Raw genomic sequence first — 57,671 nt, 5'->3', positions numbered from 1 at the left:
TTACTTGCCATTGTTGCGGAGGAACGGGGAAGGTAGGATCATGGCTGGGGGAGTAATTGAAACTAGTTGACTATCGTTAATTAGTATGATAGAATCTTCAAGTGTGTGTTCGAGATTACTTATTCCTGCACATGCTGTAACCGCTCCGATCGGGTACATAAGCGCTGTTCCCTTGGGAATATGCCACCTAGACTAGGCGAGTCTGAGACATGAGGAGGTGCAAGTACAATGTATGCAATTATCGAAACTGGCGGCAAACAATACAAAGTCCAAGAGGGCGACGTATTATTCATTGAGAAACTAGATGCTGTAGACGGCGAAAACGTAACGTTTAACCGTGTATTGGCTGTTTCCAACGAAGGCGGTTTGACTGCAGGAACTCCGCTTTTGAGCGGCGCAACTGTAACAGCTAAAGTTGAGAAACATGGTAAAGGCCACAAGGTTGTAGTTTACAAATACAAACCTAAGAAGAATTACCACAAGAAACAAGGTCATCGTCAACCGTACACAAAAGTAACTATCGAGAAGATTCAAGCGTAAGAAGGTGCGTTAATGATTAGCGTACAGATTACACGTTCTTCGGAATTAGGGACTATCGTTGGCTTTGAGATTAAAGGGCATGCGGGTTATGCCAAGCGCGGCGAGGACATCGTATGTGCCGGAGTATCGGCCGTAACGGTTGGAACCGTCAATTCGATTGAAATTTTGACTGGAGTTTCTATGGACACGTCCATGAAGAACGGATTTTTAAGCGGAACATTAGGTTCTGTGGATGATTCCGGTATCTCCGCAAAAGTACAATTGCTGCTGGAATCCATGGTCGTTATGCTGAATGATATCGCAGAATCATACGGGAAGTATATTAAAATACAGCAAGTCATTATTTGAAGAAGGAGGTAGACAACATGTTAAAATTGAATCTTCAATTGTTCGCATCGAAAAAAGGTGTAGGTTCCACAAGAAACGGTCGTGATAGCCAATCGAAACGTCTTGGTGTAAAGCGTGCTGACGGTCAAACAGTAACCGGCGGCAGCATCTTGGTTCGTCAACGCGGAACAAAAATTCACCCAGGCACAAACGTAGGCATCGGTAAAGATGATACTTTGTTTGCTAAAGTGGAAGGCGTAGTGAAGTTCGAACGTTGGGGCCGCGATCGCAAGAAAGTGAGCGTCTACCCAGTTGATGTTGCTCCGGTAGCAGCTACATTGGAAGCGTAAGCTACGGAACTATAATTGCAAGAAGCCTCCGGCATGAGTGCCGGAGGCTTTTTTGTAGGAATACAAGGAGAATTTCATGGGTAATTTGGTGAATTGCAGGGAATGCCTGTGTTATACTGGGAAATGGTAAATACTTCGAACGGTGAATTTACTGAATTTGTCATGATTTTGCGACTGAGGGACGGGGAGAAAGAATGGAATCCTGGAAAAGTGCAATCTGGGCGGTCTTGTTATCCGTAACACTTCCTTTGGGGCTTGTGTATTGGCAGACATCCCTTTTAACGTGCTTACTGCTTGTTATTTGGATAACGGCGGTGCTTGTTTTCAGTAGCTTTTGGAATCGGCGTCATTATGAGAGGGAGCTCCAAAAACAGGAACGGAGTCTGCAACAAGCAGCTATTCGGACACTGAATCACCACCGTCATGACTGGATGAACGACTTGCAGGTGCTTTACGGATATATCCAGCTAGGAAAGCCTGATAAAACGGTGCGAACTGTGGAAAGAATAAAGGAACGTATAGCGCTTGACAGCCGCATTGCTAAGCTTGGAGTTCCTTCACTTGTGTTCTATATCCAATCCTTCCGAACTCACAGCACCAATCTGGAGCTGGAGGTAATAGTGGAGGATGAATTGAATCTGGAGAACAAGCTTACTCATGAAGCGCAGGATGAGCTCACAGCAGTCATCACGCAGACCGTAAGAGCTTTTCAATACAGTGGACTTGCTCCCCAGGGTGAAGCCAGAAAGCTTATTATTGGCTTTACACAAGATGGTGGAGACATTCTTATCTCTTTCGAGGGTGAGGGAATACATGGTAATCCCGCACTACTTCAAGGGCAAATTTATAATATAGTACAAGGAAAAATCATGAGAGCGGAGACATTGGGGCATAATCAGGCTACTGTCCAATTGCGTCTACCGCTTGAAATGTGACTGAGGATGGTGAACGGTTATGTTTATAGATACAGCTAAGATTTATGTAAAAGGTGGCGACGGCGGGGATGGACTTGTCGCGTTCCGTCGTGAGAAATATGTTCCTGATGGTGGACCTGCTGGCGGTGATGGTGGCCGCGGCGGTGATATTATTTTCAAAGTAGATGAAGGTTTGCGTACACTGATGGACTTTCGTTATCAACGTCACTTCAAAGCAGACAAAGGAATAAAAGGTCGTAACAAAAGTCAGCATGGAGCGAACGCTGATCATATGGTCGTTCGGATCCCTCCAGGTACGGTGTTAATAGATGATGATACCGGTGAAGTGATTGCCGATATGACACGCCACGGACAATATGTGGTTGTAGCACGTGGAGGCCGTGGTGGTCGTGGGAATACCCGTTTTGCAACAGCGGCTAATACTGCGCCGGAACTGGCTGAGAACGGCGAAGAAGGTCAAGAACGTTATCTCCGCATGGAACTTAAGGTTATGGCTGATGTAGGTCTTGTAGGTTTCCCGAGTGTGGGTAAATCAACCTTATTATCCGTAGTATCTGCCGCAAAACCTAAAATTGGCGCGTATCACTTTACAACGATTACTCCTAATTTAGGTGTAGTGGATGTTGGCGACGGACGAAGCTTTGTAATGGCTGACCTGCCAGGGCTTATTGAAGGCGCGCACGAAGGTATTGGCCTCGGCCACGAATTTCTTCGACATGTAGAGCGTACACGCATTATTATCCATGTCGTTGACATGTCAGGCTCTGAAGGTCGCGATCCTTTTGATGATTGGGTTAAGATTAATGATGAGCTGAAGCAGTATAATGCTGCTCTTGCAGAGCGTCCGCAAATTGTGGCGGCTAACAAGATGGATATGCCTGAGTCAGAAGAGAATTTAGTTTCTTTCCGTGAGCGTACAGCTGAAGTTCGTCCGGATATGCAGATTATGCCTATTTCCTCACTGACCAAACAAGGGGTTCAAGACCTGTTGTACCGTACAACAGATATATTAGACAGTATTCCTGTCGCTCCAATTGGAGAAGAAGTAGCGGAAACCACTGAGCGTAAGGTGTACAAGCTTGAGGCTCAGGAAGATGATTCCTTCACAATTACACGTGAGAATGATACGTTCATTGTTAGCAGTCCACGGATCGAACGGATGCTGAAACGTATGCAGCTAAGTACACATGATGCCATTTTGAAGCTTGCACGTACACTGCGTCATATGGGTGTGGATGCAGAGCTTCGTAAACGCGGTGCGGTCGAAGGAACAATTGTACGGATAGCTGATTTCGAATTCGAATTCGTTGAGAACAGCAGCTACTATTAAAATACGAAGTAATGAAACGCCGATCGGGTTTTCCTTAACAGGGATGCCGGGTCGGCGTTTTTTGATTTACGAAATATTGTAAATATTTTGACTGATGAACCCAAAATGGGTTTTAAATCGTATACAATGATAACTGAATAGCACTTATTTCCATATGAAACCGATATATTATACATACCTATGAACATGAAAGAAGGATCAGCAATGGCAATTATTGAAGTGGTGAAATATGATGGTCCTCCAGGTGTGTTCGCCTGGAAATATCCAAATCAGGAGCTTGGAACTTGGACCCAGCTAATCGTTAATGAGTCCCAAGAGGCAATTCTTTTCAAGGGTGGACAAGCGCTTGACTCTTTCACTGCCGGACGGCACACACTTAGTACAGCCAACATCCCGGTATTATCAAATATCGTTAATCTTCCCTTTGGTGGTAAATCTCCATTTACTGCAGAAGTCTGGTATGTAAATAAGCTGAACGCTATGAACATTAAATGGGGTACGAGCTCGCCGCTTCAGTTACAGGACCCTAAGTATAATATCATGATATCCGTGCGCTCCTTTGGACAGTTCGGTGTGAAGATTGATAACCCCCGCAAGTTTCTATTGGAACTGGTTGGAACACTTCCGCAATTTGATCAGGATACGCTCATTAGTTATTTCCGCGGATTGTTGATGGCGAATATCAATGAGCTGATTTCATCTTACCTTGTGCATAAAAAAATTAGCATACTGGAGATCAACGCGTACGTTGCTGAAATATCTAAGCATATTCAGGGCCGGCTAGCCCCGATTTTCTTGGAGAGTGGTATTGAACTTAATAATTTCTACATTGACTCTATCAATATTCCAGATAACGATCCAGCAACTATCCGATTGAAGGAAGCTCTTGCTAAAAAAGCGGAGATGGACATCATCGGCTTCACTTATCAGCAGGAACGCAGTTTTAATACAATGGAGGAAGCGGCAGGCAATCCGGGAAATATGGGTGCAAGTATGATCAATACCGGCATGGGACTTGGGATGGGATTAGGATTTGCAGGACCAGCAGTGGATATGGTCAATCGGATGACTAGGGGAATGGGTATTGATACGGGTGCTTCACCGGTAGGGAACCCGACAAAGTCTTGCTCCAAGTGCGGAGTGATAAACCAAAGTGAAGCCAAATTCTGCAACGGCTGTGGACAAAGCATACTGTCTGATGTCAGCCTACCCCGAAAAGTCTTATGTCACGAATGTGAGCATGAGATTGTTCCCGGAGCGAAATTTTGCCCCGGCTGTGGCAATTCCTACCGTGGATGTCCAACATGCCAAGCGGATAATCCAGCCGAAGCTGTCGTATGCGTCACTTGCGGTAACGATATGCCAAAGGTTTGCCGTCAATGTAGTGAAAAGGTTGCACCAGGGCTGAAGTTTTGCCCTCACTGCGGAGAAAGCATGATCATCAAATGCGGCGGCTGCGGGCATGAGTTAAAGCCCGGACAAAAGTTCTGTGCAGAATGCGGACTGAGAACGAGTTGAAGGAGGGGAACGTCATTCGGCGAAAATCACATCTTGGCGTTACAACCTTTATCTATGCTGCAGTTCTAGTGCTTACTATAGTCACTTTTTCAACTTTATGGATTTCGGAATCAATATTTCGATTCATTATATCTCTGGTGGCAGTCTTGATTGCGGAAAGTATCGTCTACGGCTACTGTGCTTTTTGGATACGGAGTGGGGGGAGAATCAGCAAATCCTCTCCGGTTCTCATCAGCGGAGCTTTCATTACGATTATTTATGCACTTGCTGTGTTTGTATTTGCACTTATCTTCGATGTAATGCTGGATCTTCCTCCCCTCTGGTATGCAGTGGGGCAACTACTGATTTTGGGAATTGGTTTAACCAGTCTTGTAGTTGTAGGATTGTATGGCAGAAACGCCCTAGTACAAGAAAAGCGGGCGGAGGAGTCCACGAGAAGCCTTCGGGGGTACAAGGAGGAGCTTATAGAGATTAAGCTATTAGCACTCACTTGGAAGCAGTCAGAACGAGAACAACTAGTAAAACGGATTAAAACGCTTGAGGATAAATTTAAATACAGCGATCCGGTATCAAATCCGTCGATATTTGCTACCGAAGACATCCTCAGCCAGCAGATTTCTCTGCTTCGTGATCATCTGGAACTGCTTATTCATGTTGCGGATCCTCAGGTGGGATGGGAAGCTGAGACTAATGAATTAATAGAGAGCATTGAGAATACACTTCAATGGCGCAACCGGGAGTTGTCGGCACTTAAATAGGGGGAATTAAACACAATGAATGGAATGGGGTTTCAAGGGCAGCTAGCGGAGCAGGGAGGTCAGCCCGGTTCTGTTTTGCCAAAGTTTGACCGTACAGTGTTCGATTATATCATCATTGCCTTAGGATACCTCTTGATGCCTATAGGGCTAGTATTGGCATTACTGCGCTTATTAAGTAGCCATTATAAAAACTACCGAAAGGGCTCAAACTTTAATTTATTGTTTCATGTGTTTGTAGGTGGGTTTGTCGAAATTGTGGTTCTGTTTATGGCCGAATGGATAAACGGTAAGAATTCCATCGGCACAACTATCATAATATTTGTTATGTTTGCGCTGATGCTTTTGTTGCCGGCATTCATTTTCGGGAACTTGGCAGCTAAAGGAAGATACAGGTTTATACAGCTTACTACTGTATATTTAGACCTTATTGTCAGCAAAGGGATTACGTATATTGGCAGCTTGTCCGAAATCTCAGACCAAAGTGAAAGTGATGTGCGTAGGGATATCCTTTATCTGAAGGACAGAGGAATTCTGGAACCCCATATTATTTTTAATGAGGGCAGGCAGATGGAACCCATACGTACAAGTTCTGGATTCGGTAGCACACCCTCGCAGCCACAGACCCAATCTCAACTTCCGAAGTCCATCCGATGTTCCGGTTGCGGGGCTCAGAATACAGTGAACCCTAGCCAGTCCAAATCCTGTGATTACTGCGGGACTACAATTGCATATTTTTAAAAAGTATTGCTTTTTAAGCGTAAAATCCGCTATAATGTCCACTAGGTAAATACATAAGTCTTTGAGGAGAGGACGTTCGTGAAAGAACGCTATTATTTAGTCCGGGAAGATATATTGCCCGATGCGGTACTCAAGACCATGCAGGTGAAACAACTGTTAGAAGCCGGTGATGCGAAGACCATCAATGAAGGTGTGGAGCAGGTAGGACTTAGCCGGAGTGCCTTTTATAAGTATAAAGATGGGATTCACCTGATTCATCAATTGGAACGTGAGCGTATTGTTACCGTTTCTCTTGATTTAGAGCATGAATCCGGTATGTTATCCAAGGTATTGGGCTCTGTGGCAAGTCATGGGGCAAATGTTCTGACCATTCATCAGAGTATTCCGCTGCAAGGAAGAGCAAACGTAGTCATCTCAGTGGAAATTTCTCATCTTAATGAGGAACTGGGAGATATGATGGACAGTCTGAAAGAGATTTCCGGAGTGAAACGGGCCCTGATTGTTGGGCAAGGGTAGATCTAATCGTACTATTTTTGAAGCAGCCTTGCTTCTTTGAAATTTTAAGGGGGATATAGATACAGATGAAGCCAGTAAAGGTAGGATTGCTGGGACTGGGTACAGTGGGTACTGGAGTGGTCCGTATCGTTGAAGGAAATCAGGAGCATCTGAGCAGTCAGGTAGGTTCTCCGATCATTATTGAGCGTATTGCTGTTAAAAACTCGGAGAAGGCACGCGATATCGATGTGGACGCCTCCAAAATAACCACAGATCCGTGGGAAGTGATTCGTGACCCTGAAATTGATGTCATAGTCGAAGTCATGGGTGGGATTAATGGAACGAAGGAATATATCCTTGAAGCACTGGATCGCGGGAAGCATATTATAACTGCCAACAAGGATTTAATGGCTCTTTACGGTTCAGAGATATTGGCCAAAGCTCAAGAGAAGCAATGTGATGTGTTTTATGAAGCCAGTGTAGCGGGGGGCATCCCGATTATTCGCACACTGATAGAAGGTTTCTCATCCGACCGAATTACCAAAATTATGGGTATTGTTAATGGAACAACCAACTACATATTGACAAAAATGAGTCAGGAAGGCGCAACTTACAGTGACGCCCTAAAAGAAGCACAAGACCTGGGATATGCTGAATCCGATCCTACCTCAGATGTGGAAGGCTTGGACGCAGCAAGAAAGATGACCATTCTAGGCACACTGGGCTTCCGTACAAATGTAGAATTACAGGACGTCACTGTGAAGGGGATATCGGGGGTAAGTAAGGAAGATATCGCGTTTGCCAAACGTCTTGGATACGAGATGAAGCTGTTAGGGATAGCGGAATGCAAAGACGAGGAATTTAACATTAGCGTCCAACCTACAATGATCCGGTCAGGACACCCGATTGCCTCGGTTAATGGCGTGTTCAATGCTGTCTATGTCTACGGGGAAGCTGTGGGAGAGACGATGTTCTACGGAGCGGGTGCAGGCGCGATGCCAACAGCAACTTCTATCGTAGCGGATCTTGTAGCTGTGATCAAAAACCTGAAGCTGGGCGTCAACGGCTTGAAGCAGATCATTCCTTATAAAACCAAGAAAATTAAGAGTGATGAGAATATTTTTTATAAAAACTTCTTGCTTCTTCATGTGGATGATAAAGCGGGTGTACTCGCCAAAATCACTCAAGTGTTCGCCGAATATGATGTCAGTCTAGACTCGGTTGTTCAGCAGGCTAATCCTAATAATCCTGATGCAGAGATTATTATTGTCACTCATAATGCCAGCAAAGCTAGCATGGATAAAGTGCTCCGGCATTTCGATGATCTGAATGTAATCCGCCGTGTTAAGAGCCACTACCGGGTAGAGGGTTAACTGAAGAGACTGTCGTATAAAAATCCACTAAGGAGAACGCAACAGTGAGAAACTCTATACAACCGCATAATTATAAAAGAGCAAGAATAAAGGTACCTGCAAGCACTGCGAATTTGGGTCCTGGTTTTGATACCCTTGGCATGGCCTTATCCTTATACGCATGGATTGAAATGCAGGAAGCGGAACTCACCACCTTCCATCTCTATGGAGATGAAATGAAGGGCTTGCCGCAGGACAAGAGTAACTTAATTTATCAGGTTGCCCAGATGGTATTTGAAGAAGCGGGTGTCTCTGTCCCGGAGCTGGAGATCTCAATGTATTCGGAGATTCCCTTGACACGGGGACTCGGAAGCAGTGCATCCGCCATTATTGGCGGTATGGCTGCAGCCAATGCTATGATAGGTTCACCTTTGGACAATGCCAAATTATTTAGCATGGCAACCGCCATGGAGAAGCATCCAGATAATGTGGGAGCCTCCCTTTTCGGAGGGATAATCACCGCTGTATGGGATGGTATCGCCGCTGACTATATACGGATTGAACCGCCGGCAGATCTTGAGGTGCTTGTAATTATCCCGGAATTTGAATTGGCTACTTCTAAAGCTAGAGGGGTTCTGCCGTCTCAAGTTACAGTTGCGGATGCAGTATATAATATTAGCCGTACATCCTTACTAACGGCAGCACTAGCCACTGGGCGGTTGGACTTAATCCGTACTGCGATGCAGGATCGTTTGCATCAGCCTTATCGGGCTCCGCTTGTTCCTGGAATGGAGAGGCTGCTTGCGGAAGCAACGAACCGGGGAGCTTTAGGTATTGCCCTTAGTGGTGCGGGTCCCACCTTACTTGCTCTGGTTGATCGCCAGGAGACTCGAAAGAGTGAACTTGAAGCTTTTCTATTGGAGACTATGAGAGAGCAAGGCGTTGCTGCACGGACATGCTGGCTTTCCCCCTGCATAACCGGGGTAAGCATAGAGCTGCTGGATAGAAACGAGATGCAAAGCAAATCATTTTTAGATATGATAAAAGGAGATATACGGTCATGAAATCCATAGCGGTACTGCCGCAGGGCTCCGTATCTCACGAAGCTCTACTGCATCTATTTGGTAATGAACAGATAAATGTTGTTCATCATAAGCTTATCTCCGATGTATTCTTATCTACAGTTGAGGGTAAGACAGATTACAGTGTGATCCCGATTGAGAACACCATTGAGGGTTCGGTTAGTCTGCACATCGATTGGTTGGTCAATGAAGTGGACCTACCCATGCAGGCGGAGTGGATATATCCTTCGGTTCAGAACTTAATCAGCACACCTGGTGAATTCAAAGATGCTAACGGAAAGAGAGATTTTTCAGGGATTGTGAAAATTCTTTCCCACCCTGTTGCAACCGCTCAATGTGGGCAGTATATCCGTGAGCACGCACCGTGGGCAGAGCTGGAATCGGTAGGAAGCACTTCCGAAGCTGTAGAGATTGTTAAGAACAATCCCGGGAGAGGCTGGGCTGCAATTGGTACGGCTCTTGGGGCAGCAACCCATGGTTTGGAAATTGTTGATCGGAAGATTACGGACCACGATAACAATTACACTCGATTTGTGCTAGTCGGACACGATAAGATCCAGCTCCCGCGTAAAAGTTCAGGTAACAAAACAAGTGTACTTGTAACTTTACCGGAAGACTTTCCAGGTGCGCTTCACCAGGTGTTATCCACCTTTGCTTGGCGTCGTTTGAATCTGTCGCGTATTGAATCACGTCCCACGAAAAAGAAACTGGGAACCTATTATTTTTACATTGATGTGCTCGAACCGATAGAATCTATCCTTCTGCAGGCCGCTATTGAGGAAATCGAGGCGCTTCGCTGTCAGGTACGGATTCTGGGCTCGTATCCCACATACACCTATGAGGAAGAGAAAGCGGAGGTGCAGTAGTTCATGGCTGAACAAACGATTTATTTGGATGGACAATTTGTAACAAAAGAAAATGCAAAGGTATCTGTTTTTGATCATGGGTTTTTATATGGTGATGGTATTTTTGAAGGCATTCGTATTTATAACGGCAACATTTTTAAATGCTCGGAACACTTGGACAGGCTGTATGATTCAGCAAAATCTATTCAATTAGATATTCCATTGACATACGATGAAATGTTGGAAGCTATGGCGGAGACGATTCGTCGTAATGAGATGCGTAACGGATATATTCGTCTTATTGTCTCCCGCGGTCCAGGGAATTTAGGTCTTGATCCGCGTCGTTGTCCCAAAGCCAGTGTAATAATCATCGTTGAGCAATTAGCCATTTATCCTGAGCATGCTTATATTAACGGACTTCGTGCCGTTTCCGTATCGCAGCGCCGCAATCTCCCGGATGCTCTTAATCCAAAGATCAAATCCCTTAACTATCTGAATAATATTCTTGTTAAGATTCAGTCTAATCTGGCTGAAGCTGATGAAGCCATTATGATGAACGCTCAGGGATATGTTACTGAGGGTTCGGGTGATAATATTTTCATTATTAAAAGAGGCGTTGTGTATACACCTCCTTGCTATCTGGGGGCGCTGGAAGGAATTACGCGACAGGCTATCATTGAGCTGTGTGAGAAGCTGGGATACAAGCTGAAGGAAGAACCTTTTACTATGCATGATATTTATATCGCGGATGAAGTTTTCTTTACAGGAACAGCAGCAGAAGTTATTGCGGCTCGCGAAATTGACGGACGGATTATCGGTGAAGGTCATGCAGGCCCTATTACACTTAAGCTGCTTGAAGAATTCCGTAACGTTGTAGACAAAGACGGATACAAGGTTTGGGAATCCTAGATATATGAAATGAGTACAACAGAAACCCTTTCATCAACGCATGAAATGATATCTGAATACCCACAGAAATCCTTTCATGCTTGCATGAGAGGATTTTTTTTATTTCGGGGATGTCAATCGCCCATGGGCTGCATAAGATGTAGTAACGAAGGAGGCGGCTGTACCGCATATAACTATGCATGAAAGCACCGCATATTCTCTGAACGGATGCTTTCGAGATCAGTGACGTCGCGAAGTAGTTGAAATGTAACACTCCAAAAAACTTTTAGGAGGTTAATGCTGAGTGAAAATACACATTGTCAAACAAGGCGATACGCTGTATGCATTATCGCAAAAGTACGGAGTCCCGCTGCAAATATTAATTGAGGGCAATCCCCAAATCAGTAACCCGGATGTGTTGGAAGTTGGCGGCAAAGTGAAAATACCTTCGACTCCAGTTACGATGCCGGACAACAATGATGTTTACTACAAACATACTGTGAGACAAGGGGATACATTGTGGAAGCTGTCCAAAGCATGGGGAATCCCTCTGCAGGAAATGATTGCCGCCAACCCTCAATTAAAGAACCCGAATGCCCTTCTTGTGGGAGAAGTCGTTAATATTCCTAAAAAAGGGATGGCGCCGCTGCAATCAACACAACCTATGCACATGTCGACCCATATGACAGATAAAACACAGCCTGGAGGAAAAACGTACACAGGACCTATTGAACAGCCGCTGATGGTAGATCTTCCACCTGAAGCTCCAGTTAATGTAATGCCAGTTGAAGTGCCTCCAGTTCAAGTAATGCCAACAGAAGTAGCTCCAGTTCAGGAAAAGATGATGCACTCCGAGACACAAAGCTTGTTTGTGCAGATCTCTGTGCCTACGCAGGAAGCTGTATCCTACTATGAAATGCCGCCTGTTCCGGTAAACCAGCCTATCCCAATGGTCCAACCCGCTCAAATAACTAAATCAGCACCAATACACCATGTAGCTCCAGTAAACATGACAGCACCAATGCATCATATGGCTCCGGCAAACATGACAGCACCAATGCATCATATGGCTCCGGCAAACATGGCAGCACCAATACATCAGATTGCTCCTATGGCTCAGCATATGCCTTGCAGTTGTGATAAATCAGCGGGATATCCGGGTTTAACAGAAAATCCCAACTTCTATGATTGCCCGCCTGCCTATCCGCTGTATGAACCGATGCAGGATATGGCTATGTATGCTCCTATGAACCAAATTCAACCGCTCTCGTATGAGCCGGAGTGCATGCCTCCATTTTATTATCCGAACAATATGTACTCACCGGTTGATATTCCTGATCCATGCTACCCCAATGCGATGCCTAACTATATGGAAGCATCTGTAGGGGGAGTCAACCCGAACAACAACTATCCTATGTATGCTGCACCTCAATATGTGGATCCGTACCAGAACATGCCGTGGCCAACTTCGTGTGGATGTGGAATGGGTGAACATGTACAGTCAATCCAAGCTAATCCTTATGAAATGCCAATGAATAATTCCTTTCCGACATATACAAATCAGCCTAGCTACTCTCCATACGATTCTGTAATGCCGCAAATGACATCTCCGAGTGGTATGCCAGGATCCCCGGAGAATATGTATGGACATTCGATGGTGTCGAGTATTCCTCCAATCCCGCAATATCCAGGCTTGGGTAATGAAAGTTACGGGTACCATAATCGTATAACCGAGTTTCAACAACAAGCAAATAACATTCAAGATGACTTTCAAATAACTGAGGATATTCCAACTACTAAAGGCACTGAGGAATCACTAGCTAGCAGTGAAGAGGTAAAGTTGGAATCATCTCCAAAAGTTAAAACTTCGAGTAGAAGTGCCAAACCAGCGAAGACGGAGACTTCAAAAGCACAGCGTTCAAGCAAGAATAAAGGGGCGGCACCCATTAAAAAGCGTAGAAATCCATGGATTTCGAATTAACAGTACAAATATTTGGCCTTACCTACAGTGCGTCAGGATGTATCACTAGATACGTCCTGACATGTTTTTTTGTTTGTTTATTGAGGCAGTTTCTATTCTTATAGGTCCAAAGACATGATGATTCAGTAAATAGGTTGAATAACTCTCTCAAAAATGGTAAAATTAGATCGTTGTTTTTCAGTCAGCTAGTGTGTTATATTATAAATCCAGCCACGGACGACATATTGAAGTCATGAGTTGGAAAGATGATTTGAGAGTTGAAATTTTTTTGAAAAAAGTATTGCAATTAGTTGAGAAACATGGTATATTATAAAAGTTGCTGGTGAGACATTATCGCCGACAACGAGAACTTGATCTTTGAAAACTGAACAACGAGTGAGTGGGATTTTACGAGAGTAAAATCCAAAATCATGGACTTCTTGAAGACCGTGATCAGAGAATGAAAATTCTCGTCAGATGTTTCAAAATGAGCAATCGCTCTTTCTAAATACAATTTGGAGAGTTTGATCCTGGCTCAGGACGAACGCTGGCGGCATGCCTAATACATGCAAGTCGAGCGGAGTGATTTTGAAAGCTTGCTTTCAAAATCATTTAGCGGCGGACGGGTGAGTAACACGTAGGCAACCTGCCCCTTAGACTGGGATAACTACCGGAAACGGTAGCTAATACCGGATAATTTCTTTCCTCACCTGAGGAGAGAATGAAAGACGGAGCAATCTGTCACTGAGGGATGGGCCTGCGGCGCATTAGCTAGTTGGTGAGGTAACGGCTCACCAAGGCGACGATGCGTAGCCGACCTGAGAGGGTGAACGGCCACACTGGGACTGAGACACGGCCCAGACTCCTACGGGAGGCAGCAGTAGGGAATCTTCCGCAATGGGCGAAAGCCTGACGGAGCAATGCCGCGTGAGTGATGAAGGTTTTCGGATCGTAAAGCTCTGTTGCCAGGGAAGAACGTCCGGTAGAGTAACTGCTACCGGAGTGACGGTACCTGAGAAGAAAGCCCCGGCTAACTACGTGCCAGCAGCCGCGGTAATACGTAGGGGGCAAGCGTTGTCCGGAATTATTGGGCGTAAAGCGCGCGCAGGCGGCTATTTAAGTCTGGTGTTTAAACCTTGGGCTCAACCTAAGGTCGCACTGGAAACTGGGTGGCTTGAGTACAGAAGAGGAAAGTGGAATTCCACGTGTAGCGGTGAAATGCGTAGATATGTGGAGGAACACCAGTGGCGAAGGCGACTTTCTGGGCTGTAACTGACGCTGAGGCGCGAAAGCGTGGGGAGCAAACAGGATTAGATACCCTGGTAGTCCACGCCGTAAACGATGAGTGCTAGGTGTTAGGGGTTTCGATACCCTTGGTGCCGAAGTTAACACAGTAAGCACTCCGCCTGGGGAGTACGGTCGCAAGACTGAAACTCAAAGGAATTGACGGGGACCCGCACAAGCAGTGGAGTATGTGGTTTAATTCGAAGCAACGCGAAGAACCTTACCAGGTCTTGACATCCCAATGTAAGCATTAGAGATAGTGCCCCTCTTCGGAGCATTGGAGACAGGTGGTGCATGGTTGTCGTCAGCTCGTGTCGTGAGATGTTGGGTTAAGTCCCGCAACGAGCGCAACCCTTATGCTTAGTTGCCAGCACATTATGGTGGGCACTCTAAGCAGACTGCCGGTGACAAACCGGAGGAAGGTGGGGATGACGTCAAATCATCATGCCCCTTATGACCTGGGCTACACACGTACTACAATGGCCGGTACAACGGGCTGCGAAATCGCAAGGTGGAGCGAATCCCAACAAAGCCGGTCTCAGTTCGGATTGCAGGCTGCAACTCGCCTGCATGAAGTCGGAATTGCTAGTAATCGCGGATCAGCATGCCGCGGTGAATACGTTCCCGGGTCTTGTACACACCGCCCGTCACACCACGAGAGTTTACAACACCCGAAGTCGGTGGGGTAACCCGCAAGGGAGCCAGCCGCCGAAGGTGGGGTAGATGATTGGGGTGAAGTCGTAACAAGGTAGCCGTATCGGAAGGTGCGGCTGGATCACCTCCTTTCTATGGAGAATCGTTTCCTGTAACGGAGACATTCGAACAGAAGCGTTAAGCTTCTATAAGGACCCTTGAAGGTTCGAACCACTCACTCGTTGCTCAGTTTTGAGAGTTCAACTCTCAAAAGGTATCATTTCCAAAACTTACTTGTAGCCAAGTAGATGCGGTAAATGATATGATCTTCTTCCGGGGTTAAAGCCGGATGAGATAAAACTTGATCCTTGAAAACTGGATACCGAAACGAATTTGCGTTTTAGAACATCTTTTAGCTATAACTTGTGCAAACAAGTAAATTAGTTATTAGCTGGAAACGAAGGTTTTGGATTGTGAAGCGACCTTTGGCTTTGAATACCTTGCGAGTGGTTTTCCACGAGCATCATTCAAAACAAGATGAGCGAACAAGCCAAACACCGGAGTGATGGTTAAGCTAATAAGAGCACACGGAGGATGCCTAGGCGCCAGGAGCCGACGAAGGACGTGGCGAACAACGAAACTGCCTCGGGGAGCTGTAAGCAAGCTTTGATCCGGGGGTGTCCGAATGGGGAAACCCAGCTGTGGTAATTCGCAGTTACTCATACCTGAATACATAGGGTATGTAGAGGCAGACCAGGGGAACTGAAACATCTAAGTACCCTGAGGAAGAGAAAACAATAGTGATTCCGTCAGTAGCGGCGAGCGAACGCGGAACAGCCTAAACCAAGGGGCTTGCCCCTTGGGGTTGTGGGACGTCTCACATGGAGTTACAAAGGAATACAGTAGATGAAGAGGTCTGGAAAGGCCCGCGATAGAGGTAAAAGCCCTGTAATCTAAACTGTGTTCTCTCCGAGACGGATCCCGAGTAGTGCGGGGCACGTGAAACCCCGTATGAATCCAGCAGGACCATCTGCTAAGGCTAAATACTACCTGGCGACCGATAGTGAAACAGTACCGTGAGGGAAAGGTGAAAAGCACCCCGGAAGGGGAGTGAAATAGAACCTGAAACCGTGTGCTTACAAAAAGTCAGAGCCCTATCTATGGGTGATGGCGTGCCTTTTGTAGAATGAACCGGCGAGTTACGTTTAACATGCAAGGTTAAGTCGAGAAGACGGAGCCGCAGCGAAAGCGAGTCTGAATAGGGCGATTGAGTATGTGGACGTAGACCCGAAACCGTGTGATCTACCCCTGTCCAGGGTGAAGGTGCGGTAACACGCACTGGAGGCCCGAACCCACGCATGTTGAAAAATGCGGGGATGAGGTGGGGGTAGCGGAGAAATTCCAATCGAACTCGGAGATAGCTGGTTCTCCCCGAAATAGCTTTAGGGCTAGCCTCGGTATTAGAGTAGTGGAGGTAGAGCACTGATTGGTTGCGGGGCCCGCAAGGGTTACCAAGATCAGTCAAACTCCGAATGCCATATACTTATTGCCGGGAGTCAGACAGTGAGTGCTAAGATCCATTGTCGAAAGGGAAACAGCCCAGACCATCAGCTAAGGTCCCCAAGTGTGTGTTAAGTGGGAAAGGATGTGGAGTTGCACAGACAACCAGGATGTTGGCTTAGAAGCAGCCACCATTGAAAGAGTGCGTAATAGCTCACTGGTCGAGTGACTCTGCGCCGAAAATGTAACGGGGCTAAACACACCACCGAAGCTATGGCTAGATACTTAGTATCTGGGGTAGGGGAGCGTTGTATATACGTTGAAGGTATACCGTGAGGAGTGCTGGAGCGTATACAAGTGAGAATGCCGGTATGAGTAACGAAAAGATCAGTGAGAATCTGATCCGCCGAAAGCCCAAGGTTTCCTGAGGAAGGCTCGTCCGCTCAGGGTAAGTCGGGACCTAAGGCGAGGCCGAAAGGCGTAGTCGAAGGACAACAGTTTGAAATTACTGTACCACCGTAATCCGCTATGAGCGATGGGGTGACGCAGGAGGGTAGTGACGCGGACTGATGGAAGTGTCCGTCTAAGCAGTGAGGCTAATGTGTAGGCAAATCCGCACATTGTTAGGCCAGGCTGTGATGGGGAGCGAAAATTGTAGTAGCGAAGGTCATGATCTCACACTGCCAAGAAAAGCCTCTAGCCAGGAGAAGGTGCCCGTACCGCAAACCGACACAGGTAGGCGAGAAGAGAATTCTAAGGCGCGCGGAAGAACTCTCGTTAAGGAACTCGGCAAAATGACCCCGTAACTTCGGGAGAAGGGGTGCCCCGGTAGTGTGAATAGCACGAGGGGGCCGCAGTGAAAAGGCCCAAGCGACTGTTTAGCAAAAACACAGGTCTGTGCGAAGCCGCAAGGCGAAGTATACGGGCTGACGCCTGCCCGGTGCTGGAAGGTTAAGGGGAGCGGTTAGGAGCAATCCGAAGCTGTGAACCGAAGCCCCAGTAAACGGCGGCCGTAACTATAACGGTCCTAAGGTAGCGAAATTCCTTGTCAGGTAAATTCTGACCCGCACGAATGGCGTAACGACTTGGGCGCTGTCTCAACGAGAGATCCGGTGAAATTTTAATACCTGTGAAGATGCAGGTTACCCGCGACAAGACGGAAAGACCCCATGGAGCTTTACTGCAGCTTGATATTGAATTTGGGTACGATCTGTACAGGATAGGTGGGAGCCAGAGAAGCAGGAGCGCAAGCTTCTGCAGAGGCGACGTTGGGATACCACCCTGATCGTATCTAGGTTCTAACCTAGTGCCCTAATCGGGTACGGGGACCGTGTCAGGCGGGCAGTTTGACTGGGGCGGTCGCCTCCTAAAGAGTAACGGAGGCGTTCCAAGGTTCCCTCAGAATGGTTGGAAATCATTCGAAGAGTGCAAAGGCATAAGGGAGCTTGACTGCGAGACCTACAAGTCGAGCAGGGACGAAAGTCGGACTTAGTGATCCGGTGGTACCGCATGGAAGGGCCATCGCTCAACGGATAAAAGCTACCCTGGGGATAACAGGCTTATCTCCCCCAAGAGTCCACATCGACGGGGAGGTTTGGCACCTCGATGTCGGCTCATCGCATCCTGGGGCTGAAGTAGGTCCCAAGGGTTGGGCTGTTCGCCCATTAAAGCGGTACGCGAGCTGGGTTCAGAACGTCGTGAGACAGTTCGGTCCCTATCTGTCGTGGGCGCAGGAAATTTGAGAGGAGCTGTCCTTAGTACGAGAGGACCGGGATGGACGTACCGCTGGTGCATCAGTTGTTCCGCCAGGAGCATGGCTGAGTAGCTACGTACGGACGGGATAAGCGCTGAAAGCATCTAAGCGTGAAGCCCCCCTCAAGATGAGATTTCCCAATTAGTAAGACCCCTTGAAGACGACGAGGTAGATAGGTTGGAGGTGGAAGTGCAGCAATGCATGGAGCTGACCAATACTAATCGGTCGAGGGCTTATCCAAATATCTAAACGCAGATTTGTTTCGGATTCAGTTTTCAGGCGATTAAGCCTGCCGTTTGGTGGCGATAGCGGAGGGGTTCCACGCGTACCCATCCCGAACACGACCGTTAAGACCTCCAGCGCCGATGGTACTTGGACCGAAGGGTCCTGGGAGAGTAGGACGTTGCCAAGCACATGAGACCACTGTTGAAATCAACGGTGGTTTTTTGTTATGCAAAATCTAATAATAATAAAATTCGAGTATCTGTTTGTTTCTACATGAAGCTAACAATTAAGCTCGAGCCTAATAGCTGCTAAAGTACATATACAGTAAAGTAGAGCAGAGCGGGTGAAAACCTATGCGGACTACAGAGCTCTTATTATCACTAAATTGCTTCATAAGTAAGTTATACGGACATAGATTCCGCTATTTGCTAATAGTGGGCTATTTATAGCTGAATTCTTGTAAATAGGGTCTTCTGAGTCCACATAAGTACGATATTCAGGTATTTGGAGTAAATAGGGTCTTCTGAGTCCGCTTAAGTACGATGGTCAGGTATTTGGAGTAATAGTGTCTGCTAGGTCCGATAAGCCACTTATACATCCTGAGAAGATCTCAACGAATGTTCTATCATCTAGATGGGAGTGGAACTCCACATGAGTTGCCAGGGCTAATATCATAAATGCTTCACTAGTAATTCCAAATAAAACTATTGCTTTCTAGTGGAGGAATTGATATAATATTATTTGTTGTTCTTATTGGAAATTCATAACAAGACCCGTTGGTCAAGGGGTTAAGACACCTCCCTTTCACGGAGGTAACATGGGTTCGAATCCCATACGGGTCACCAATTAATTTTTAGATTGCTTTAATAAATGAGATATGTTATGATATATAAGTTGTTCCACTTATGGAGGCTTAGCTCAGCTGGGAGAGCATCTGCCTTACAAGCAGAGGGTCGGGGGTTCGAACCCCTCAGCCTCCACCATCAATTTTATATTGCTTATGACGCGGGGTGGAGCAGCCCGGTAGCTCGTCGGGCTCATAACCCGAAGGCCGCAGGTTCAAATCCTGCCCCCGCAACCAATTTGGAACCGTGGTGTAGTTGGCCTAACATGCCTGCCTGTCACGCAGGAGATCGCGGGTTCGAATCCCGTCGGTTCCGCCATTTTGTAAATTAAATGATTGCATGTGAATACATACCGTGTGCGGACGTGGCTCAGCGGTAGAGCATCGCCTTGCCAAGGCGAGGGTCGCGGGTTCGATTCCCGTCGTCCGCTCCATTATATGTGCGCCCTTAGCTCAGCTGGATAGAGCGTTTGACTACGAATCAAAAGGCCGGGAGTTCGAATCTCTCAGGGCGCGCCATTATACTTAAATTAGATGGTTATGATTGTGCCGGCGTGGCGGAATGGCAGACGCGCTCGACTCAAAATCGAGAGGGAAACCGTGGAGGTTCGAGTCCTCTCGCCGGTATAACAAAAGGATTATAAGATTGCTTATCTAAGCGATCTTATAATCCTTTTTTCTTTGCATCTATTATAACTTCTGATCAGAAGTATATGCAGAAGGGACCGTCTCATCCGTTAATTAGGTTGAATGAGGCGATCCCTTTTTATTATATGCCCTATAGTTAATTACTTATTAAGGTTAAGAGCTTATTCGACATATGCAGTCAATTTAGACATATCGCAGATGGTGAGTTCCCGCGTACCGTTGATCTCAATGATGCCTAGTTGCTCAAATTTACTAAATTTTCGACTGATAGTTTCCCGTGTGACACCCACGTAATTTGCCATTTCCTCACGTGAAAGGGGAAGTCTCACATGAATCTGCTCGTTGCCTGGCTTTCCATATTTGTACCCAAGTTCCAAAATCATATAAGCAATTCGGATTTCAGGATCTTTTGTAGCAAGGCTTTGAGCCAAATTTTCAGTGTGAGCTAATCTTTTGGTAATAGTTTTAAGTAGTTTGAGTGAGATATCCGGGTTTTCCTCGATTAGCTGTTCCATATCTGCTTTGGTAAGCAGACATATATCCGTGTTTTTCAGTGCATAGGCACTGAAATTACTCACTTCATCACTGTTAAAGATGTTAAGCTCACCGAAGAAATCGCCCGTCGAGAGTATATGCAGAATTTGTTCCTTTCCCTGCGGCGTAACTTTTAAGAGTTTAACTTGTCCTTGTTTAATGATATACAACGTATCTGAAGGCTGCTCCTCTAAGATTAAAGCTTGTCCCTTACTGTACTTTTTGTGTTTGATCATGGCGCTGACCTTTGCAAGGTCCTCATCAGATAACGAAGTAAAGATTGGAACTTTGCGTGTACAGGGCTCCTTAGAGAATTGGCAGGAATGTTCTGTCATACAATCACCTCTCTCACGGTTGCATGATGGTCCCGCGATTATTTATCGATTTGCTAAACCGTTACTATTCGATTTATCTAGTTATTACTTATCTTCAATAGGCGCAAAGTGACTGGTATCTTCTCCGCAGACCGGACAAATCCAATCCTCTGGGAGATCCTCAAAGGCTGTACCTGGACAAACATCTTCATCAGGATCACCAATAGCCGGGTCGTAGATATAGCCACAGGGCTCACATATATATTTTTTCATAATCTGATCTCCTTGTCAGTAGATTTATAGTGTTATTTCTGTGATCGTTTCATGACCTCGCCAATAATTTCCTTAATTGTGCTGTGAGCAAGATCAATACCATCAAGTGTTATTCTCTGCTCAATCGCTGTCTTATAAGAGAGGGAAGCAGCAGCACCTTCAAATGAAATGACTCCTACAATGGAATCATCTTTTATAAAAATACGAGTGTAAAGCTCTCCAACTAAATGGGTCAAGCTATTATCACATTGCTCCTCATCAACCATACCAATGGAAAATAGGGGTGTCTCAAAGGCGTTGAATAAAGTAACGGGTACAGACCTCTGGTAAGCAACCGGGGTACCTGTCATATTGGTACCGGCTATTTTCCCTTGTTCGATTGCTCCTCCCCACAGGCCTTCCACTTTGCCGAGATACTCGGCTGCGTCACCTGCAGCATACACATGGGCCGTACTAGTCTCCATGTTCTCATTCACAAGGATGCCTGACTGTACATGAATACTCGCCTTACGGGCAAGGTCTGTATTCGGTATGATTCCGATCGAGTATACGACATGCTCACAAGGTAGTATAGTGCTGTCTTCAAGCTCAACTCCCTGCACGCTGTCTGTTCCCCTGATACATTTAACTCCCTGGCCGAGTCTTACGTCAGCTCCTAGACCGATAATTCTTTGTGTCAGAAGTGTTGAGGCTTGTTCATCCAGTTGTCTGCTCATAAGACGCGGGGCAGCTTCTACAATGGTTACGTGATAGCCTGCTTCTATAAAGGACCATGCGGTCTCCACACCCTGAACGCCTCCGCCAATAATACAGATGCGGTTACCACTTTGCAGTTCTGACTTAAGCTTGTCAGCATCCGTCATATCGCGAATGTTATGGACATTGCGCAAGGATGCTCCATCCATGTTCAATTTCCGGTTTGCGGCCCCTGTACACAGAAGGAGCTTATAATAGGGAACGTTCTGCCCATCCCCGGTAGTTGCAACTCTTTTATCTGGATCAATATCAGTGATGGATGTACCGCTTTGGACTTTGATCCGATTTTCCAGATACCACTTTTCTTTCTTAATTAACACTTTATCGCTGTGCAGGTCCGTGAATAATCCCTTGGAGAGTTTAATCCGGTTATAAGGCAGGTTGGATTCTTCTCCATAAATGGAGATGGATGCTTCCCCGTCATGATCTCTGATTGCTTTGGCTGCATGTACAGCGGCTACTCCGCTACCAACAATAACGTAATGTTTCTCTTCCATCTGGTTTCCTCCGTTGATTCTATGGTTAGTTTAGATCGCGCTAAGAAGCAGGTCCGAGACGAACTCGGCGGCGTTTTTGATTTTGGAGATTTTTTCTTTCTCTTTAGGGGAGAAACGGATACGGATCGGGAATTCAACATGGGTCATTCCGGTTGTTTTGATAACGTGTGAAGTGCTTTGTACGGCCATGTTCGTTCCGTTTAAGTAATCCTGCACTACTTCAATAGCTTCTCCACTCCAACCATAGGAACCGAATGCTGCGGCTAACTTACCTTCCAAATTCAAATCCTTAAGTTTAAGCAAAATACTTTCCAAATTCCCGGTCATATCCGCATACTTGGTTGAACTTCCGATAAAGACAGCGTCAGCCGCTGCAATACTTTTTAGAATATCGGCTTCATCGGATTTGTCTGCGTCCCACAGTTCGACCTCAATATTGTTTTCCAAGAAAGAATCCTGCAGGATGTGGGCCATTTTTTTAGTGCTATTCTTAATAGTTGTATAGACAATAGAGACTTTCTTGCCTACTGTCGTCTCGGAGCTAAGTTCTGCATATAAGTTAATGAATTTAGGAATGTCTTGTCGGATCGCAAATCCGTGTGAAGGGGCAATCATGTCAATCTCCAAATCCTTGATCGCTTCCATCAATGTCCGTACATACCTTCTGTGCGGGTGGATAATGGCCTGATAATAGCCTTTGAAATCCTCGGTAATATCAAACCCAGCCTCATCGGCAAAAAGCTTCTCCACGGCAATATGCGTGCTGAAAATATCGCAGGGAAATAATATTTTATCCTCTATACAGTAGGTAATCATCGTCTCTTCTGTATGAAGGTAGGGAGTCTCTTTGAACAGGAGGGTTTTCCCGCCGATATCCAGCTGGTCTCCGTCTTTAACCACGAGATAGTTGCGATGCTGCAGCTTATACATCTGCTGAATTTCGGGTACGGCGATCTCCGTGCAGACGATGGTAGCGTTAGTAGCTTTACCAGCGAGTGCCGCCAATCCGCCCGAGTGGTCAGGTTCTGTATGATTGATTACAATGTACTGAATATCGAGGGGATCTATTAACTCAGACAGTTGTTCTGCGAATTCTCTTCCGAATTCCATATCTACTGTATCTATGACGGTCGGCTTGCCGGTTTTGAGCAAATACGAGTTGTAAGTGGTACCTTTTGTTAAGAGCAGGCGGTGAAAGGGAACCTCGCGTTCATCGATTTTACCCACCCAATAAATATCTTTTGCTAGTTTAAATCCTGGTTTCATTCCAATAACCTCCTGTGCTTTATGTGTATTTATGTGTATCAGCAATTTGATTCTATCTCGTTCCCTTTCTAAAAAAGAGGATTGAAATCAAATTTTGAAATAATAATAAAAAATGCAATTATCCTAACAACAAAAAAGCCCCCCAGAGTGTGGGGAGCTTGGTATATCTATATATTTTCGCTAGGAATTCAATTAGTACAGGTTCGGAATGTCAACATTTTGATCTACATCTGCCTCATAATCTATACCTTCGGTTCGAAAACCGAACAGATTATAAAAGTCTTGCTGGTAACCTGTAAGATCCGCTAGATCATTAACATTGTCTGTATCCAGATCGAGCCAACGTTTCATTACCTCTGCCTGAACATCTTCGCGCATTTCCCAGTCATCAATCCGAATAAGGCCTTTCTCATCCACTTCAACGGTACCTTCCCCATATAAACGTTCGGAGAATAGACGATACATTTGTTCGATGCAGTTCTCATGCAGTTCTTTTTCCTTCATTACTTTGTAAAGTGCGGAAATATACAGCGGAACGACAGGAATAGCCGAACTCGATTGAGTTACCAATGCTTTATTGACCGAAACAAAGGCACGTCCGCCTTGTGATTGAAGAAGATCATTCAATTGTATAGCCGTATTTTCAAGATCATTTTTGGCTTTGCCGATAGTTCCTTCGCGATAAACGGGTTGTGTAACCTCAGGCCCAACATAAGAGTAAGCGACAGTTGTAGCTCCTTTGGCAATGACGCCCGCCTCAGACAGCTGCTCTATCCACATTCTCCAATCTTCGCCCCCCATGACTGCGGTGGTTTGACGGATTTCTTCATCAGTAGCGGGTTCGATACTGGTAAACGATACTTCTCCGCTGTGGAAGTTCAAGGTTTTATTCGTATAAGTAGGTCCAATAGGCTTAATAACAGAAGAAAAAATTTCTCCTGTAACCGGGTGTGTCCGGCGTGGGGAAGCAAGGCTGTATACTACTAAATCAACTTGGCCGAATTCTGCCTTAATGAGTTCTATGGTTTTGGCTTTAATGCTGTCCGAGAAGGCATCTCCGACAATACTGAAGGATTTAAGCCCGTTTTGTTTAGCTTTTGCTTCAAATGCCGCGGTATTGTACCAGCCTGCAGTTGCGGTACGCGCACCTTCTGCTGCTCTGTCAAAGAAAACTCCCAGGGTGTTGGCACCTGCACCAAAGGCGGCAGCAATACGTGAAGCAAGTCCGTACCCGGTTGAAGCACCGATGACTAGTACATTAGTGGGGCCGTTAAACTTTTTTTGAGCATTTATGTAATCAATTTGTTTCTCGATTTGCTTTGCGCATCCCTCCGGATGAGCTGTTGTGCATATAAAGCTGCGTGTTTTTGGATGAATAATCATCAATGAAGTTCCCCTTTTTCTTATATTTAGGCAGTAGAAGAAACTATTAATAGGATTGCTGGTAGTCATACCGAATATTTCCGTACCTACATCAAGCTAAATTATACACGAAACATGAATTGAAGTGAATGAGCAGGATCGTAAGAAACTCAAGAAACTCAAAAATTTAATAAAATTCAAAGTCATTTGAATTATTCCTCTATAAGCGCATAAATGCTCCCTTCATAGGTCACAATAGGAAAAAAGTAGAATGAAGGGATTAACGTGAACGCTTTTCGCTTAAAAAAACAACTTTGGCGGCGATGGAGACGTTGGAAAAAGGCGCTTTGGGTTGGAACGGCATGTGCGGCTTTGACAATATTGGCATGGGGCGGGATGCGGGTCCCGCAGGAAATCAGTGGTCTGTTGACCCATTCATCACTACAAGTGAATTCTGGGGATGAGCCGGCGGCAGCTGTATGGAAAGCACAAGAGGACATCCAGGAAGATAAATCAGTTACTTTACAGAATGAACAACTTCTGAAGATCATCGCCCAAAGCGGGATTAGCAGAACGGTTCACCTGAAAATAAACTACGTAAGCGGTGAGGAAATTCAGACGTTACCCGGAGTGAAAGATCCTGTTCAGCTTAAGGCTCTAATCACAGAGCACCAAGCATGGAAGGGTTGGCTAAGCACTGAAGGCGACTTATGGCTTGAAAAGAAAGTGGAAGATCTATCACCGTCCTGCAAAAAAGATTCCTACATTGGTGTGGATGAACACGGTAATCTAACCTTATTCAAGGGGCATCCGGTGAAGGAGGAGGTTCTAAAGACCTTTTTTCAGATGGATATGGGCTCCATGAAGTCCTCGTTACCGGAGAATATTTGGAAGCAGCTTCAGGAGGGGATTCGGGTTCAGGATATCGAAGAGTACAATAGTGTGCTGTCTACTTTTAGCGACTATGCAAGGGATAGTGCGGAACAAGTTATGCAAAGTAAGGATTAGACTTAAATATAGATATAAATTAAAGGTTTCTGATGCAAGCATCGGAAGCCTTATTTCTGTGTCTTTAAGAGTCGTTTCATTATTATTTGCAATTGCAAATTTTTTTCTCCCGGAAGGGCTATTTTTGCTATAATGGTTAGAAGGAATACATATGTTCGCTTTAATAGAGGAGAGATAGAATTGCGCATTCTTGGAATTGACCCGGGGCTGGCGATTGTGGGGTTCGGATTCGTGGACAAGGAGGCCAATAAACTGAAGCCAGTTCAATACGGCTGTATTCAGACAGAGGCTCACACACCGGAGGAAGAACGACTGCTTCATGTCTATGAAGGCATGGTTCAGCTGATTGATAAATATAAACCGGATACGGTAGCGATTGAAAAGCTGTTCTTCAGTCGAAATGTTTCGACCGCATTACCCGTTGCACAAGCTCGTGGCGTGATCATTCTGGCTGCTGTACAGCGCGGACTGCCCGTAGCGGAATATACTCCTATGCAGGTCAAGCAAGCCGTTGTCGGCTACGGCAAAGCAGAGAAACATCAGGTGCAGGAAATGATTAAGATGCTGCTGAAATTATCAGTAGTTCCGAAACCGGACGATGTAGCAGATGCTTTAGCAGTAGCGGTATGTCATGCCCATTCCTATAGTCTTAATTCCAAATTAAATGAGGTATTGCGAAAATGATAGATTTCTTAAGAGGTCCCGTTGTTCATTTAGAGTCGGAATATGTGGTATTGGATGTTCAGGGCGTAGGATACCGGGTATTTTGCCCGAATCCGTATGCTTTTGCCAAGGTCGATGGACCTGTAACGATCTTTATCCATTACCAGACACGTGAAGATGCCACGCTTCTATTTGGGTTTCCTACCCGGGAGGAGCAAAGATTGTTCCGCAAGCTGATAGAGGTGTCGGGGATCGGCCCACGCGTGGCTTTGGGGATATTGACGGGGGGAACTCCGGATCAACTGATATCTGCTATTTATCAAGAGAACATAACTTTCCTGATTAAGCTGCCGGGGATCGGCAAGAAAACGGCACAGCGGATGATTCTGGATTTGAAGGACAAGCTGGAGGGTCTGGGGAACATCCCTATACAGACAGGTCTGTTTGCTGTGAATCAGGACACGGAAGACGGTGTTCTGCCTTGGCAGGAGGCCAGAGACGGGTTGAAGGCGCTCGGTTATACAGAAAGTGAGCTGGATCGTGCATGGCTCTCCTTGAAGCAAGAGGGAGCAGAGTCGGAAACGGTTGACGTGCTGATGAAAAGAGCGCTTAAGCTTCTGTATGTAGCTAGATAGGACTACAGACATGCTGAAGAATGGGAGCGATGAAAGATGGATGACCGGATCATATCCGCAAATTTAATGATGGAAGAGCAGGCGGTTGAGTTTAGCTTGCGTCCTCGTTATCTGGGTGAGTATATCGGACAGAACCAGGTCAAAGAAAACCTGAAAATATATATAGAAGCTGCAAAAATGAGAAGTGAAGCTTTGGATCATGTACTTCTCTATGGACCTCCGGGCCTTGGGAAAACGACTTTGGCTAATATTATCGCCAATGAACTGGGTGTCAGCCTGCGCACAACATCGGGTCCTGCTATAGAACGCCCAGGTGACTTGGCTGCACTTCTGACCAATCTGCAAGAGGGCGATGTGTTATTCATCGATGAGATCCATCGTCTGCACCGAACTGTGGAAGAGGTACTGTATCCGGCTATGGAGGATTTTGCACTTGATATCATGATTGGTAAGGGACCAAGCGCCCGCTCCATGCGCCTGGATTTACCGCCCTTTACCCTAATCGGTGCAACAACCCGTGCAGGAATGTTGTCAGCACCGCTACGCGACCGTTTCGGGGTTGTAAGTCGTCTAGAGTTGTATTCAATAGATGAATTAAGTTATATCGTCTCGCGCAATGCCGATCTATTGGGCATTGAGATTCTTGGTGATGCCGCCGACGAGGTGGCCTTACGCTCAAGGGGAACTCCGCGGATAGCGAATCGTTTGCTGAAGAGGGTCCGGGACTTTGCACAGGTCCGGGGCGATGGAATCATTACACCTGAGATTGCCAGTGAGGCCTTAAAGTTGCTTCAAGTCGATCCTCTTGGACTCGACAGCATTGACCACAAGATGCTGCGCTCTATGATTACAGGCTTTCGTGGAGGCCCTGTAGGGCTTGATACAATAGCCGCCACTATAGGCGAAGAGAGCCAAACGATTGAAGATGTATATGAGCCTTATTTATTACAGATTGGGTTCATGCAAAGAACACCGCGCGGAAGAATTGTTACACCAGCAGCCTATCAACACTTGGGCCTATCGCTCCCTCCGGAGCAGACCTGAGAATCAACTACATTTATGGAGGAGGATGCAGGATGAATCATTCAAAGCGGGGATGGAGAACTTTGCTATCTCCAACCTGCAAAGGATTATTAGCAGCAACACTGGTTATGGGAAGCTTGATGCTCCCTGTTGGTTATAGTCATGCCGATTCTAATCTTACGATACGTGTCGCCCTTTTTGCTGACATTGGAAGCAAATATAAATCTACCGTTCCGGTAATTTCCTTACAATCCAATCAGCCGTGGAGTGTGCTCTCCAAAGAGGGCTCCCCGTTGGTCACCATGCCGGTTAAGAGCATAGCTCGCTTCAGTTATGACAGCTTCCGGGTAAAGGTGCTTGAAACTCCCCTATGGAGGGAAGCGGCTGATGCGGCCAAAAAACTTCAAGCAACCTCTGACAAGCCGTTGTTATTCGCTGCATCCAAAAATGGCGGCAACCTGTACCAGTTATACACAGGGATGTATGCCAGCGAAAACGCAGCAAAGGATGCGGCAACCCGGGTAGGGAAGTCAGGAATAACTATTCCTGCAGGTCAAATCCCTACGGTAAAAGGAAGTAAGCATCTTAGTGCAGGTATCTATACAACCCAGCAAGAGGCAGATACTGTAGTGGGCAGTATTGCAGCGGTGGGCTTTGATGCCTGGACTGTTATTGTACCGACTGTCGATGGTGTGAAATATGAAGTTTGGATCGGGGAAGCCGCAAATGACAGTGAACTGTCAGCCCTACAGGCTCTAGTATCTCAATCCTTGCCACAGCTTACTTTGACACCCAGCGCAGTGGCTTCAAGCGGGTTAATTCTACGAACGGATGCCGGTCAGGATTGGACAAATGAGGGACAAACTTCCCATTATATGATAACTGGTAACGGAACTAAATTCACTGCAGTTGGCAATGACGCCGGGATTCAGCTTACGGAAAGGTCGAAACGAACGTACCGGGGGAATTTTGAACTTAGCGGATTAAACGGTTCATTGGCTGTTATCAATGAAGTTCCTTTGGAGAAGTATTTGTATGCGGTTGTCGGCGGAGAGGTATCATCCGGTTGGGCGGTTGAGGCGCTTAAAGCTCAGGCTGTAGCTGCTCGCAGCTATGCGCGATCTCAAGGAAACCGGTTCGATGTAGCGAACGTGGTCGACACAACCTTAAGTCAGGTATATAACGGCATAGGTGCCGAGGCTCCAGTAATTACCAAAGCGGTTGATGCCACTGCCGGTGAAGTGTTAATGAGCGGGGGCAAGATTGTGGAGGCGGTATTCTCCTCTAATAGCGGAGGATATACGGCTGACCCTTCAGAAGTGTGGGGGAATGGCGGGGTTATGTTCGGAAGTGTGGCAAGCCCTACAGATATTTCAGCGACTGCCACCTCGAAGAATTGGTATAATGTAATGCTGCCTAACGGCACCGTTGGATATGCGCGTGAAGATAACGTTAAATTAACAGGGGCTAGAACCTCAGCAGGACTAGAAATACTCACAGCCTCAACCCAAGGTGTGAACATACGCCCTCTTCCTATCATCCAGAGTGAAGTAAGTCCTGTTGGTAAGCTAAACCCGGGAGAGAATGCAGTTGTACTAAATAAGGTGATTGAGTCTGGCAGCTACAGCTGGATTAAAGGGCCTTATACTTCAGCAGAGCTGCTGAAGAGTCTGCAAGGTGTAACGAGCAGTTCGTTACCTTCTTCTATAATCAGCTTACAGGTAACTCAACGGGGACCTTCGGGAAGAGCTGTTCAAGTTAAAGCTAATGGAGAAATTCTGAAGATGAAATACCCAGATTTATTCCGATCGAGTCTTAATGGATTGCCGAGTACATTGTTTGATATTGTACCCTCCTCCAGTTATACTGTATTAGGCGCTGACGGTGCTACTGGAACAGTTACCAGTTCTCAGAGTGCAGGTGTGCTATCTGCATCAGGTAAGGTAACAGTTAACGGTAGCGGAACCGTAATTATGGGTGGCGATTCTACAGCCAGAGTCATCAACAGCAACCCCGGATTCCTGTTTATCGGCCGTGGTTATGGACATGGGCTGGGTATGTCCCAATGGGGCGTAAAGGGTATGGCAGACAGCGGGTATGATTACAAACAAATATTGCAACACTATTATCGCAACGTAACTATAGTTAAGGAATGAAGAATGATAATGAATGTAGACGCCTATGATTTTTATTTGCCGGAGGAACTGATCGCTCAGACTCCGCTTCCCGACCGGAGTTCTTCCAGGCTACTGACGGTGAACCGGCAGAACGGTGATATGTCTCACCGGCATTTCACGGATATTGTTGATGAATTACAAGCCGGAGATACTCTCGTACTGAATGATACGAGAGTCATTCCTGCGCGCCTATTCGGAATTAAAGAGGACACAGGAGCGAAGGCTGAGGTTTTGCTCTTGAAAGATCTTGGCGATGATCGCTGGGAAGCTCTTGTGAAGCCAGGTAAGAAGCTGAAGACGGGTGCGGTTATCGTTTTTGGTGAAGAGCTTCGTGCAGTAGTTGAAGAAGAAGAAGATATGGGTGGACGGACTTTACGCTTTATATATAAGGGTATTTTCCAGGAAATATTGGACAGGCTGGGAACTATGCCGCTTCCCCCGTATATTAAGGAAACTTTGGATGATCGTGAACGTTATCAGACGGTGTATGCCCGGCATGAAGGCTCGGCAGCAGCTCCTACAGCAGGGCTTCATTTTACCAAAGAACTTATGGAACAGCTCACTGCAAAAGGTGTAAATATCACCTACATCACCCTCCATGTTGGACTGGGTACCTTTCGTCCAATGTCGGTAGAACGGGTGGAAGAACATGTGATGCATGCGGAATATTTCAGCTTTTCCCAAGAAACAGCCGATATATTAAATGCTGCTATGAATCGAGGCAGCCGGATTATCGCTGTCGGGACGACTTCTTGCCGCACCTTGGAGACGGTCGGTAACTTATGCGAAGGCGGCCCTCTGAAAGAATGCAATGGCTGGACAGATATTTTTATTTATCCAGGATATTCATTTAAAGTTGTTAATGCTCTGATCACTAACTTTCACTTGCCCAAATCCACACTGGTTATGCTGGTCAGTGCTTTAGCTGGCCGCGATCATATTCTTGACGCCTATAAAGAAGCAATAGCGGAGAAATACCGCTTCTTCAGCTTTGGCGATGCAATGTTCATTTATTAAGTAAGAGGATGGTATAAACTTATGGCAGCAATTACTTATGAGCACATCAAAACGTGCAACCAATCCGGAGCAAGACTCGGTAGAGTCCACACTCCTCATGGTGTCATCGACACACCTACCTTTATGCCTGTAGGTACACTTGCTACAGTGAAAACAATGAGTCCTGAAGAACTGAAGGAAATGGATGCCCATATTATTTTGAGCAATACATACCATCTGTTTCTGCGTCCGGGACATGATATTATTCGTGATGCCGGCGGGCTTCATAAATTTATGAATTGGGATCGTCCCATTTTGACAGACAGCGGCGGTTTTCAAGTATTCTCGTTAAGCGATATGCGCAAAATTACAGAGGAAGGTGTACACTTCCGTTCCCATCTCAACGGTGATAAGAAGTTCCTCTCACCAGAAGTAGCGATGGAAATTCAGAATGCGCTTGGTTCTGACATTATGATGGCCTTTGACGAGTGTCCTCCTTTCCCTGCGGAATATGATTACATTAAAAAGTCTTTAGAGCGGACCTCGCGCTGGGCAGAACGTTGCCTGAAGAGTCATGCCCGTCCTGAAGATCAGGGGCTGTTCGCCATTGTACAGGGAGGCATGCATGAGGATTTACGCCGCCAGAGTGCGGCTGATTTGACTTCCATGGATTTCCCGGGGTATGCTATTGGTGGGCTCAGCGTCGGAGAGTCCAAGCAGCTAATGTATGAAGTGCTGGATTATACGGTTCCACTGTTGCCTCAGAATAAACCACGCTATTTAATGGGTGTGGGTTCACCTGATGCGCTGCTTGAAGGTTCGATTCGGGGAGTAGATATGTTTGATTGTGTACTGCCTACCCGTATTGCCCGAAACGGAACGACTATGACCAGTCAGGGAAGACTCGTTGTACGCAACGCTCAGTACGCCCGTGATTTCGGGCCGCTAGATCCGGAGTGTAACTGTTATACTTGCCGGAATTATTCCCGCGCTTATTTGCGCCATTTAATCAAAGCCGACGAAACATTCGGACTACGATTGACGACATACCATAACTTGCACTTCCTGTTGGAGCTTATGCGTAAAGTGCGTGAAGCCATCATGGAAGATCGGCTGCTTGATTTTCGCGATGAGTTTTTTGCAAAATACGGCTTATACGATAATCTTAAAGGCTTCTAAGTATTGAATCGTGTTTTATTGTGTTTTATTGCTATTGAGAGGGGGGAGAAATATGTTTCAATATGCAGCAGCAGCCCAGTCTGGGAGCAGCATTCTAACGCTTGTAGGTCCATTTGTACTTATGTTTGTGGTTTTCTACTTCTTGCTGATTCGTCCGCAACAGAAGAAAACTAAGGCCCGTAACGGTATGCTTAAAGCTTTGAAGAAGGGTGATAAGGTGGTTACCATTGGCGGCCTTCACGGGAACATCATGGAAATTTCAGATGATATCGTGGTTCTTCGAGTAAATGATGTGACCAAACTAACTTTTGATCGCGGCTCAATTAGTCACTCTATCAACACAGATACAGTAGACAAAGAGTAGTGAACTTTTAAGTTATTATGAAAAAAGAAAAAGCGGCGTCTGTATCTCTTATTTAGAGAGAAGACGCCGCTTTTTCCATAAAGTGTAATATTTATATAGTTGCAAAAATAAGGAAGGTGAATCTAATGATTACCACTTTTAAGATGTCTGTTGCGATATGTACAAGAAATAGGCATGAGGATCTGTGGAAATGCATAGAGTCCATTTCCAAACAAAAGAGTATAAATAATGATCAGATTGAAATCATTATCATAGATGATGGTGAAACGAGTAAGGATTGGCTCCAAAACGCCGGGGATTTATTAATATCCAATAATATGGACCTTAGGTACCTTCCTAAAAAAGAATCGGAATCCGGATTAATTAAATCCAGAATAAAATCTGTTGAATTCAGCAAATATGAAAATCTGCTATTCTTAGATGATGATGTTGAGTTGGAACAGGACTATTTTCTAACTCTTAAGAAGACACTTTCAAATTATCCGGATGCTGTAGGCATAAGCGGTGCAGATCAAGGTTTTGTATGTACACCAAAGGGCAGGCTCTTGATGCTGTTAAGCGGGCGCAGTCATTTCTCCCCGGGTAAGCTTTCCTGGAGCGGGTTCGCATCAGCTATGAATATGTGGAACAAGCACAGTAATGTTTTTAAAACGGAATTTTTACACGGATGCAACATGTGCTATCGCAAAAAGTACCTGTCCGATATCAAGGATGTGGAGTGGCTAAAAGGATATAGTCTGGGTGAGGATTTGTACATTTCATATTTAGCGGGAAATCATGGCAGCATGTATGTTAATCCGGATCTTAAGTTACTGCATCATGGTTCGCCAACTTCTAGGGACAAAGCAGAGTTTGTATCTTATACCAAAATAATCAATCATTTTCACCTGCTCAAAACCAGAAATAAAGTTAATTTATTCAGATACCTGATGCTGCGGTGGACAGCCTGCTTTTTAAGCATAGAGGCCAAACTTAAGCGTAATGACGAAGCGTATTCCGGCTACCGAAAAGGAACAAAGGAGCTTAGAAACCTTTTTGCAGCTAATCGTGTAACCTAACTAGAAAAAGAGCCTAATATTCGGTCCCCATAAATTGTTGAGGTGAATTCCGAATATTAGGCTCTTTCTTTAATCATTCTTGTTTTAGTTGGAGGTTCTACTTCTTACGGCAAGAACGTTTTCCGTGTTTCTTAGAGTCAGTCTGGAGAACTGAATCCCCAGGCTGGAAGATAGAACAGCAAGCAACGTGCCTCCGAACATATCAGTTAACCAATGGATACCCAGATAAAAGATACCAAATACTATCATAAGCGCCGAGATACTTGTAATAACCATCCACCGCCGATTGCCTGACCTAAAGGCCAAAAGGGCCATCGTGACAGATATTGACGTATGTAGACTTGGGAAACAGTTATTAAGTCCGGATAATGGCCTGTATTCCTCTTCAAACTTAGGAAAGATATCCAGCATTACAAATCTAACACCTGCCGGTGCATAAGACCAAACCTCATTTACCGGAAAATAAAGATAAAACGGGATCGCCAGAGCGTAGTTTATAATGATGGCATAACAGGTTGCATACAGCATCAACCGATTCTTGTCTAGCAAATACACTCCAATGGATGCAGCCAATACGGATTGAAGCATGAAGATATAGAAAAAGACAATGATTGGTGTAAGCCAAGGGGTGTAGAAGAGATGTTGAAAACCTTCAACAAAATGTCCTTCCAATCCGAAAATAAATCCTGTGAAGTCAGAAGTGAGATGCATGTTATTCTCAATCTGAAGTTCATATTTATTCAGGGCGAGCACACCGGCCATTGCAACGATCAATAATAGGAATTTATAAGACCGTAACATTTCCTTCCCAATTTCAACTAGTGCTAAAAAAGGGTTGCGTCGCGTGGAGATCCAAATTAACACCACTACAAACAAAGCTGTGTAGAGAGAAACATGATTCATGGATTGGTAAAACAAAGCAATCGAAGCCTCCTTGATTCTGATAAAATAAGATGAAAATAGTTTATCATATTTTAGAGGAGACAGTTTCGATTTTTTAAAATTTTATGATTTTTGTAGGTTTACACCAAACATTCCGCCAATTGCCCCTATGGCTGCTGCTGCCAGTATCCAGAGTAAATCGGAACCGGTCAGCGCACTATCGAGGGCAAGAAATCCGACCATGAGAATAATGATTCCATAGAACCCACCGGTCATACCTCCCTGATACCATCCCTTGCGCCCAGCTCTTTGTCCTGCTGTTAAGCCTCCGAGCAGAACAGCCATGCCATGAACAATGTAGGTGTACATAGAAAGATCTCTCTCCTGAAGCCCACTACCCCATAATAGCAGGGAAAGCACAAAAGCCCCTAACAGCATCCAAAGGAATGATCGGCATATGCCAGATAAGACAGGATTGGTAATTCTCCAAGAGAACAGGCGCCGCATTAGATACATGGTACAACCTCCTTTTTATATACAACAGTTATTATTCATTCTATGGGATGGCTTGCCCCAATAGTACAAGACAGGATCATGTAGTTTTACCAGTAATTAATATGACCTCTTCCGAATGTTCCCTGTGCAGGTCGGTCAGACTAGGGTTACATTATTCTATCCGCTGATGCTTATCAGGGAGGGTTCAGACAGAGGAGGAAGCAATATGTTCATGCATATTAGCACAACTGTACTTGTGACATTGCTGATGTATTTCTTCATTTTCCTAAGCATGCGAATTATGGGAAAGCGTGAAGTAGGGAAGCTGTCTGTCTTTGATCTTTCGATCTCTATAATGATTGCTGAAATTGCCGTGTTTGTTATCGAGGATATTGAACGACCTTTTTATGATGGTGTTGTCCCTATGGCTACATTGGTGTTTATTCAGGTATTTATTGCCCGCCTAAGTCTTAAGAGTAGAAAACTTAGGCTCTTAGTCGATGGTAAACCAAGTGTAATCATCTCGGATGGCAAGCTGCACCGTAAAGAGATGCGTAAGCAAAGATATAATATGGATGACCTGCTGCTGCAACTGCGCGGACACAATATTAACAGCCCGGCAGAAGTAGAGTTTGCCATATTAGAGACAAGTGGACAATTGACCGTTATTGAAAAGTATAAAGATGAATCCACTGATTCGGCAGATCAAAGTGATAACGGAGATCATAATGGATCGGAGAATAACGCCAGTGAAGGTAAGGTCAAACCGCTCCATAAACAAATCCGATACGAGGGTCTACCGGTACCGTTGATTATGGACGGCAAGGTCCAAATAGCCAACCTTGAGAAGCTTGGTAAAGATCGATTCTGGCTAAGAAGCCAAATCCGCGAAAAAGGGGTCAGGGATTTCCGCGATGTGTTCTTGTGCTCTATAGATCATAAAGGTACGGTATACGTTGACCCCATCCATTCTGATTAACTTAGCGTTTACGGTTAAAAGGAGGCAGACGGTTCAGATCACGTAAAGAAATAAGTCCACTTATATAAGCGATCCCCAGATAAATAATAACCCCGATTGAAGCGGCAAATAAAAATTGAATCCAATGAGTATGGGAAATTGGAATAGATGTGTAAACATAGCGCTGTCCTGCTCCCATAATAATCATGGCTACACCTGTTTTAACTATGTCGGATAATCTCAGACTGAAAGAGATCAAAGAAATCACACTGTAACCGTGCAGCAAGGTGACGAGAATACTATTCACAATGATGGCAATTATGGCACCATAAATTCCATATTCCGGCCTTGATGCGAGTACGAGTATGAGAATGATTTTGATTATAGCGCCAACCAAGGTGTTTAACAGTGCCCTTCCCGGACGATTCAGAGCCTGTAGTGCAGCCTGCAACGGAGCTTGAACATACAAAAACAATGCGAACGGTGCCATCATACGGAGCATGGGGGCGGTATCGGCATTACCATATAACAAACTGCAAAGCGGGTCGGCTAAAATATACATCAAAACAGCAAAAGGGGCTCCCGTTACAAGCGCAAGCCTTAGCGCCTGATGCATTCTTTTATGGATAGTCGGCAGGTCATGCTGTGCGGCAGCTTCAGAGAGAGACGGCACAAGTGAGACTGCGAGAGATGAACTTAATACTCCAGGAAGTAGAAGAAGGGGAATAACCATCCCTTGTAGTGATCCATATTGTGCTGTAGCAGCAGCTGTTGCAATGCCGGCAAGTGCAAGACTGCGGGCGGTAATGATGGACTCCAATAAATAGGAGAACGATCCAACCAGTCTTCCAGCTGTTACTGGAACTGAAATGCCTAGCATCCGGTACAGCACAGAACCTGAACCCTTATACTCCAGGGTGTTTTTCTTTGATAACTCCTCCGAGTAGACAGGTTCCTTTTTTTTATCTCGCTTTATTATAGAAAAGTATTGCCATAACAGCACAAGCATCCCGGCAATCTCGCCCACGGTTACACCGAGCATTGCCCCAGCCGCCGCAAAGGCTATCCCCTTAGGAAGCAGCAGCCATGAGAACCAAAGCATGAAAAATATGCGGATGACCGTCTCCAGCACAGAAGAGAGGGCAGAAGGAATCATGTTCTGTCTGCCTTGGAAATAACCGCGGTAAACCGCGGAGACAGCGACAATACTAATCATCGGGGTCATGCCGATAAATGTATAATAAACACGGCTGTCCGTTAAGATGGCGGTGGAAACCCACGAAGCCCCGAGCAATGCGAGGGCAGTAAAGACCACCCCAAGTCCAAGGCTTAGGGCAAGACCTGTCCTTAAGATCTGACGCGAACGATCCGGACGATGCTCTCCCTCTGCCTCTGCCACCATTTTTGCAATAGCTAGCGGTATTCCTCCGGTAATTAACGTAATCAGTACGATAAAGAAGGGATACCCGAGTTGATAGAGGCCAACACCCTCGGCTCCAATAATACGCGGGAGAGCTATCCGAGGAATAAATCCCAGCAATCGGTTCAAAATCCCGGCAGCAAGCAGGATTAATGTTCCCTGGATAAAGCTCTGTTTGTTCAGAAAGTTCTGTTTCCTCAAAGGGCACTCCTTCTTCCAAAATGGAATGGACGAAATTCAACTTGTCTTTAATATGGATATGCAAGTCCTGTCCCATATAATGCCTTCCCTTTGTCTAACAACATTTTGGTATCATAAGAAGGAATGAAGGATAGATAAGTCGAACTACTAACAGTGCTCATACGCATACGAGGGATTTGGAGGTGTCATCACGTGGAATCGGAGCAATGGAATCATGACGAAATTAGCGAGGAAATCGAGGCCATGTGCCGCAGCAAAGCGGAGGAATTCCGGCTCCTCGGCTACGAGTATGTTACAGGTAAGGATATCTGGAATTGTATTAGCCGCCATTATGTCAAAGAGGGAACGCCCCCTTTACACAAATTGGTGAATGATATTTATTCATTGAAGGTCAATAGTTATATGAATTACTTAACAATTGCTGCTTATCGGGGAATAAACTTATAAAAGGAATGTTTTTCTTTTGCAAACGTCTTCGTAGTGGCGTAAAGTAAGGATTACAAAATCTCACATATCCTATAAAAACGGATGGCTTGCTTAATAGCGTATAGCCGGCCGTTTCTTTTTGTGAGTATAGCCGTGTTATTTATAAATATAGTCTTGTCAATGCTTACATGAATTGACGGTCTTTTCGCACGTGGCTATAATAGGAATATTGAGTTATGAAAGGGGAACTAGCAAGAGCATGAAAAGACTTGTGAGCTTCATTGTTACCGTGGCTGTTTTATTAGGAGTCATGGTATTTACTACTCCCGGATTGTTGGACAAAGTCCGGTTGGGCCTTGATTTAAAAGGCGGCTTCGAGATTCTGTATCACGCAGAACCGATGGAAAAGGGACAGGATTTAAGTCCAGCATCATTGCAAAAAACAGCTGAGAGCCTGGAAAAACGGGCGAATGCGATCGGCACAACTGAGCCTGAGGTAACTACCGAAGGAACGGACCGCATTCGTATGAAAATTCCAGGTGTGAATAACGAAGCTGAGGTACGTAAAAAGATGAAAGAACCTGCAGTTCTGACTTTCCGTAGCACTGCACCTGGTGATGAAGCAGGATCTTATAGTAAAGTTGAGCTTCTCGGCAGTGACTTTGTAGAGAATGCTGCGGAAGTGGGACAAGATAACCTGAATCAACCGGTTATCAGCATCAAGATTAAAGATAAAGATAAATTTGCTGAGATAACCAAAAGGTTGCTCGGTCAGAATCTTGCGATCTATCTGGACGAAGTTAAGTTATCTGATCCGGTAGTAAGAGCTGAGCTTACCGATGGCAGCGCATCTATCTCTGGTAACTATTCAGTTGAAGAAGCCCGTGCCCTTGCGGATACCATCAATCTCGGCGCACTTCCTCTGAAGCTTACAGAGATGTATTCACAAAGTGTAGGAGCAACCTTAGGAATGAAGTCGCTAGAACAAACCGTTCGAGCGGGTCTTGTAGGTTCCCTGATTATTCTGATATTTATGATCGGTATGTATCGCTTGCCAGGTGTGCTTGCAAGTTTTGCTCTTATTCTGCATACATGGTTACTAATTTTAGTATTCGTCATAGCCGATTTTACATTGACGCTTCCCGGTATTGCCGCGTTTATCCTCGGTATTGGGATGGCTGTCGATGCCAATATTATTACAAATGAACGGATTAGAGAAGAAATGCGCAGTGGTAAGAGTATTCTTTCTTCTGTGAAAGCAGGTAGTAAGTCTTCTTTCCGTACGGTTATGGATGCCAATGTTACAACCATTATCGTTGCTGCTGTTATGTTCGCCTTTGGTACAGGCGCAGTAAAAGGTTTTGCATTGGTTTTGATTGTGGAAATTGTGCTCAGTATCGCCACGAACCTTTATTTCTCCCGTTGGTTGCTGAATCTGCTTGTTAGAGCAGGAACACTGAGCAAGCCGAAGCAATTCGGGGTAAAGGAGAGTGAAATACGTGCGCTTTAATAAAGAGACTGATTTTGTACATTTGAGTAAGTATTTCTTTATTTTCTCTATCGTAATTACAATTGTGGGTGCAATATGTATGGCAGCCTTTGGACTGAATTACAGTGTTGATTTCAAAGCAGGATCAAATGTTGATATTTCGTTCTCCAAGAATGTTAGTGCTGAGCAAATCCGTCCGGTGATTGATAAGCTCGGCATTGGCAAAGAACCGGAAATTACTCATGGTGAGCTGCGGACCAACATTCGCTATGAAGCGATTCTAGACAGCACACAGGATTCGCAACTAAAAGAGGCGATTCTGAAGCTGGACGACAAGGCCTCCTTCGAGGTCAACACCGTTGATACTCAAATGGCTAAAGAATTGGCCCGTAATGCTGTCTATGCCGTGTTGATTTCCTGTATCGGAATTATCATTTACGTCAGTATCCGTTTTGAATGGCGTTTTGCCGTAGCGGCTATTGTTGCACTAATGCATGATGCCTTTGTGGTCGTTGCCATCTTCTCTATCTTCCGTTTGGAGGTAGACTTGACGTTCATTATTGCGATACTTACCATTATCGGTTACTCCATTAATGACACCATTGTTATCTTCGACCGTATCCGCGAGAACTTGCGGTTTGGCAAACAGAGAACTTATGAGGATCTGAAATTACTCGTTAACAGGAGTGTATCCCAGACTCTCATGCGTTCACTTTATACGGCATTTACAGTGTTTATTGCTGCATTCTTCCTATTAATCCTTGGTGGAGAATCCATCAAAATGTTCTCGCTGGCTATGGTTATTGGATTGCTCTTTGGGGCTTACTCCTCCATCTTTATCGCAAGCCCACTCTGGCTGCTTCTTAAGAAGCGTCAGAAGGTCAGCGTAAAAGCTAAATAGACCAAAGTATAAAACAACATCATTCCCCAGAAAGCCGCGTCAAAGGCGACGCGGCTTTCTGATCATATCAGCAAGCTATAAACTTCTGAATTCTGGATGTTTTTATAATAATCTTGGAAATGAATGGTCACTTATATCAGTTCATCATGAGATTACTTGAATGGTAAGGAGGGGCCCAAATGTATAACAAACGTTCGCCGCAAAGTGAGACGGTTGCCTGGACAGGTGTCGTCAGTGATGTCGCTTTAGCCATAGCTAAGGGTGGTATTGGCTACGTTTCGGGCAGCAAGGCATTAATGGGTGATGCCCTATATTCTGGAGCAGATGCCGCCGCAAAGCTGACAGAGGTACTTCCATGGCGTTTCGGAAACAATCAGAAAGAACGTACTACGGGACAATCCGTTCATAAGTGGGATAATAAAGAACCTATTATAGCTATCATATTTTCTGTACTAATTCTTATGGGTGGATTACAAATTGCTTTCTCAGCGATCCGTGATTTAATGAGAGGGCATTTGATATCACCTTCTCCTTGTGCATTGGTAGCCGTTTTGATATCTATTGTCTTGAAGGAAGCGGTGTTTCAGTATCAATATCGGTATTTCAAAAAGCTTGGCGATGCCAGACACTCGGCTTATGCTGATAGTCATCGGTATAGTCTTTACACTTCGCTAACTGTAGTAATCGGTATTGGATTATCTGTAGCAGGCGGTTCTTTTAATTGGCATCCTCTGCTGTATATGGATCCGATTGCTGGTCTCCTAACGGCTTGCTTGGTCCTCAGAAAAGGATACTTCCTTATAGCAAGCTCGATATATGGCAAGGAGATTGAAGAACTTCCACATGCCGACGCTTCGAACTTTATTGAAACCGTTCAGCGGGTACACGGTGTCATTCGAGTAGAGCAACTGAAGGCACTGGAGAAGGGTCGATATGTAAATCTCCAGGTGAAGATCAGTGTGAATCCGCGAATAACAGTATTGGAAGCACATGATATATCAGAATGCGCCAAAAAACTACTGCTGCACCGATTTGTTTATATTGGTGATGTTCATATGGATGTAGTGCCGTATGATCCGGGCTACCCGTACAAAAGTAATCATGAACTGATAGATAGCGACGACGTACCTACGTTATTACAATAGTATTGTTAGGTGAGAGAAAGGTGAGTTCTATTGCTTCATTCAAAAAACAAGTGGCACTCTCCGGCAGCTGATCCCGATGCAATAAAGGATTTGGCCCGGAGCCTTTCTATTTCTCCGCTGTTATCCTCCTTGCTTATTGCCCGGGGAATGACGGTGGATCAAGAAGCTTTATCCTTCATGGATGGTGGTGCTGAAGAGTATCATGATCCTTTCCTGCTAAAAGGAATGACCGAAGCGGTTCCACGGATTCGAAAAGCCTTGGAGGACGGGGAGCATATCCTGGTCTACGGTGATTATGATGCTGACGGTGTTTCAAGCACAGCTCTGATGATTTTTTTATTGCGTCATTTGGGTGCGTCCTTCGACATATACATTCCGCATCGATCCAATGAAGGTTATGGTCTTCATAATCATGCGCTGGATTGGGCATTACAACAGGGAGTTTCGTTGGTTATTACGGTAGATACGGGGATAAGTGCCTGTTCGCAAATAGCTTATGCTAATGAGCTTGGAATGGATGTCATTGTTACTGATCACCATGAACCGCCTGAATTACTTCCCCCAGCCTACGCGTTGATTAACCCTAAGCTTAAGGATTGTAATTATCCCTTCAAAGGTTTAGCCGGTGTAGGCGTTGCTTATAAGCTCGCTCAGGCTTTACTTGGAGAGGATCTTCCTGCGGATTGGTGTGAAATCGTAGCCATTGGTACGATTGCGGATTTGATGCCTCTGTTGGGTGAGAACAGGGCAATGGTCCGCAATGGATTAATCAGCATGAGACAATCCAAGTTTCCAGGTATTCGTGCATTGCTGGATGTTAGCGGTGTTACTATGGCAACCGTTAATGCTGTCAATATAGCTTTTGGGATGGCCCCTCGCATTAATGCCAGCGGACGATTAGACCATGCGGGAAGGGCTGTAACACTGCTCACAACGGATCGAATGGAGGAAGCTGAGCAATTAGCCGGGGAACTGGACCTAATAAATAAAGAACGCCAGCTGGTTGTCGACAGAATCGTGGTTGAAGCTAGTGCTCAGTTGGAGCAAAAGATCGGGAATGGAGAGGTTCCTCCAGTAATTATCCTTGCGAGTGAGGGCTGGAATGTGGGGGTAGTGGGTATTGTTGCCTCCAAGTTGTTGGATCGTTACTTTCGTCCTGTTATTATATTGGATATTCATCCAGAGACTGGCATGTGCAAGGGATCCGCACGTTCCATACCGGGCTTGGACATTTATTCGGCGCTTTCCTCCTGCAGCGAACACATGGATCACTTTGGAGGTCATCCGGCAGCCGCCGGTATGAGTCTTCACCGCGACTCCTTAGAAGCTTTTATAGCGGGCATGGAGAGTTATGCTAACCGAGTGCTAACCCCAGATCATTTTATACCCGTTATCCAAGCAGATGCCGAAGTCTCTCTCTCAGATTTAACACTGCAGGGTGCAGCGGAGATGGATAGGCTGGCACCTTTCGGTATGTCTAATCCGATGCCGAGGTTTATTGTCCGTGGGGCAACAGTTAAAGATACTCGAACTATGGGACAGGGCGGCAAGCATCTAAAGCTTGTTCTCCAACAGGGGCAGGACAGTATAGAATCCGTTGCGTTCGGTAAAGGAAATCTTGCAGGGCTGCTGCCGGCAGGGACTGCTATTGATGTGTTGGCAGAATTGTCAATCAATGAGTGGAATGGCTCCCGTAAGCCGCAGCTGATGCTTCAGGACCTTGCGGTACAGCATGTACAGGTATTCGATTTACGTGGTGCTGCAGACGCTGTAAAGCATGCGCAGCAAATTAGGGATGTGCTGCTTCCATACAGCGGCAATGGCCCCTATCGTGCAGCTGCAGTTCTACGTAAAGATCAGATATCGGAGCAAAGCCAATTGAAAGGCATATCCCTTTGGGTATATGATAAGGAAGCTGGAATTTTGGGTGCCGCTGAGGATACGGAAGAACAAACGAGCGGACGAACATCACTGCTCTGCCTGATGGAAATGCCGGAAACTCCGGAGCAACTGGATGCCGTACTGGCCGCAGTGTCAGAAGCCGATAATATTGCATTGCTTCATCCAGTAAGGGAAGGTCGGGAGCGTTTGCTGATTCCTACCAGGGAACATTTCAAATCACTATATAAGCTAATTGCACCGATTACCGCACAACCAGTCCCCGAGCATGAGGTATTGCTACATCTAAGTCGTCAGTCTAAGTTAAGTATTCGAATGCTGACGATGATGCTGGATGTTTTTGAGGAATTGGGGTTTATTGAACGGGAGCAAGATTTTATATCTTTTGTTACAGAGCCCGAAGCCAAAAGCTTAACGAATTCACAGCATTTTGTAAGGTTGGGCCAGATTGCAGAGATGGAGCAATATTTTATGGAGAGCAGCACATCACAGCTTCAAGACTGGATGCTCTCCCGCCGTCTAGGAGTATCGTAGAATCACACACAAAGACCAGGAGATGATTGTTTTGGATTTAAAAGACAGTATTCGAGTAATCCCTGATTTTCCGCAGCCGGGGATCAGCTTCAAAGACATTACTACATTGCTTAAAGACGGGGAAATGTACCGCCGGGCAATCAATGAACTTAAAGACCTTGTGGCTCATATGAAGATTGACGTTATCGCAGGTCCGGAAGCGCGCGGCTTTGTTATCGGTGCCCCTCTGGCCTATGCTCTGGGAGTAGGTTTTGTACCTATTCGTAAAAGCGGCAAACTCCCTTATGAGACCATTGAGGTTGGGTATGACCTTGAATACGGAAATGACCGTCTTGCAGTTCACACGGATGCGATCAAGCCTGGACAAAATGTACTTATCGCAGATGATCTCCTGGCCACAGGCGGTACCATTTCTACCTCCGTTAGCCTTGTGGAACAACTGGGTGGCAAAGTGGTTGGAGCCGCCTTCCTAATTGAACTGGTGCAACTGGCCGGACGTAACAAGCTTCCTGAAGTGGAAATTGTGTCCCTTCTTACTTACGAAGACTAAGTTCAGTCACAATTACTTATAAAAAGAACTGGCCGCTCCCATTAAGAGAGCAGCCAGTTCTTTTTGTGATTTTATTTCCCTTGTATCAGGGTATAAATTAATGTACTGATTTTTCGTTGTTATTGCTGTTATCTTCGTTGGACAAGCCAAGCACTTCAATAAGCTTGAACAAGATGGATAGAAGCATACCTACGATTGTAGCGAGCGCCATACCTTTCAATTGAACACCACCGACAGTGAGGGTTGTCCCGCTTATGCCCACAACGAGCACCAATGTAGCTAGGATCATGTTCGTTGCTTTTGAGAAGTCAACCTTTTGCTCCACGAAAATCCGCAGACCGGATGCAGCGATTACGCCGAACAGTAGTAGGGATACTCCACCCATAACCGGCATAGGAATATTAGCAATTACAGAAGCGAAGGTGCCTGAGAAAGACAACAGAATCGCGATTATAGCTGCACCGCCAATAACGAATACTGAATATACTTTGGTTAAAGCCATAACACCAATGTTTTCTCCGTAGGTTGTATTAGGTGTGGAACCCACAAATCCGGAAATAATGGTAGAAATACCGTTACCCATCAGTGAGCGATCCAGCCCGGGATCTTTAGCCAAATCTTTTCCTACGATATTGCTCGTTACAAGTAAATGCCCGATGTGTTCAACTATAACGACAAGGGATACAGGGATAATCGTCAGAATTGCATTCCAACTGAAGGAAGGGGTAGTGATCGTCGGGGTGGCAAAGAAATTTGCACTTGAAATAGCAGCCGTATCAACCTTTTGCATGATATAAGCTAAGCCATAACCGGTGACGATACCAATGAGAATGTGGATGATCTTTGGAAACCCGCGGAAGAGAACCGCACCAATAACCGTAACGCCTAGAGTAACCATAGAGATTGTGATCATACTTCCGTCCGGGGTCCAATCCGTTGCACCCTCGGGAGCAATCAATCCTGCCATACGCGCTGCAACCGGAACCAGTTCAAGCCCGATAGTGGCAACGATAGCACCCATAACTGCCGGAGGAAAAACAACGTCAATCCAGCCAGTGCCTGCATAACGTATAATTAACGCTACCAGTACAAAGATGACACCTGTAATAATAAAAGCACCCAATGCAAGTGAATATCCCTTTTGCGGGTCATCGGCATGCTTGGAAAGAACAGACAGTACAGGGGAAATGAAAGCGAAGCTGGAACCGAGATAGGCAGGTATTTTGCCTCGGCAGATCCAAATGTAAAGCAGTGTCCCGATACCGTTCATCAGCAAAATCATACCTGGATCCACACCGAACAGGTTAGGTACCAGTACTGTACTTCCGAACATGGCGAACAAATGCTGTAGGCTCAGTAAAAAGCCCGGAGCCCAGGGGAGTCTTTCGTTAACTTGAATTTCGCGTTGCAATGGAGTTCACTCCTCTTTCTTCTTAAGTTATGATGTTATCTTCGGCAAACCGCCTTTACTAGATTAAATAGATCTCGGCATTTTTACAACAACATTTTCACAGTTGCCATTAATTTGTCCAATGTTTGTCTTATGTCTTACATTAATGCCATGGAATGGGAAGTGTTGACGTATTCCGCCGTAAGCGTCATAATTATAGAAAACTTTCAACTGAAGCGTTAAGGCATATACCGATGATGGAACCTGCAGATTTCGATACCCTTGTGGGTTCATTTTATTATAGAAAGGAAACGGAAACCACGAGAATGGGCATAGAGCGATTAATTGACAAGGCCGGCACCTATTTAAAAGAAAAAGATCTTCTCCGCATCCGGGAAGCATATGAATTTGCTGATCAAGCTCACATTGGACAGGTGCGTAAATCGGGAGAGCCATACATTCTGCATCCGCTGGCGGTAGCAGATATTGTCGTCAATATGCAAATGGATGTAATATCCATTATTGCAGCTCTTTTGCACGATGTTGTGGAAGATACGACGGTGTCACTGGAGCAGATACGCACGGGTTTTGGCGATACCTGCGCAATGCTTGTGGATGGTTTAACCAAGTTGGAACGCATTCGTTTCCGCTCTAAGGAAGAGCAGCAGAATGAGAATTACCGCAAAATGTTTATTGCTATGGCACAGGATATTCGTGTCATCGTAATCAAACTGGCGGACCGTCTGCATAATATGCGTACGCTTAAATATCAATCCGAAGATAGTCAGCGACGCATTTCTTACGAGACATTAGAAATTTTCTGCCCTATTGCTGACCGTCTAGGGATCTCTGCGATCAAGTGGGAGATGGAGGATATTGCTCTGCGCTATTTGAACCCTCAGCAGTATTATCGCATCGCTAACTTGGTACATAAGAAGCGGGCAGAACGTGAGCAATTTATTGATAGTGTAATTGGACGCATCCGTTCCAAACTTGATGAAATGGGTATAGAGGGTGATCTCTCCGGCCGTCCGAAGCATATCTACAGTGTTTATAACAAAATGAATACTAAGAACAAGCAGTTCAATGAGATCTATGATCTCTTGGCCATTCGTATTATCGTCGACAACATTAAGGATTGTTATGCCACACTCGGCATTATTCATACACTTTGGAAGCCAATGCCTGGCCGATTCAAGGATTATATTGCTATGCCCAAAGCGAATATGTACCAATCTCTGCATACAACGGTAGTGGGACCCGGTGGGGAGCCAACCGAGGTGCAAATTCGGACATGGGAAATGCACCGAACAGCTGAATTTGGGATCGCGGCTCACTGGGCCTACAAGGAAGGGACGAACAACACCGGCAACCCAGAGAATCGAATGCCTTTCTTCCGTGAAATACTTGAGTTGCAGCATGAGGCCAAAGATGCTTCTGAATTCGTAGAATCTCTAAAAATGGACTTTTTCTCCGACCTTGTCTTCGTATTTACGCCTAAAGGTGAGGTTATTGAGCTGCCTGTCGGCTCAGTCCCGCTGGATTTTGCCTTCCGGATACATACGGAGGTGGGTAACCGTACGATCGGTTCCAAAGTTAACGGTCGGATCGTACCGCTTGATCATAAGCTGAAGACCGGGGATATCGTAGAGATTCTAACCTCGAAGCATTCTTACGGACCGAGTCGTGACTGGCTTAAGATTGCTCAATCTTCACATGCAAGAAGCAAAATCAAACAATGGTTCAAGAAGGAAAAACGTGAGGAAAATGTAGAAAAAGGCCGCGAATCCATTGAACGTGAGCTGAAACGCCTGAATGTAGACGTCTCGGAATGGAGTTCGGACGACAAATTGATGGAAGCGGCGAAGAAATTCTCCTTTAATGATATTGAGGATATGCTGTCAGCCGTTGGTTTCGGCGGTATTACAGCGTCGCAAATTGCCTCTCGGTTAACGGAAAAACTTCGCAAAGAGCAAGAGGAAGCGGCTAATCATCTAGAGCTAACTTCAGAAATGAAAGAAATCAAATCCTCCGGTGAGAAAAGAGCTCAGCCGACTAACGGCGTTCGTGTGAAAGGGATCGATAACCTGCTGGTTCGTTTTGCACGATGTTGTAATCCCGTTCCCGGCGACGATATTATAGGTTACGTTACAAGGGGCCGCGGTGTATCCGTCCATCGTGAGGATTGTCCTAATATACCGGGTGATGGTGACGGTGAGGAAGCGGCACGGGTCATCGAAGTCGACTGGGAAGGCAATCTGGAAGCGAATTACAGTGTTGATATTGAGGTTACCGGCCATGATCGAAACGGCTTGCTTAACGAGGTCCTACAGGCGGTATCCGAGAGTAAGACTAATATTTCTGCGGTTACAGGCCGTTCGGATAAGAATAAAATGGCGATGATTCATATGACGATTCTTATCCGGAATACGGATCATCTGCAATCAGTAGTAGATCGCCTCAAACGAGTTAAGGATGTCTACACTGTTCACCGTATCATGCAATAGGTTAAGGGGTTGAAAGACTGTAATGAGAGTAGTCGTGCAGCGCTGCAAGAAAGCGCAGGTAACTGTCGATGATGCCATAACCGGTGAAATCGCTGAAGGCCTTATGCTGCTTGTCGGCGTAACTCATGGAGACACGGAGAAAGACGCCAAGTATTTAGCGGACAAGATCGCTGGGCTGCGTATTTTCGAAGATAATGCCGGTAAGATGAACTTAAGTATTATAGATGTCGGGGGAGCCATACTTTCGGTCTCGCAGTTTACTTTGTACGGCGATTGCCGTAAGGGTAGAAGACCAAATTTCATGGCTGCCGCCGCACCTGACGAAGCGAAGCTATTGTATGAATTTTTTAATCATGAGCTTGCTGCGGGTGGACTTCAAGTAGAGACTGGGATTTTTGGCGCTATGATGGATGTGTCACTGGTTAATTGGGGTCCGGTAACGTTGATTTTAGATAGCCGAGGATAAAACAAATGGGTGGGTGCTGGTTATTTCTGATAAGGAATAACCAGCACCCTTTTTTGGTTTGGAAACAGCTCCACTTTGTCGTAGCTGTTAGGTACGGATAGAGCCCCTTTATGCTGGATAAACTACAAATTATGACAAAGGCAAAGGGGTAGTAAAAGATGAGACAATCCTATAAGGCTTGGGTATGGAGAAGTATTCCTGCGCTTGCAACAGGAAGTCCAACAGAAGCTTACGCAACAGCTAAAGGAGCCGAAGTTCAGGAAGAGATTCTTGTTATGAAAGGGCGAAGCCGCAATCTTCTCCCGCGCAACTAACGGGCCGGGAGAAAGAAGCTTTGCCTTTTTAAATACTCAATTTTTGCCTTCTTTCGTTAGAAAGCCGTTAAAACGGGGTAATGGTTAGATGAGAAGACAATAACCGAAGGTACTGTAATATAGTTTGAAACGATAGAAAATATAAGGAGGGTACAACAATGACCAAAAGAATTCAGGCGTATTTCCGGACAGAGGATGAAGCAGAGGGCGCTAAGACATCGTTGATATCTTACAATGTGAAGGGGCTGGAGGTATCGCCATTAACCGACCCTCTGGATTCTGGGGCACGTGGTAACCGAAATATCTTAGTACCGCTCGTGGCTTATTCGAATACATCGATGTCGGGCGGTCTGGCGGGAGTTGGCGGAACCACTGGTTCTGTGGCTGGAAATGCTGCAATCTTACCAGCAATTGCTGCAGTAGATCCTACAGATGACAAGGGAATAAACTTAAAAGACGGTGAAGTCCGCAACGACACGGAAGTTACCGATGCTGATCTGGATAATCTTCACTATGTGATGGAGCTCAAGGTTCCTCGAGAAAATTATCTTGAGGTCATAGAAACTCTGCGTAATAAACATGCTTTTGTTGAAGTTTTTGAATAAATCATCAGGGATGCTTGCGTGACAGCATGCTCTGGCTTCCCTTGAATGTAGGAGGTCAGGGCATTCATTGTATCTAGAATATAAAACGCTTTCTTTTATGTAATATAACCGTAATATTACATTCATGATTCCTTAACATACTGTGTTTATAATAAAGGCATGACCCCCTTTTTAATAATATATGACGATGGACCTGCAGCACTTGGCTGCAGGTCATTTTTTTGTTTTACCGCCTTTTGTAACTTTTTTAAATATCCTGTCTTGACTTTAGGACTGTGGTTCAGTAAAATCTAACATAATACGGTTTTAAACAATAATGTTTTGATGACGGGAACAAGTAATTCGGCCCCACAACTTCAGAGAGGAACCCCCCGCAGAAACGGCAGCATCCCCATATAGGATGGTATAACTGTTTTGCGTCAGGCTGTAAGGGTTCTGTTGATGAGCGAATGAATGACCTCCCCGAGAACGCACGGTGAAAGCTGGCAGTTGTTGCAATGTTGCCTCCAGTAACCGATGCGCGTAGGCGGGCGTTAACCGCTTGAGCGGATTCAGTGTTTACCCTGGTCCGGAATGTGGGTGGTACCACGGGTGTATTATTGGTTATGATAATCCCTCGTCCCTGTTTGTTATAAACAGGACGGGGGATTTTTTGATTTTTTTAAAATATAAGAAAGTATAAGTTTTCAGTATACTTTGCTTATATTTCTACGAGAAACGGATGCCTGGAGTATCGCTGCTTCGGAAGCGTAGGCTCCATTAAGGACGGCAAAGCCGTTTCTTCTTGAGTGTTAATTAAGGAGGGATAGACTGTGGCTAAAGAAAGATTCGAGAAACCGACCGGTACGCAGGATGTACTTCCTGGTGCCGTAGAGAAGTGGCAGTTTGTGGAGGGTAAGGCAAGAGACCTATGCCACCGCTTCAACTATAGGGAAATTCGTACACCTGTATTCGAACACACGGCGTTGTTCGAAAGAGGTGTAGGCGAAACCACGGATATTGTCGAAGGTGAAATGTACACCTTTAAGGATAAAGGGGACCGGGATCTAGCCCTTCGCCCTGAAGGGACGGCTGGTGTTGTAAGAGCATACGTCCAGAATAAGCTGTTCGGAGAGCCTGATGTCAGCAAGCTTTATTACATAGGCCCCATGTTCCGCTATGAGCGTCCGCAGGCAGGCAGGTACCGCCAATTCCATCAGTTCGGCATTGAGGCTTTTGGAGCCGTGGATCCGGCTATTGACGCTGAAGTGGTCTCCCTCGGTTATCAGTTCTGCAAAGACCTTGGACTGAATGGAGTACGGGTAGAGATTAACTCTGTAGGAAATGCACCAAGCCGTGCAGCTTACCGGGAGAAGCTACTGGGCTTCCTACGACCTATGAAGGATAGTCTATGCGGAGATTGCCAGCGTCGTATGGAACGTAATCCGTTGCGTGTCCTAGATTGCAAGGTAGATCAAGATAAATTCATCGATGCCCCATCCATATTGGACAGCCTTGATGAAGAATGCACTACGCACTTCGCTAAGGTCAGAGAACATTTGACTGCAATGGGTGTTGACTATGTTATTAATACGCGACTTGTTCGTGGATTAGATTATTACACGCATACAGCGTTTGAATATAAAGCAGCAGGCATCGGATCCATTGATACGGTTGGCGGCGGTGGACGTTATAACGGTCTTGTAGAAGAGATTGGCGGGCCCGATCAGCCGGGTATAGGCCTTGGAATCGGTCTGGAGCGTATTCTGCTCATATTGGAGAATCAGAAGGTTGAGATGGAGACTGCAAAACCTCTGGATGTGTATTTTGTAGCACTGGGCCAAGAGGCTGACCTCGAAATTTCGAAGCAGCTGTTCATCCTTCGCAGCCTTGGATTGTCTGCAGAACGTGACTATCTGGGTCGAAAAATGAAAGCTCAGATGAAGTCTGCCGATCGGATGTCGGCGCGATATACGGCGATTCTTGGCGAAGACGAATTGAAGAATGGTGTGATTGCCCTGAAATCTATGACAACTGGTGAGCAACGTACGGTGAAATTAGAGGATCTGGGTGGAGCAATCGTATAACCAAAGAAGGATTGTAAGGGTACTAACGAGATATTTTAACCTTGAAAGGGTATGATAAATTATGCAACGCAGTCATCATTGTGGTCAATTAACACTAGAAAATATCGGTCAAACTGTAACCTTGAACGGTTGGGTTCAAACCCGCCGCGATCTCGGCGGCGTACTATTCATTGATTTGCGCGACCGGAGTGGTATTGTGCAAACCGTATTTAATCCTGATTATTCCGGAGAAGCCCTGCAAGTAGCTGATAAAGTACGAAGTGAATATGTACTGGCTGTTACCGGTAAAGTTGTAAAACGTGATGCTGAGACTGTAAATCGCAATTTGCCTACAGGTGAAATTGAGATTCAGATCACAGATATTGAAGTTCTTAACGCAGCAAAAACTCCTCCGTTCTTCATAGAAGAGGGTGTGGAAGTGGATGAGTCCCTGCGCCTTAAATATCGTTACCTGGACCTGCGTCGTCCAGAAATGCAAAAAACATTGCTGCTTCGCTCGAAAGCCGCTAAAATCTTCCGCGACTTCTTGGATAGTGAGGGCTTCATCGATGTAGAAACTCCAATCCTGACTAAGAGCTCGCCTGAAGGCGCGCGTGACTATCTTGTACCAAGTCGGGTGCATGAAGGTGAATTCTTTGCACTGCCGCAATCACCGCAAATCTACAAGCAGCTCCTTATGGTGGGCGGATTAGAACGGTATTACCAGATTGCCCGCTGCTTCCGTGATGAGGATCTGCGTGCGGACCGTCAGCCTGAATTTACGCAAGTCGACATTGAGACCTCGTTCATGGGTCAGGATGATCTGCTTGGCATGATGGAGAAGCTGATGCAGCGTCTGTTCAAAGAAACAGTTGGTGCTGACATCACTCTTCCTTTCCAACGCTTGACCCACGCTGAAGCTATGAGCAAGTACGGCTCCGATAAGCCTGACCTGCGGTTTGGGCTTGAGTTGGTAGAGATGAATGATATCGTAGCAAGCAGCGGTGTGAAAGTATTTGCTTCCGTGATCGAAAAAGGCGGCGAAGTAAAATGTCTCAACGCAAAAGGCTGCGGTACTTGGACACGTAAAGAAATTGACGAACTTGGACCTTATGCTGCACGTTATGGTGCAAAAGGTTTGGCTTGGATTCAAGTGAAGGACGGCGAATTCAAAGGACCGATTGTGAAATTCTTCTCTGAGGAAGAAATCGCCGCTGTGAAGGAACGTACAGGTGCTGAGGAAGGCGACCTCTTGCTCTTCTCTGCAGATACTAAGAAGGTTGTAGCTGACGTTCTAGGCGCACTTCGTGTTAAAATTGGCCGTCAACTCGGTCTTATCGACGATAGTGTGTTCAAATTCGTTTGGGTGACTGACTTCCCGCTACTGGGCTACGATGAAGATCAAAAACGTTATGTAGCAGAACACCATCCCTTCACTCGTCCTCGTGAAGAGGATCTGCATTTGTTCGAAACGGACCCGGGTGCCATCCGTGCCCAAGCTTACGATATCGTCCTGAATGGTTACGAGGTCGGCGGCGGCTCCATGCGGATATACAAACGTGAGGTACAAGAGAAAATGTTCGAAGCTCTGGGCTTCTCAACAGAAGTGGCCTATGAAAAATTCGGTTTTCTGCTGGATGCTTTTGAATATGGTACGCCTCCACATGGCGGTATCGCTTTTGGCTTCGATCGTCTAGTGATGTTGTTGACGGGTCGCACGAATCTGCGTGAAACCATCGCATTCCCGAAAACAGCGAGTGCAACCGACCTGTTGATGAATGCTCCATCACCTGTTGATAGCTTGCAATTGGAGCAACTGCATATCAAGCTAGCTCCAAAACCGGAAAAAGAAAAGAAATAAATAATTTTAGCTGCCGAAGCAGGTTATGCTTCGGCAATGCTTTTTAAGGAGGTTGTACCTCATGCTGCATCAGTTCTCACGTACGGAACTTGCTTTCGGACCGGAAGGTCTAGAGATTATGAAGAACAGCACAGTCGCAGTACTCGGTATTGGCGGTGTCGGGGGTATTGCGGTTGAAGCTTTAGCCCGTACGGGTATCGGCCGTATTATCCTGATTGATAAGGACTCGGTTGACATTACGAATATTAATCGCCAGATTCATGCTCTTATTACAACGGTAGGGCAGAAGAAGGCCGATCTAATGGTTGACCGCGTCAAGCTAATTAACCCGGAGTGCGAGGCCATTGCACTGAATATGTTCTATACCGAAGAGACCTATGAGGAATTGTTCAAATATAAGCTGGATTATGTAATCGATGCATCGGATACGATTATCTATAAGGTTCATTTGATCAAGGAATGTCTGGCTCGGGAGATTCCAATGATTTCGAGTATGGGTGCCGCTAATAAAATGGATCCGACCCGCTTTCAGGTCGCTGACATATCCAAGACAACGTATGACCCTATTGCCAGAATCATTCGCCAGAAGCTGCGCAAGGAAGGGATCAAAAAAGGAGTTAAGGTTGTATTTTCAACCGAGGCTCCAATGAAACCGCGTCAGGATGTCACGGATAAAATCGTTCCTGAGAATGCACCGGATAGACGCAAAGCAAAACAGCCGCCTGCCAGTAATTCATTCGTGCCTCCGGTAGCTGGCCTGATTATGGTCAGTGTAGCGGTACGCGATTTGCTGGAGTCCGGTGGCATCAGTTTATGAATGTGGCTTTGATACAAGCAACAAAATAATAAATGGACTAAAGGGCATGCAGCCGGAATCCGGTTGTCACGTCCTTTTTTTCATGGTTATTAAGAGTACTGTAAGATCCAGGTTTTTTTATGGCATAATAGCTTAGCCGAACATAATATCAGTGGAGGTTTTAAGTAATGAAGACAAGTTTTTGGCGTAATAGCCTTGGTCTAGAGCCCGAAGATGACTGGAAACGGGAATGGGCAGCGGGAATTCTGAGCTATTTTGCTTCTGTATATATTGTAATGGTTAATGCCGCTATACTGCATGATGCAGGAATGCCGCTGCGCGCAGGGATGGTTGCTACCCTCCTAACCGCGATTACTGGTTGTCTGCTGATGGCTTTTGGAGGTAAAACACCGATTATCGTAGTTCCGGGAATGGGTATTAACGCTTTTTTCACATACACACTTGTGCATTCCATGAAGCTGGACTGGAGAGAGGCGCTGGCTGTCGTTGTTGTAACAGGTATTCTGTTTGCGGTTGTTGCATTCACTTCACTATATCGCATTCTAAGCGACGCCATACCCCCTAATCTTCAACATGCCATTACGGTCGGTATTGGTTTGTTTCTAACCTTTATCGGGCTGCAAAAGAGCGGTATTGTGATTGCGCATCGGACAACCTTTGTGGCTATCGGCCATTTTAGTGACCCGGCAGTAATTACTTCCTGTGTCACTCTTCTTCTAGCACTGGTTCTTTTTGTACGTGGGACCCGCGGCGGTCTGCTGATCAGTATGGCGGTTGGAACGGGCTTGGCCTATTTGCTGGGAGCCGGTCATGTACCGGAAAAGCTGGAGTCAGGTCATGTGTTCACCGGATATGGAGATGTGTTCCTCGGTATGGGCTGGACTAACGTTGTCAGTCTGGTATTCTGGATAGCGGTATTTCTGTTATTGCTGATTGTTGTATTTGAGAATATAGGGCTGATTGCTTCCCAGACATTGCTGGCCAATCGTCCAGAGCGCTTCAAAAGCAGCCTGCGGGCTCTGTCACTCGCGAATATCGCAGCCGGTCTCTTCGGTAGCAGTCCGGTTGTAGCGGCCGCAGAATCGAATGCAGGTATTGCTGCGGGTGGACGGTCCGGCTTAACCTCGCTGGTTACAGGTCTTTTGTTCGCGGCAACCTTTCTATTTATTCCGCTGCTGACTTATGTGCCGGATAGTGCAATCGCACCCATCCTGATTGTTATCGGCGGACTTATGGTACAAAGCGTCCGGGAGATGGATTTCAACGATATGACCGAAGTCTTCCCTTCTTTTCTGGTCATGGTAATGATTCCTTTCACCTACAGCATTGTCGATGGGATGGCATTCGGTTTTATCACCTATCCAATCGTGAAGCTGGCAATGAAACGTGGTAAAGAAGTTCCAACGGCATTATACGTCATCGCTGGACTGTTTTTGGCGAATTTTGTCCTACACGCTCTGCTATAGAGTTATATTCGCATTTGTCTTCTTCCTATGCTACAATGAGAATCCTTTTTGTTCCAAGGATAAAGGGGATATGCCGATGCTTTCGAAGCGAGTTTTGTACGAAGAGAACTCACAGAAGCTTAAGCTAACATAACTTTTAGGAGGTAACTGAAATTGGAGGACAACTTTCAAAGTGCCTATCAAGAGGAAGAAGACAGGCTGAACGGAGCGCTAACGGAAATTGACAGTGTCCTTGAGAAACTCCGTGCAACCCCGGTCTATACCGGGCATGATTATACGGAGCAGGCACTCGAAGCTTCCCGGGATCAAAGGCGCAAAGACCTGGCGAAGCTTAGGCAGGAGCCCTATTTTGGACGGCTTGATTTTCAAGGCAGTGATGAGGATGGACGCAAGGCGCTTTATATTGGCAAAATCGGTGTAGATCGCGAACAGGTAAGTGACCGTCCGCTGGTGATTGACTGGCGTGCACCGGTAGCAAGCCTGTTCTATTCGTTTACAGGAGGGACAGAACCTGCTTCCTATGATGCCCCCGACGGCCTAATTGAAGGGCTGGTCTACCTGAAACGAAACGTGGTTATCCGCAAACAAATTCTGGAGCGGGTAGCGGATACTTTTAACCGGGAAAGTGATGCCCCAGCAGTGTCTGATGAGTTCCTAGTCTATCGTTTGGGTGAAAACAAAGACAACCGTCTGCGGGATATTGTCTCCACTATTCAAGAAGAGCAAGATAAGATTATCCGGGCTGCCAAGAACACTGCGTTAATCATTCAAGGTGTTGCCGGGAGTGGGAAAACAACCGTAGCTTTGCACCGCCTAGCTTACTTACTTTATCAGTATAAAGAACAGGTATTGGCAGAGAGAATGATTATTTTTGCTCCAAATCGGATGTTTCTTGATTATATTTCGGATGTACTGCCGGAGCTCGGAGTAGGAAATATTATGCAAAGTACCTTTCCTGACTGGGCGTCCAATGTACTCGGTCTAACGCTGGCACATCAGGATGCTGCAGAAACGCTGAACCGTTGGTTTGAGGCATCCGGTGCCTTGCCTGAAATCACAGATGAGACACCGGGTCGGTTCAAAGGTTCCACACTGCTAATGGAGATCATAGAATCCAGTGTGAAGCTGCTTGAAGACAGCGCTGTTCCTGAAGGAGACTTCTCTCCGTGGGAAGGTGCAGTTCTGAGGCG

49 protein-coding genes, 7 tRNA genes, 3 rRNA genes and 1 other annotated feature (2 of these 60 only partly in view) are annotated in these 57,671 nt (G+C 45.7%); of the genes, 50 read left to right on the top strand and 9 right to left on the bottom strand.

Annotated elements, in window-relative coordinates:
* From PWYN_RS26655 to PWYN_RS26535, 25 genes are all read left to right on the top strand, one after another.
* A protein-coding gene (locus PWYN_RS26655) for an Rne/Rng family ribonuclease (RefSeq protein WP_036658288.1) crosses the window boundary here: on the top strand, positions 1 to 56 show its end. It extends 1,189 nt beyond the left edge of the window; only the last 56 of its 1,245 coding nucleotides appear in the window; its start codon lies off the left edge, out of view; the stop codon is at positions 54 to 56.
* A 72-nt stretch (positions 57 to 128) separates the two neighbouring features.
* Positions 129 to 214: a sequence feature (ribosomal protein L21 leader region), on the top strand.
* 14 nt (positions 215 to 228) lie between these two features.
* Positions 229 to 540, top strand: a complete 312-nt coding sequence (rplU, locus tag PWYN_RS26650; RefSeq protein WP_036658286.1) for a 50S ribosomal protein L21 — start codon at positions 229 to 231, stop codon at positions 538 to 540.
* Between the two features lie 12 nt (positions 541 to 552).
* Positions 553 to 888 (top strand): ribosomal-processing cysteine protease Prp, encoded by a 336-nt coding sequence (locus PWYN_RS26645; RefSeq protein ID WP_036658283.1) that lies wholly within the window; start codon positions 553 to 555, stop codon positions 886 to 888.
* A 17-nt stretch (positions 889 to 905) separates the two neighbouring features.
* Positions 906 to 1,217, top strand: a complete 312-nt coding sequence (rpmA, locus tag PWYN_RS26640; RefSeq protein ID WP_036658281.1) for a 50S ribosomal protein L27 — start codon at positions 906 to 908, stop codon at positions 1,215 to 1,217.
* A 194-nt stretch (positions 1,218 to 1,411) separates the two neighbouring features.
* Positions 1,412 to 2,152: a Spo0B domain-containing protein gene (locus PWYN_RS26635; RefSeq protein WP_036658278.1), complete on the top strand. Its 741-nt coding sequence runs from the start codon at positions 1,412 to 1,414 to the stop codon at positions 2,150 to 2,152.
* Positions 2,153 to 2,171: 19 nt separating this feature from the next.
* Entirely contained in the window at positions 2,172 to 3,482 is a 1,311-nt protein-coding gene (gene obgE, locus PWYN_RS26630; protein WP_036658276.1) for a GTPase ObgE, read from the top strand.
* 204 nt (positions 3,483 to 3,686) lie between these two features.
* Complete coding sequence (locus tag PWYN_RS26625) at positions 3,687 to 5,000, top strand: SPFH domain-containing protein (RefSeq protein ID WP_036658272.1); 1,314 nt, start codon at positions 3,687 to 3,689, stop codon at positions 4,998 to 5,000.
* A complete protein-coding gene (locus PWYN_RS26620; RefSeq protein WP_036658269.1) occupies positions 4,979 to 5,758 on the top strand; it encodes a hypothetical protein in 780 nt (259 codons plus the stop codon). Before PWYN_RS26625 ends, PWYN_RS26620 begins: the two co-directional genes overlap by 22 nt.
* Before the next feature lie 15 nt (positions 5,759 to 5,773).
* Positions 5,774 to 6,496 (top strand): hypothetical protein, encoded by a 723-nt coding sequence (locus PWYN_RS26615; protein ID WP_036658266.1) that lies wholly within the window; start codon positions 5,774 to 5,776, stop codon positions 6,494 to 6,496.
* A 78-nt stretch (positions 6,497 to 6,574) separates the two neighbouring features.
* Positions 6,575 to 7,012, top strand: coding sequence for an ACT domain-containing protein (locus PWYN_RS26610; protein WP_036658262.1), 438 nt, complete (start codon positions 6,575 to 6,577; stop codon positions 7,010 to 7,012).
* A gap of 65 nt (positions 7,013 to 7,077) precedes the next feature.
* Complete coding sequence (locus PWYN_RS26605) at positions 7,078 to 8,364, top strand: homoserine dehydrogenase (protein ID WP_036658259.1); 1,287 nt, start codon at positions 7,078 to 7,080, stop codon at positions 8,362 to 8,364.
* Between the two features lie 44 nt (positions 8,365 to 8,408).
* The gene (gene thrB, locus PWYN_RS26600) at positions 8,409 to 9,407 is read left to right on the top strand and encodes a homoserine kinase (protein ID WP_240479839.1); all 999 of its coding nucleotides are present in this window, start codon (positions 8,409 to 8,411) and stop codon (positions 9,405 to 9,407) included.
* Complete coding sequence (gene pheA / locus PWYN_RS26595) at positions 9,404 to 10,291, top strand: prephenate dehydratase (RefSeq protein WP_036658255.1); 888 nt, start codon at positions 9,404 to 9,406, stop codon at positions 10,289 to 10,291. The genes thrB and pheA overlap by 4 nt, the downstream gene beginning before the upstream one ends.
* Positions 10,292 to 10,294: 3 nt before the next feature.
* Complete coding sequence (ilvE, locus tag PWYN_RS26590) at positions 10,295 to 11,179, top strand: branched-chain-amino-acid transaminase (protein WP_036658252.1); 885 nt, start codon at positions 10,295 to 10,297, stop codon at positions 11,177 to 11,179.
* Between the two features lie 283 nt (positions 11,180 to 11,462).
* Positions 11,463 to 13,139, top strand: coding sequence for a LysM peptidoglycan-binding domain-containing protein (locus PWYN_RS28390; protein WP_052088430.1), 1,677 nt, complete (start codon positions 11,463 to 11,465; stop codon positions 13,137 to 13,139).
* Between the two features lie 491 nt (positions 13,140 to 13,630).
* Positions 13,631 to 15,188, top strand: a 16S ribosomal RNA gene (locus PWYN_RS26580).
* Positions 15,189 to 15,602: 414 nt separating this feature from the next.
* Positions 15,603 to 18,529, top strand: a 23S ribosomal RNA gene (locus PWYN_RS26575).
* A gap of 54 nt (positions 18,530 to 18,583) precedes the next feature.
* A 5S ribosomal RNA gene (gene rrf, locus PWYN_RS26570) occupies positions 18,584 to 18,700 on the top strand.
* Together the 16S, 23S and 5S rRNA genes form the textbook arrangement of a ribosomal RNA operon.
* Positions 18,701 to 19,283: 583 nt before the next feature.
* A tRNA-Glu gene (locus PWYN_RS26565) sits at positions 19,284 to 19,358 on the top strand.
* Positions 19,359 to 19,420: 62 nt separating this feature from the next.
* Positions 19,421 to 19,496: transfer RNA gene (locus PWYN_RS26560), tRNA-Val, on the top strand.
* A gap of 21 nt (positions 19,497 to 19,517) precedes the next feature.
* Positions 19,518 to 19,594 (top strand) — tRNA-Met (locus PWYN_RS26555).
* Positions 19,595 to 19,598: 4 nt separating this feature from the next.
* Positions 19,599 to 19,676, top strand: a tRNA-Asp gene (locus tag PWYN_RS26550).
* A 40-nt stretch (positions 19,677 to 19,716) separates the two neighbouring features.
* Positions 19,717 to 19,791 (top strand) — tRNA-Gly (locus tag PWYN_RS26545).
* Positions 19,792 to 19,799: 8 nt separating this feature from the next.
* A tRNA-Arg gene (locus tag PWYN_RS26540) sits at positions 19,800 to 19,876 on the top strand.
* A 29-nt stretch (positions 19,877 to 19,905) separates the two neighbouring features.
* Positions 19,906 to 19,984, top strand: a tRNA-Leu gene (locus PWYN_RS26535).
* A gap of 182 nt (positions 19,985 to 20,166) precedes the next feature.
* Here PWYN_RS26535 and PWYN_RS26530 read toward each other — a convergent pair.
* The 5 genes from PWYN_RS26530 to fabV all read right to left on the bottom strand — a co-directional run bounded on the left by PWYN_RS26530 (position 20,167) and on the right by fabV (position 25,028).
* A complete protein-coding gene (locus PWYN_RS26530; RefSeq protein WP_036658249.1) occupies positions 20,167 to 20,874 on the bottom strand; it encodes a Crp/Fnr family transcriptional regulator in 708 nt (235 codons plus the stop codon).
* Between the two features lie 84 nt (positions 20,875 to 20,958).
* Positions 20,959 to 21,126, bottom strand: a complete 168-nt coding sequence (gene rd / locus PWYN_RS26525) for a rubredoxin (protein ID WP_036658246.1) — start codon at positions 21,124 to 21,126, stop codon at positions 20,959 to 20,961.
* A gap of 32 nt (positions 21,127 to 21,158) precedes the next feature.
* A complete protein-coding gene (locus tag PWYN_RS26520) occupies positions 21,159 to 22,379 on the bottom strand; it encodes an NAD(P)/FAD-dependent oxidoreductase (protein ID WP_036658243.1) in 1,221 nt (406 codons plus the stop codon).
* 30 nt (positions 22,380 to 22,409) lie between these two features.
* Positions 22,410 to 23,645 carry an FprA family A-type flavoprotein gene (locus tag PWYN_RS26515; protein ID WP_036658240.1) on the bottom strand — a complete coding sequence of 412 codons (1,236 nt, stop codon included), beginning with the start codon at positions 23,643 to 23,645 and terminating at the stop codon, positions 22,410 to 22,412.
* Positions 23,646 to 23,837: 192 nt separating this feature from the next.
* Positions 23,838 to 25,028, bottom strand: coding sequence for an enoyl-ACP reductase FabV (gene fabV, locus PWYN_RS26510; RefSeq protein WP_036658238.1), 1,191 nt, complete (start codon positions 25,026 to 25,028; stop codon positions 23,838 to 23,840).
* Positions 25,029 to 25,292: 264 nt separating this feature from the next.
* Here fabV and PWYN_RS26505 point away from each other — a divergent pair, with 264 nt between their 5' ends.
* From PWYN_RS26505 to PWYN_RS26465, 9 genes are all read left to right on the top strand, one after another.
* Positions 25,293 to 26,015 carry a BofC C-terminal domain-containing protein gene (locus PWYN_RS26505; RefSeq protein ID WP_036658237.1) on the top strand — a complete coding sequence of 241 codons (723 nt, stop codon included), beginning with the start codon at positions 25,293 to 25,295 and terminating at the stop codon, positions 26,013 to 26,015.
* Between the two features lie 180 nt (positions 26,016 to 26,195).
* Positions 26,196 to 26,699, top strand: a complete 504-nt coding sequence (gene ruvC, locus PWYN_RS26500) for a crossover junction endodeoxyribonuclease RuvC (RefSeq protein WP_036658235.1) — start codon at positions 26,196 to 26,198, stop codon at positions 26,697 to 26,699.
* Positions 26,696 to 27,313 (top strand): Holliday junction branch migration protein RuvA, encoded by a 618-nt coding sequence (gene ruvA, locus PWYN_RS26495; RefSeq protein ID WP_036658233.1) that lies wholly within the window; start codon positions 26,696 to 26,698, stop codon positions 27,311 to 27,313. Before ruvC ends, ruvA begins: the two co-directional genes overlap by 4 nt.
* A gap of 36 nt (positions 27,314 to 27,349) precedes the next feature.
* A complete protein-coding gene (gene ruvB / locus PWYN_RS26490; RefSeq protein WP_036658231.1) occupies positions 27,350 to 28,357 on the top strand; it encodes a Holliday junction branch migration DNA helicase RuvB in 1,008 nt (335 codons plus the stop codon).
* Between the two features lie 32 nt (positions 28,358 to 28,389).
* A complete protein-coding gene (locus PWYN_RS26485) occupies positions 28,390 to 30,492 on the top strand; it encodes a SpoIID/LytB domain-containing protein (protein WP_036658229.1) in 2,103 nt (700 codons plus the stop codon).
* A gap of 9 nt (positions 30,493 to 30,501) precedes the next feature.
* Positions 30,502 to 31,530, top strand: coding sequence for a tRNA preQ1(34) S-adenosylmethionine ribosyltransferase-isomerase QueA (gene queA, locus PWYN_RS26480; protein ID WP_036658226.1), 1,029 nt, complete (start codon positions 30,502 to 30,504; stop codon positions 31,528 to 31,530).
* 21 nt (positions 31,531 to 31,551) lie between these two features.
* A complete protein-coding gene (gene tgt / locus PWYN_RS26475; RefSeq protein ID WP_036658224.1) occupies positions 31,552 to 32,688 on the top strand; it encodes a tRNA guanosine(34) transglycosylase Tgt in 1,137 nt (378 codons plus the stop codon).
* 52 nt (positions 32,689 to 32,740) lie between these two features.
* A complete protein-coding gene (gene yajC, locus PWYN_RS26470; protein WP_036658221.1) occupies positions 32,741 to 33,052 on the top strand; it encodes a preprotein translocase subunit YajC in 312 nt (103 codons plus the stop codon).
* 125 nt (positions 33,053 to 33,177) lie between these two features.
* A complete protein-coding gene (locus PWYN_RS26465) occupies positions 33,178 to 34,110 on the top strand; it encodes a glycosyltransferase family 2 protein (RefSeq protein ID WP_052088428.1) in 933 nt (310 codons plus the stop codon).
* An 84-nt stretch (positions 34,111 to 34,194) separates the two neighbouring features.
* On the opposite strand, the gene PWYN_RS26460 is transcribed toward PWYN_RS26465, so the two are convergent.
* Together PWYN_RS26460 and PWYN_RS26455 are read right to left on the bottom strand one after the other, a co-directional pair.
* Positions 34,195 to 35,028, bottom strand: a complete 834-nt coding sequence (locus tag PWYN_RS26460) for a phosphatase PAP2 family protein (protein WP_240479838.1) — start codon at positions 35,026 to 35,028, stop codon at positions 34,195 to 34,197.
* A gap of 87 nt (positions 35,029 to 35,115) precedes the next feature.
* Positions 35,116 to 35,508 carry a TIGR04086 family membrane protein gene (locus PWYN_RS26455; RefSeq protein ID WP_036658218.1) on the bottom strand — a complete coding sequence of 131 codons (393 nt, stop codon included), beginning with the start codon at positions 35,506 to 35,508 and terminating at the stop codon, positions 35,116 to 35,118.
* Between the two features lie 205 nt (positions 35,509 to 35,713).
* Between PWYN_RS26455 and PWYN_RS26450 the strand changes: the two genes are divergently transcribed.
* Positions 35,714 to 36,466, top strand: coding sequence for a YetF domain-containing protein (locus PWYN_RS26450; RefSeq protein ID WP_036658215.1), 753 nt, complete (start codon positions 35,714 to 35,716; stop codon positions 36,464 to 36,466).
* 1 nt (position 36,467) lies between these two features.
* Here the strand turns inward: PWYN_RS26450 and spoVB are convergent, their stop codons facing one another.
* Positions 36,468 to 38,048, bottom strand: coding sequence for a stage V sporulation protein B (gene spoVB / locus PWYN_RS26445; protein ID WP_036659214.1), 1,581 nt, complete (start codon positions 38,046 to 38,048; stop codon positions 36,468 to 36,470).
* A gap of 210 nt (positions 38,049 to 38,258) precedes the next feature.
* Between spoVB and PWYN_RS26440 the strand changes: the two genes are divergently transcribed.
* The 6 genes from PWYN_RS26440 to PWYN_RS26415 all read left to right on the top strand — a co-directional run bounded on the left by PWYN_RS26440 (position 38,259) and on the right by PWYN_RS26415 (position 45,010).
* Positions 38,259 to 38,513, top strand: a complete 255-nt coding sequence (locus tag PWYN_RS26440) for a post-transcriptional regulator (RefSeq protein ID WP_036658212.1) — start codon at positions 38,259 to 38,261, stop codon at positions 38,511 to 38,513.
* A 238-nt stretch (positions 38,514 to 38,751) separates the two neighbouring features.
* Complete coding sequence (secD, locus tag PWYN_RS28935; protein ID WP_036658209.1) at positions 38,752 to 40,002, top strand: protein translocase subunit SecD; 1,251 nt, start codon at positions 38,752 to 38,754, stop codon at positions 40,000 to 40,002.
* Positions 39,992 to 40,882: a protein translocase subunit SecF gene (gene secF, locus PWYN_RS28930; RefSeq protein WP_036658207.1), complete on the top strand. Its 891-nt coding sequence runs from the start codon at positions 39,992 to 39,994 to the stop codon at positions 40,880 to 40,882. The genes secD and secF overlap by 11 nt, the downstream gene beginning before the upstream one ends.
* Positions 40,883 to 41,061: 179 nt before the next feature.
* On the top strand, positions 41,062 to 42,027 hold the full coding sequence (locus PWYN_RS26425; RefSeq protein WP_036658204.1) for a cation diffusion facilitator family transporter: 966 nt from the start codon (positions 41,062 to 41,064) through the stop codon (positions 42,025 to 42,027).
* A gap of 30 nt (positions 42,028 to 42,057) precedes the next feature.
* Positions 42,058 to 44,460 carry a single-stranded-DNA-specific exonuclease RecJ gene (recJ, locus tag PWYN_RS26420; protein ID WP_036658200.1) on the top strand — a complete coding sequence of 801 codons (2,403 nt, stop codon included), beginning with the start codon at positions 42,058 to 42,060 and terminating at the stop codon, positions 44,458 to 44,460.
* Positions 44,461 to 44,491: 31 nt separating this feature from the next.
* Entirely contained in the window at positions 44,492 to 45,010 is a 519-nt protein-coding gene (locus PWYN_RS26415; RefSeq protein ID WP_036658197.1) for an adenine phosphoribosyltransferase, read from the top strand.
* Between the two features lie 97 nt (positions 45,011 to 45,107).
* Here PWYN_RS26415 and uraA read toward each other — a convergent pair whose 3' ends face one another.
* Positions 45,108 to 46,421, bottom strand: coding sequence for a uracil permease (gene uraA / locus PWYN_RS26410; protein WP_036658194.1), 1,314 nt, complete (start codon positions 46,419 to 46,421; stop codon positions 45,108 to 45,110).
* A gap of 305 nt (positions 46,422 to 46,726) precedes the next feature.
* Between uraA and PWYN_RS26405 the strand changes: the two genes are divergently transcribed.
* From PWYN_RS26405 to PWYN_RS26370, 9 genes are all read left to right on the top strand, one after another.
* Positions 46,727 to 48,907 carry a RelA/SpoT family protein gene (locus tag PWYN_RS26405; RefSeq protein WP_036659212.1) on the top strand — a complete coding sequence of 727 codons (2,181 nt, stop codon included), beginning with the start codon at positions 46,727 to 46,729 and terminating at the stop codon, positions 48,905 to 48,907.
* 22 nt (positions 48,908 to 48,929) lie between these two features.
* Positions 48,930 to 49,373 carry a D-aminoacyl-tRNA deacylase gene (dtd, locus tag PWYN_RS26400; protein WP_036658191.1) on the top strand — a complete coding sequence of 148 codons (444 nt, stop codon included), beginning with the start codon at positions 48,930 to 48,932 and terminating at the stop codon, positions 49,371 to 49,373.
* A 158-nt stretch (positions 49,374 to 49,531) separates the two neighbouring features.
* A complete protein-coding gene (locus PWYN_RS29470) occupies positions 49,532 to 49,687 on the top strand; it encodes a hypothetical protein (RefSeq protein ID WP_157261264.1) in 156 nt (51 codons plus the stop codon).
* A gap of 158 nt (positions 49,688 to 49,845) precedes the next feature.
* Positions 49,846 to 50,292 carry a hypothetical protein gene (locus PWYN_RS26395; protein ID WP_036658188.1) on the top strand — a complete coding sequence of 149 codons (447 nt, stop codon included), beginning with the start codon at positions 49,846 to 49,848 and terminating at the stop codon, positions 50,290 to 50,292.
* A gap of 812 nt (positions 50,293 to 51,104) precedes the next feature.
* The gene (gene hisS / locus PWYN_RS26390; protein ID WP_036658185.1) at positions 51,105 to 52,358 is read left to right on the top strand and encodes a histidine--tRNA ligase; all 1,254 of its coding nucleotides are present in this window, start codon (positions 51,105 to 51,107) and stop codon (positions 52,356 to 52,358) included.
* Positions 52,359 to 52,419: 61 nt separating this feature from the next.
* On the top strand, positions 52,420 to 54,198 hold the full coding sequence (gene aspS, locus PWYN_RS26385; RefSeq protein WP_036658182.1) for an aspartate--tRNA ligase: 1,779 nt from the start codon (positions 52,420 to 52,422) through the stop codon (positions 54,196 to 54,198).
* A gap of 61 nt (positions 54,199 to 54,259) precedes the next feature.
* Entirely contained in the window at positions 54,260 to 55,015 is a 756-nt protein-coding gene (locus PWYN_RS26380) for a tRNA threonylcarbamoyladenosine dehydratase (RefSeq protein ID WP_036658178.1), read from the top strand.
* Positions 55,016 to 55,182: 167 nt separating this feature from the next.
* Positions 55,183 to 56,481 carry an NCS2 family permease gene (locus PWYN_RS26375; RefSeq protein WP_036658175.1) on the top strand — a complete coding sequence of 433 codons (1,299 nt, stop codon included), beginning with the start codon at positions 55,183 to 55,185 and terminating at the stop codon, positions 56,479 to 56,481.
* A 153-nt stretch (positions 56,482 to 56,634) separates the two neighbouring features.
* A protein-coding gene (locus PWYN_RS26370; RefSeq protein WP_036658171.1) for a HelD family protein crosses the window boundary here: on the top strand, positions 56,635 to 57,671 show its 5' portion. Its footprint extends 1,156 nt past the window's final position; the window shows 1,037 of its 2,193 coding nt (coding positions 1-1,037); it begins with the start codon at positions 56,635 to 56,637; its stop codon lies off the right edge, out of view.

Origin of the sequence: Paenibacillus wynnii (assembly GCF_000757885.1) — a bacterium.
Classification (GTDB): Bacteria; Bacillota; Bacilli; order Paenibacillales; family Paenibacillaceae; genus Paenibacillus_AQ; species Paenibacillus_AQ wynnii.
The sequence above is the reverse complement of the archived record's forward strand: the minus strand, read 5'-3'. Positions and strand labels throughout refer to the sequence as shown.

What these genes read in the sequence shown, in the direction of transcription:
- rplU (WP_036658286.1), top strand. Translation starts at nt 229, where the DNA reads ATGTATGCAATTATCGAAACTGGCGGCAAACAATACAAAGTCCAAGAG.
- PWYN_RS26645 (WP_036658283.1), top strand. Translation starts at nt 553, where the DNA reads ATGATTAGCGTACAGATTACACGTTCTTCGGAATTAGGGACTATCGTT.
- rpmA (WP_036658281.1), top strand. Translation starts at nt 906, where the DNA reads ATGTTAAAATTGAATCTTCAATTGTTCGCATCGAAAAAAGGTGTAGGT.
- PWYN_RS26635 (WP_036658278.1), top strand. Translation starts at nt 1,412, where the DNA reads ATGGAATCCTGGAAAAGTGCAATCTGGGCGGTCTTGTTATCCGTAACA.
- obgE (WP_036658276.1), top strand. Translation starts at nt 2,172, where the DNA reads ATGTTTATAGATACAGCTAAGATTTATGTAAAAGGTGGCGACGGCGGG.
- PWYN_RS26625 (WP_036658272.1), top strand. Translation starts at nt 3,687, where the DNA reads ATGGCAATTATTGAAGTGGTGAAATATGATGGTCCTCCAGGTGTGTTC.
- PWYN_RS26620 (WP_036658269.1), top strand. Translation starts at nt 4,979, where the DNA reads ATGCGGACTGAGAACGAGTTGAAGGAGGGGAACGTCATTCGGCGAAAA.
- PWYN_RS26615 (WP_036658266.1), top strand. Translation starts at nt 5,774, where the DNA reads ATGAATGGAATGGGGTTTCAAGGGCAGCTAGCGGAGCAGGGAGGTCAG.
- PWYN_RS26605 (WP_036658259.1), top strand. Translation starts at nt 7,078, where the DNA reads ATGAAGCCAGTAAAGGTAGGATTGCTGGGACTGGGTACAGTGGGTACT.
- pheA (WP_036658255.1), top strand. Translation starts at nt 9,404, where the DNA reads ATGAAATCCATAGCGGTACTGCCGCAGGGCTCCGTATCTCACGAAGCT.
- ilvE (WP_036658252.1), top strand. Translation starts at nt 10,295, where the DNA reads ATGGCTGAACAAACGATTTATTTGGATGGACAATTTGTAACAAAAGAA.
- PWYN_RS26530 (WP_036658249.1), bottom strand. Translation starts at nt 20,874, where the DNA reads ATGACAGAACATTCCTGCCAATTCTCTAAGGAGCCCTGTACACGCAAA.
- rd (WP_036658246.1), bottom strand. Translation starts at nt 21,126, where the DNA reads ATGAAAAAATATATATGTGAGCCCTGTGGCTATATCTACGACCCGGCT.
- PWYN_RS26520 (WP_036658243.1), bottom strand. Translation starts at nt 22,379, where the DNA reads ATGGAAGAGAAACATTACGTTATTGTTGGTAGCGGAGTAGCCGCTGTA.
- PWYN_RS26515 (WP_036658240.1), bottom strand. Translation starts at nt 23,645, where the DNA reads ATGAAACCAGGATTTAAACTAGCAAAAGATATTTATTGGGTGGGTAAA.
- fabV (WP_036658238.1), bottom strand. Translation starts at nt 25,028, where the DNA reads ATGATTATTCATCCAAAAACACGCAGCTTTATATGCACAACAGCTCAT.
- ruvA (WP_036658233.1), top strand. Translation starts at nt 26,696, where the DNA reads ATGATAGATTTCTTAAGAGGTCCCGTTGTTCATTTAGAGTCGGAATAT.
- ruvB (WP_036658231.1), top strand. Translation starts at nt 27,350, where the DNA reads ATGGATGACCGGATCATATCCGCAAATTTAATGATGGAAGAGCAGGCG.
- PWYN_RS26485 (WP_036658229.1), top strand. Translation starts at nt 28,390, where the DNA reads ATGAATCATTCAAAGCGGGGATGGAGAACTTTGCTATCTCCAACCTGC.
- queA (WP_036658226.1), top strand. Translation starts at nt 30,502, where the DNA reads ATGAATGTAGACGCCTATGATTTTTATTTGCCGGAGGAACTGATCGCT.
- tgt (WP_036658224.1), top strand. Translation starts at nt 31,552, where the DNA reads ATGGCAGCAATTACTTATGAGCACATCAAAACGTGCAACCAATCCGGA.
- yajC (WP_036658221.1), top strand. Translation starts at nt 32,741, where the DNA reads ATGTTTCAATATGCAGCAGCAGCCCAGTCTGGGAGCAGCATTCTAACG.
- PWYN_RS26465 (WP_052088428.1), top strand. Translation starts at nt 33,178, where the DNA reads ATGATTACCACTTTTAAGATGTCTGTTGCGATATGTACAAGAAATAGG.
- PWYN_RS26455 (WP_036658218.1), bottom strand. Translation starts at nt 35,508, where the DNA reads ATGTATCTAATGCGGCGCCTGTTCTCTTGGAGAATTACCAATCCTGTC.
- PWYN_RS26450 (WP_036658215.1), top strand. Translation starts at nt 35,714, where the DNA reads ATGTTCATGCATATTAGCACAACTGTACTTGTGACATTGCTGATGTAT.
- secD (WP_036658209.1), top strand. Translation starts at nt 38,752, where the DNA reads ATGAAAAGACTTGTGAGCTTCATTGTTACCGTGGCTGTTTTATTAGGA.
- PWYN_RS26425 (WP_036658204.1), top strand. Translation starts at nt 41,062, where the DNA reads ATGTATAACAAACGTTCGCCGCAAAGTGAGACGGTTGCCTGGACAGGT.
- PWYN_RS26405 (WP_036659212.1), top strand. Translation starts at nt 46,727, where the DNA reads ATGGGCATAGAGCGATTAATTGACAAGGCCGGCACCTATTTAAAAGAA.
- dtd (WP_036658191.1), top strand. Translation starts at nt 48,930, where the DNA reads ATGAGAGTAGTCGTGCAGCGCTGCAAGAAAGCGCAGGTAACTGTCGAT.
- PWYN_RS29470 (WP_157261264.1), top strand. Translation starts at nt 49,532, where the DNA reads ATGAGACAATCCTATAAGGCTTGGGTATGGAGAAGTATTCCTGCGCTT.
- PWYN_RS26395 (WP_036658188.1), top strand. Translation starts at nt 49,846, where the DNA reads ATGACCAAAAGAATTCAGGCGTATTTCCGGACAGAGGATGAAGCAGAG.
- aspS (WP_036658182.1), top strand. Translation starts at nt 52,420, where the DNA reads ATGCAACGCAGTCATCATTGTGGTCAATTAACACTAGAAAATATCGGT.
- PWYN_RS26380 (WP_036658178.1), top strand. Translation starts at nt 54,260, where the DNA reads ATGCTGCATCAGTTCTCACGTACGGAACTTGCTTTCGGACCGGAAGGT.
- PWYN_RS26375 (WP_036658175.1), top strand. Translation starts at nt 55,183, where the DNA reads ATGAAGACAAGTTTTTGGCGTAATAGCCTTGGTCTAGAGCCCGAAGAT.